Annotated in this window: 39 protein-coding genes, 1 tRNA gene, 2 rRNA genes and 2 pseudogenes (2 of these 44 running past the window's edge); 25 read left to right on the top strand and 19 right to left on the bottom strand. The window is 68.9% G+C overall.

All coding sequences use genetic code 11. The annotated features are described in order from the left end of the window. The 6 genes from K9D25_RS06680 to xth all read left to right on the top strand — a co-directional run. Window positions 1–799, top strand: the 3' portion of a protein-coding gene (locus K9D25_RS06680) for an ABC transporter permease (protein ID WP_244450079.1). Its footprint begins 227 nt before the window's first position; 799 of the gene's 1026 nt are visible here — the last part of the coding sequence; its start codon lies off the left edge, out of view; the stop codon is at window positions 797–799. A 26-nt stretch (window positions 800–825) separates the two neighbouring features. Next, window positions 826–1791, top strand: coding sequence for an ABC transporter substrate-binding protein (locus K9D25_RS06675; RefSeq protein ID WP_244450078.1), 966 nt, complete (start codon window positions 826–828; stop codon window positions 1789–1791). 63 nt (window positions 1792–1854) lie between these two features. After that, window positions 1855–2388 (top strand): DNA-3-methyladenine glycosylase, encoded by a 534-nt coding sequence (locus K9D25_RS06670; protein ID WP_244450077.1) that lies wholly within the window; start codon window positions 1855–1857, stop codon window positions 2386–2388. 160 nt (window positions 2389–2548) lie between these two features. Then, window positions 2549–4660: a catalase gene (locus K9D25_RS06665; protein ID WP_244450076.1), complete on the top strand. Its 2112-nt coding sequence runs from the start codon at window positions 2549–2551 to the stop codon at window positions 4658–4660. An 11-nt stretch (window positions 4661–4671) separates the two neighbouring features. Continuing rightward, window positions 4672–5280 carry a cysteine hydrolase family protein gene (locus K9D25_RS06660; RefSeq protein ID WP_244450075.1) on the top strand — a complete coding sequence of 203 codons (609 nt, stop codon included), beginning with the start codon at window positions 4672–4674 and terminating at the stop codon, window positions 5278–5280. Between the two features lie 25 nt (window positions 5281–5305). Continuing rightward, complete coding sequence (xth, locus tag K9D25_RS06655; RefSeq protein ID WP_244450074.1) at window positions 5306–6112, top strand: exodeoxyribonuclease III; 807 nt, start codon at window positions 5306–5308, stop codon at window positions 6110–6112. Here the strand turns inward: xth and K9D25_RS06650 are convergent, their stop codons facing one another. From K9D25_RS06650 to K9D25_RS06630, 5 genes are read right to left on the bottom strand one after another with little or no spacing between them, the layout of a single operon-like run. Further along, window positions 6113–7366 (bottom strand): RNA polymerase sigma factor, encoded by a 1254-nt coding sequence (locus K9D25_RS06650; RefSeq protein WP_244450073.1) that lies wholly within the window; start codon window positions 7364–7366, stop codon window positions 6113–6115. Further along, entirely contained in the window at window positions 7363–7734 is a 372-nt protein-coding gene (locus K9D25_RS06645) for a YciI family protein (protein ID WP_244450072.1), read from the bottom strand. Before K9D25_RS06645 ends, K9D25_RS06650 begins: the two co-directional genes overlap by 4 nt. A 21-nt stretch (window positions 7735–7755) precedes the next feature. Then, complete coding sequence (locus K9D25_RS06640; protein ID WP_244450071.1) at window positions 7756–8028, bottom strand: MoaD/ThiS family protein; 273 nt, start codon at window positions 8026–8028, stop codon at window positions 7756–7758. A gap of 29 nt (window positions 8029–8057) precedes the next feature. Further along, on the bottom strand, window positions 8058–9143 hold the full coding sequence (locus K9D25_RS06635; RefSeq protein WP_244450070.1) for a WD40/YVTN/BNR-like repeat-containing protein: 1086 nt from the start codon (window positions 9141–9143) through the stop codon (window positions 8058–8060). A gap of 11 nt (window positions 9144–9154) precedes the next feature. Then, window positions 9155–9571 carry a VOC family protein gene (locus K9D25_RS06630; RefSeq protein WP_244450069.1) on the bottom strand — a complete coding sequence of 139 codons (417 nt, stop codon included), beginning with the start codon at window positions 9569–9571 and terminating at the stop codon, window positions 9155–9157. A 153-nt stretch (window positions 9572–9724) separates the two neighbouring features. Here K9D25_RS06630 and K9D25_RS06625 point away from each other — a divergent pair, with 153 nt between their 5' ends. After that, window positions 9725–10168 (top strand): SRPBCC family protein, encoded by a 444-nt coding sequence (locus K9D25_RS06625; protein WP_244450068.1) that lies wholly within the window; start codon window positions 9725–9727, stop codon window positions 10166–10168. Window positions 10169–10174: 6 nt separating this feature from the next. On the opposite strand, the gene K9D25_RS06620 is transcribed toward K9D25_RS06625, so the two are convergent. Next, the gene (locus K9D25_RS06620) at window positions 10175–10813 is read right to left on the bottom strand and encodes an NrsF family protein (protein ID WP_244450067.1); all 639 of its coding nucleotides are present in this window, start codon (window positions 10811–10813) and stop codon (window positions 10175–10177) included. Window position 10814: 1 nt separating this feature from the next. Continuing rightward, complete coding sequence (locus K9D25_RS06615; protein ID WP_244450066.1) at window positions 10815–11351, bottom strand: sigma-70 family RNA polymerase sigma factor; 537 nt, start codon at window positions 11349–11351, stop codon at window positions 10815–10817. Window positions 11352–11534: 183 nt separating this feature from the next. Between K9D25_RS06615 and K9D25_RS06610 the strand changes: the two genes are divergently transcribed. The 4 genes from K9D25_RS06610 to K9D25_RS06595 all read left to right on the top strand — a co-directional run bounded on the left by K9D25_RS06610 (window position 11535) and on the right by K9D25_RS06595 (window position 14074). Then, the gene (locus K9D25_RS06610; RefSeq protein ID WP_244450065.1) at window positions 11535–11822 is read left to right on the top strand and encodes a BufA1 family periplasmic bufferin-type metallophore; all 288 of its coding nucleotides are present in this window, start codon (window positions 11535–11537) and stop codon (window positions 11820–11822) included. An 81-nt stretch (window positions 11823–11903) separates the two neighbouring features. Beyond that, the gene (gene bufB, locus K9D25_RS06605) at window positions 11904–12779 is read left to right on the top strand and encodes an MNIO family bufferin maturase (RefSeq protein WP_244450064.1); all 876 of its coding nucleotides are present in this window, start codon (window positions 11904–11906) and stop codon (window positions 12777–12779) included. Window positions 12780–12782: 3 nt separating this feature from the next. After that, on the top strand, window positions 12783–13553 hold the full coding sequence (locus K9D25_RS06600; protein ID WP_244450063.1) for an HvfC/BufC N-terminal domain-containing protein: 771 nt from the start codon (window positions 12783–12785) through the stop codon (window positions 13551–13553). Further along, window positions 13550–14074, top strand: a complete 525-nt coding sequence (locus K9D25_RS06595) for a DoxX family protein (RefSeq protein ID WP_244450062.1) — start codon at window positions 13550–13552, stop codon at window positions 14072–14074. The genes K9D25_RS06600 and K9D25_RS06595 overlap by 4 nt, the downstream gene beginning before the upstream one ends. A gap of 12 nt (window positions 14075–14086) precedes the next feature. On the opposite strand, the gene K9D25_RS06590 is transcribed toward K9D25_RS06595, so the two are convergent. Genes K9D25_RS06590 through K9D25_RS06575 form a run of 4 tightly spaced genes read right to left on the bottom strand, consistent with a single transcriptional unit; the run spans window position 14087 to window position 28822 of the window. Further along, window positions 14087–23029, bottom strand: a complete 8943-nt coding sequence (locus tag K9D25_RS06590) for a type I polyketide synthase (RefSeq protein WP_244450061.1) — start codon at window positions 23027–23029, stop codon at window positions 14087–14089. Next, the gene (locus K9D25_RS06585) at window positions 23016–25160 is read right to left on the bottom strand and encodes an AMP-binding protein (RefSeq protein ID WP_244450060.1); all 2145 of its coding nucleotides are present in this window, start codon (window positions 25158–25160) and stop codon (window positions 23016–23018) included. Before K9D25_RS06585 ends, K9D25_RS06590 begins: the two co-directional genes overlap by 14 nt. Further along, on the bottom strand, window positions 25157–27934 hold the full coding sequence (locus K9D25_RS06580; protein WP_244450059.1) for an ATP-binding cassette domain-containing protein: 2778 nt from the start codon (window positions 27932–27934) through the stop codon (window positions 25157–25159). Before K9D25_RS06580 ends, K9D25_RS06585 begins: the two co-directional genes overlap by 4 nt. A 9-nt stretch (window positions 27935–27943) precedes the next feature. Then, window positions 27944–28822 carry a thioesterase II family protein gene (locus K9D25_RS06575; protein ID WP_244450058.1) on the bottom strand — a complete coding sequence of 293 codons (879 nt, stop codon included), beginning with the start codon at window positions 28820–28822 and terminating at the stop codon, window positions 27944–27946. Between the two features lie 164 nt (window positions 28823–28986). Here K9D25_RS06575 and K9D25_RS06570 point away from each other — a divergent pair, with 164 nt between their 5' ends. The 8 genes from K9D25_RS06570 (at window position 28987) to K9D25_RS06535 (ending at window position 47585) form a co-directional block, all read left to right on the top strand. Then, entirely contained in the window at window positions 28987–29853 is an 867-nt protein-coding gene (locus K9D25_RS06570) for a phytanoyl-CoA dioxygenase family protein (protein WP_244450057.1), read from the top strand. A 419-nt stretch (window positions 29854–30272) separates the two neighbouring features. Continuing rightward, entirely contained in the window at window positions 30273–30590 is a 318-nt protein-coding gene (locus K9D25_RS06565) for an antibiotic biosynthesis monooxygenase family protein (RefSeq protein ID WP_378283469.1), read from the top strand. A 233-nt stretch (window positions 30591–30823) separates the two neighbouring features. Next, window positions 30824–33967: an amino acid adenylation domain-containing protein gene (locus K9D25_RS06560; protein ID WP_244450055.1), complete on the top strand. Its 3144-nt coding sequence runs from the start codon at window positions 30824–30826 to the stop codon at window positions 33965–33967. A gap of 28 nt (window positions 33968–33995) precedes the next feature. Further along, window positions 33996–40937: a non-ribosomal peptide synthetase gene (locus K9D25_RS06555; protein ID WP_244450054.1), complete on the top strand. Its 6942-nt coding sequence runs from the start codon at window positions 33996–33998 to the stop codon at window positions 40935–40937. Window positions 40938–40946: 9 nt separating this feature from the next. After that, window positions 40947–42605, top strand: a complete 1659-nt coding sequence (locus K9D25_RS06550) for an efflux transporter outer membrane subunit (RefSeq protein ID WP_432207918.1) — start codon at window positions 40947–40949, stop codon at window positions 42603–42605. Then, complete coding sequence (locus K9D25_RS06545; RefSeq protein WP_244450053.1) at window positions 42602–43714, top strand: efflux RND transporter periplasmic adaptor subunit; 1113 nt, start codon at window positions 42602–42604, stop codon at window positions 43712–43714. Before K9D25_RS06550 ends, K9D25_RS06545 begins: the two co-directional genes overlap by 4 nt. Window positions 43715–43726: 12 nt before the next feature. Then, complete coding sequence (locus K9D25_RS06540) at window positions 43727–46792, top strand: efflux RND transporter permease subunit (protein WP_244450052.1); 3066 nt, start codon at window positions 43727–43729, stop codon at window positions 46790–46792. Window position 46793: 1 nt separating this feature from the next. Next, window positions 46794–47585, top strand: coding sequence for a 4'-phosphopantetheinyl transferase superfamily protein (locus K9D25_RS06535; protein WP_244450051.1), 792 nt, complete (start codon window positions 46794–46796; stop codon window positions 47583–47585). Between the two features lie 52 nt (window positions 47586–47637). Here the strand turns inward: K9D25_RS06535 and K9D25_RS06530 are convergent, their stop codons facing one another. Then, entirely contained in the window at window positions 47638–48117 is a 480-nt protein-coding gene (locus K9D25_RS06530) for a MarR family winged helix-turn-helix transcriptional regulator (protein ID WP_244450050.1), read from the bottom strand. Window positions 48118–48262: 145 nt separating this feature from the next. Between K9D25_RS06530 and K9D25_RS06525 the strand changes: the two genes are divergently transcribed. The 4 genes from K9D25_RS06525 (at window position 48263) to fghA (ending at window position 51526) form a co-directional block, all read left to right on the top strand. Further along, entirely contained in the window at window positions 48263–49057 is a 795-nt protein-coding gene (locus K9D25_RS06525) for an alpha/beta fold hydrolase (RefSeq protein WP_244450049.1), read from the top strand. Between the two features lie 184 nt (window positions 49058–49241). Further along, window positions 49242–49523, top strand: coding sequence for a metal/formaldehyde-sensitive transcriptional repressor (locus tag K9D25_RS06520; protein WP_244450048.1), 282 nt, complete (start codon window positions 49242–49244; stop codon window positions 49521–49523). Window positions 49524–49550: 27 nt separating this feature from the next. After that, the gene (locus K9D25_RS06515; protein WP_244450047.1) at window positions 49551–50678 is read left to right on the top strand and encodes an S-(hydroxymethyl)glutathione dehydrogenase/class III alcohol dehydrogenase; all 1128 of its coding nucleotides are present in this window, start codon (window positions 49551–49553) and stop codon (window positions 50676–50678) included. Window positions 50679–50689: 11 nt separating this feature from the next. Then, window positions 50690–51526, top strand: coding sequence for an S-formylglutathione hydrolase (gene fghA / locus K9D25_RS06510; RefSeq protein WP_244450813.1), 837 nt, complete (start codon window positions 50690–50692; stop codon window positions 51524–51526). Window positions 51527–51553: 27 nt separating this feature from the next. Here the strand turns inward: fghA and K9D25_RS06505 are convergent, their stop codons facing one another. Continuing rightward, the gene (locus tag K9D25_RS06505; protein ID WP_244450046.1) at window positions 51554–53659 is read right to left on the bottom strand and encodes a glycosyltransferase family 39 protein; all 2106 of its coding nucleotides are present in this window, start codon (window positions 53657–53659) and stop codon (window positions 51554–51556) included. 301 nt (window positions 53660–53960) lie between these two features. Then, window positions 53961–54659, bottom strand: a complete 699-nt coding sequence (locus tag K9D25_RS06500) for a L,D-transpeptidase family protein (protein ID WP_432207917.1) — start codon at window positions 54657–54659, stop codon at window positions 53961–53963. A 698-nt stretch (window positions 54660–55357) separates the two neighbouring features. On the opposite strand from K9D25_RS06500, the gene K9D25_RS06495 reads away from it, so the two are divergent. Next, window positions 55358–55447, top strand: a tRNA-Ser gene (locus tag K9D25_RS06495). A gap of 220 nt (window positions 55448–55667) precedes the next feature. On the opposite strand, the pseudogene K9D25_RS06490 reads toward K9D25_RS06495, so the two are convergent. From K9D25_RS06490 to K9D25_RS06485, 3 genes and pseudogenes are all read right to left on the bottom strand, one after another. Beyond that, window positions 55668–55844: pseudogene (locus tag K9D25_RS06490) on the bottom strand (IS3 family transposase); the annotation flags it as partial. 61 nt (window positions 55845–55905) lie between these two features. Continuing rightward, window positions 55906–56052, bottom strand: a pseudogene (locus K9D25_RS25060) (IS630 family transposase); the annotation flags it as partial. A gap of 10 nt (window positions 56053–56062) precedes the next feature. Beyond that, window positions 56063–56884, bottom strand: a complete 822-nt coding sequence (locus K9D25_RS06485; RefSeq protein WP_244450044.1) for an N-acetylmuramoyl-L-alanine amidase — start codon at window positions 56882–56884, stop codon at window positions 56063–56065. A 27-nt stretch (window positions 56885–56911) separates the two neighbouring features. On the opposite strand from K9D25_RS06485, the gene K9D25_RS06480 reads away from it, so the two are divergent. Further along, window positions 56912–57091, top strand: coding sequence for a hypothetical protein (locus K9D25_RS06480; RefSeq protein WP_244450043.1), 180 nt, complete (start codon window positions 56912–56914; stop codon window positions 57089–57091). A 268-nt stretch (window positions 57092–57359) separates the two neighbouring features. On the opposite strand, the gene rrf is transcribed toward K9D25_RS06480, so the two are convergent. Then, a 5S ribosomal RNA gene (gene rrf / locus K9D25_RS06475) occupies window positions 57360–57474 on the bottom strand. 107 nt (window positions 57475–57581) lie between these two features. Further along, window positions 57582–57671 (bottom strand): 23S ribosomal RNA (locus K9D25_RS06470); it runs 2731 nt beyond the window's last position.

Here is a 57671-nt window from a genome sequence, read left to right as displayed (position 1 = left end):
CACCTCAGGCGGGCTCGATCTCTCGGTCGGCTCCATGGCGGCGTTCATCGCCGGGGTAATGATCCTCGGCATGAACGCGCTGCTGCCCTCGCTGGGCGTCGGCCTGCCTCTGGTGCTGGCCGGCATGGGCATCGCGCTCGGCGTCGGGCTGCTGGCGGGGCTCGGCAACGGACTATTGGTGACGAAAGCGCGGATCGAGCCCTTCATCGTCACGCTCGGCACCATGGGCATCTTCCGCTCGCTGGTGACCTGGCTCGCCGATGGCGGCACGATCAGCCTCGATTTCGGCGTTCGGCAGTTCTACCGGCCGGTCTATTATTCCGGCCTGTTCGGCATCGCCTGGCCGATCATCGTCTTCGCCATCGTGGCGGTGGCCGGGCAGATCGCCATGCGCCACACGCGCTTCGGCCGCTACTGCGAGGCCATCGGCTCCAACGACAAGGTGGCGCTCTATTCGGCGGTGAATGTCGAGCGCATCCGGCTCATGACCTATGTGCTGCTCGGCCTGCTCGTCGGCCTCGCCACCATCATGTATGTGCCCCGCCTCGGTTCGGCCTCCGGCTCCACCGGCATGCTGTGGGAACTTGAGGCGATCGCTGCCGTCATCATCGGCGGCACGGCGCTGAAGGGCGGCTATGGCCGCGTCTGGGGCACGGTGATCGGCGTGCTGATCCTCAGCCTGATCGACAACATCCTCATCCTGGCGGACCTCGTCTCCCCCTATCTCAACGGGACGATCCAGGGCGTCATCATCGTGCTCGCGGTGGTTCTCCAGCGCGGCAAATCATCATCCGCCTGAGAGCGGAGACCATGGGAGAAACGACAATGGAACGCAGGACCTTTCTCACCACCGCCGCCATCGGCGCCGCCACCGCCGCGGCAGGCGTCTCCATGCCCGCGCTCGCGCAGGGCAAGAAGGCGGTGATCGGCGTCTCGATCCCCTCCGCCACCCACGGCTTCATGGGCGGGCTGAACTGGCACGCGCAGGAAACCATCAAGCGGCTGAAGACGACCTATCCGAACCTTGAATTCGTGCTCGCCACCGCCGGCGCGGTGGGCAAGCAGGTCAACGACATCGAGGACATGGTGGCGACGCGCAACATCAACGCGCTTGTCGTACTCCCCTTCGAATCCGAGCCGCTGACTAGCCCGGTCAAGGCGGTGAAGGATGCCGGCAAATGGGTGACCGTGGTCGATCGCGGCCTCTCCCAGCCCGGCATCGAGGACCTCTATGTCGCCGGCGACAACACCGCCTTCGGCCGCGTCTCCGGCGAATATTTCAAGGCCAATCTCAAGCCCGGCGCCAAGATCGTGGTGCTGCGCGGCATTCCCACCACGCTCGACAATGAGCGGGTCGACGCCTTCCAGGCCGCCATTGCCGGCTCGGGCATCGAAATTCTCGACATGCAGCACGGCAACTGGAACCGCGACAAGGCGTTCCAGGTCATGCAGGACTACCTGTCCAAGCACAAGAAGATCGACGCCGTGTGGGCGGCGGACGACGACATGGCCATCGGCGTGATGGAGGCCATCTCCCAGGCCGGGCGGCAGAAGGAGATGTGGATCGTCGGCGGCGCCGGCATGAAGGAGATCATCAAGCGGGTGATGGACAAGGACCCGCAGATCCCGGTCGACGTCTCCTACACCCCGGCGCAGATTTCCACCGCGCTGGAAGTCACCGCGCTGCGCTTCGTTTCCAACACGCCGGTCTATGGCCGCTTCATCATTGGCTCGACGCTGATCACGGCGGAGAACGCGGCGCAGTTCTACTTCCCCGACAGCCCGTTCTGATCCATCGACGGCGGAGGGGGCCGCGCGTCCCCTCCGGCGCATGGCTCATGCTATCCTCGCGCCATGATTCCGTTTGAAGGCGACGCCCTCGCCCTCGCGCCACGCCTCATTGGGGTAACGCTGCTGGTCGACGGCGTCGGCGGCCTCATCGTCGAGACCGAGGCCTATCGGCGCGACGACCCGGCCTCGCACAGCTTCACCGGCCGCACACCGCGCAACGCGGCGATGTTCGGCCAGCCGTTCCATGCCTATGTCTACCGCTCCTACGGTCTGCACTGGTGCTTCAACATCGTTGCGGAAGGCCACGGGGCGGTGCTGATAAGGGCGCTGGCGCCGCTCGTGGGGCTGGAGCGCATGGCGGCGCGCCGGGGCGGCCCGGCCTTTCTCTGCGCGGGTCCCGGCCGGCTCACCCAGGCGCTCGCCATCACCGGCGCTCTCGACGGCGCGCCGCTCGACCTTCCGCCCTTCGACTGGCGCGAGCGCGAGGGCGTGCCCGACATCGTGACCGGGCCGCGCATCGGCATCTCCAAGGCCGTCGCCGAGCCCTGGCGGTTCGGGCTGCGCGGCTCGCCCTTCCTCAGCCGCCGCTTCCCCTGAACCCTCCCCCACATACCCGCGTCCGGTAGCCGGCTAAGCAGGAGCGTCGGCAGGCACGAATCCATGCCGCGAATGCACGCGCGCCGGCAACGAATGGCTCCCCCTGCGGTTAGTGAGGCGACGCCGGATCACTGGCCACACGCCGAGGGAGCGCAGACGCATGGCACGCAAGAGCAAGGGGGCCGCCGGTTCGGCCGCGCGGATTCACGACCAGACCCTGACGCGGGGCGCGGGCGGCGAGCTGCACCAGTTCGCGGAGGGCGACACGCAGGTGCTGACCACCGCGCAGGGCGGCCCGGTGGCGGACGACCAGAACACGCTGAAAGTGGGCCCGCGCGGCCCGGCGCTGATGGAAGACTTCCACTTTCGCGAGAAGATGTTCCATTTCGACCATGAGCGCATTCCCGAGCGCGTGGTGCATGCCCGCGGCTATGGCGCCCATGGCTATTTCGAGACCTATGAATCGCTGGCGAAATATACCCGGGCCGACCTGTTCCAGCGCCCCGGCGAGAAGACGCCCGCCTTTGTGCGCTTTTCCACCGTGGCCGGCTCCAAGGGCTCCTTCGACCTCGCCCGCGACGTGCGCGGCTTCGCGGTGAAGATTTACACGAGGGAAGGCAACTGGGACCTCGTCGGCAACAACATCCCGGTGTTCTTCATCCAGGACGCCATCAAGTTTCCCGATGTCATCCACGCGGTGAAGCCCGAGCCGGACCGCGCCTTTCCGCAGGCGCAGTCGGCGCATGACAATTTCTGGGACTTCATCTCGCTGACCCCGGAATCCATGCACATGATCATGTGGGTGATGTCGGACCGGGCGATCCCGCGCTCCTTCCGCTTCATGGAAGGCTTCGGCGTCCACACCTTCCGCCTGCTCAACGCCAAGGACGAATCCACCTTCGTCAAATTCATCTGGAAGCCCAAGCTCGGGCTGCAATCCGTGGTGTGGAACGAGGCGGTGAAGATCAACGGCGCCGACCCCGACTTTCATCGCCGCGACCTGTGGCAGGCGATCCAGTCCGGCGATTTCCCGGAATGGGAATTGTGCGTGCAGCTGTTCGACCAGGATTTCGCCGACAGCTTCGATTTCGATGTGCTCGACCCGACCAAACTGATCCCGGAAGAAATCATCAAGCCGGTGCCCGTCGGCCGGCTGGTGCTGGACCGCATGCCGGACAATTTCTTCGCCGAGACCGAGCAGGTGGCGTTCATGACGCAGAACGTGCCGCCGGGTATCGATTTTTCCAACGATCCGCTGCTGCAGGGGCGGAATTTCTCCTATCTCGACACCCAGCTGAAGCGTCTCGGCAGCCCGAACTTCACCCATATCCCGATCAACGCGCCGAAATGCCCCTTCGCGCATTTCCAGCAGGACGGGCACATGGCGATGCGCAACCCGGTGGGGCGCACCAATTACCAGCCCAATTCGCGGGGGGAGGGTCCCCGGCCCGACCCGGCGCGCGGCTTCCGCAGCTTCGCCGAGTCGATCGACGCGCCGAAGGTGCGGCTGCGGCCGGAGAGCTTCGCCGACCATTACAGCCAGGCGCGGCAGTTCTTCAACAGCCAGACCGCGCCGGAGCAGAAGCACATCGCCATGGCGCTGACCTTCGAGCTCAGCAAGGTCGAAGAGGTGGTTATCCGCGAGCGCATGGTGGCGCATCTGCTCAACATTGACGAGGCGCTCGGCGCGACGGTGGCCGACAAGCTCGGCATCGACATGCTGCCCAAGCCCGCCGATGTGGCCGTAACCCCGCGGGACGACCTGCCCGCCTCGCCCGCGCTCAGCATCATCGAGAACGGCCCGAAGAGCTTTAGGGGTCGCAAGGTGGGCGTGCTGGTGAGCAATGGCTGTGACGGCACGCTGCTGAATGCGCTTCAGGCGACCCTCGCCGCCGAAGGGGCGACGATGGAGCTGGTGGCGCCGAAAGTGGGCGGCGTCGAGACCGCCGACGGCACCAAGCTGCCCGCCCATCACATGATCGACGGCGGCCCCTCGGTGCTGTTTGACGCGGTGGCGCTGCTGCTGTCGGAGGAAGGCGCGGAACGGCTCGCCGGCGAGGCGGCAGCGCGCGACTTCGTGGCGGACGCCTTCGCCCATTGCAAGTTCATCGGCTTCACCGCCGCCGCCCTGCCGCTGATGGCCAAGGCCGGCGTCGCCCCGGACGCCGATGAAGGGCTGATCACGCTGGAGGATGCCACTTCGGTCGACGCCTTCGTTGAGAGCTGCCGTGCGCTGCGCCTGTGGGCGCGGGAAGCGGCGGTCAAGCTCTGAACGGCGGGGCCATGGCAGCGCGCGGCCTCATCCACGGTCCGCTCGGGGCGAACTGCCTGCATCTGTGCGTCGACATGCAGCGCCTGTTCGCACCGGGCTCGCCCTGGACGGTGCCGTGGCTGGAAAAAGTGTTGCCGGCGGTGGAGGCGCTGTGTGCGCATCGTCCCGAACGGACGGTGTTCACCCGCTTCGTACCGCCGCAGCGGGCGAGCGACGCGATCGGCAGCTGGGCGCGCTATTATCAGCGCTGGGAGGCCGTCACCGGCGAGGCATTGGGTCCGGAGGCGGTACGGCTGGTGCCAACGCTGGAGCGCTTCGTGCCGCCGGCGCGGATAATCGACAAGAGCGTCTATTCGCCCTGGACCGAGGGACGGCTCGACGCCTTGTTGGCCCCCGCCGGGGTCGAGGCGCTGGTCATCAGCGGCGGCGAGACGGATGTTTGCGTTCTCGCCACCGCACTCGGCGCCATCGACCGTGGCTTTCGGGTCATCCTGGCCACCGATGCGCTGTGCAGTTCGTCCGATGCCACGCATGACGCGCTGATGGAGCTCTATACACGCCGCTTCAGCCAGCAGGTGGAGGTGGTCCGCACCGAGGAGGTGCTGGCGCAGTGGCACTGAACCGTTTCCGCCGCGGGCGCCACCGATGAAGATCGCCACCTTCAACGTCAACGGCATCAATGGCCGGCTGACCGTGCTGCTGCGTTGGCTGGAGGAGGCGCGCCCGGATGTGGTGTGCCTGCAGGAACTGAAAGCGCCCGACGGCCGCTTTCCCATTCGCGCCATCGAGCAGGCCGGCTATGGCGCCATCTGGCACGGCCAGAAGAGCTGGAACGGCGTCGCCATCCTCGCCCGCGGGCGCGAGCCGATCGAGACAAGGCGCGGCCTGCCGGGCGAGGCGAAGGACATGCAGGCGCGCTATATCGAGGCCGCGGTCGAGGGCCTGCTGATCGGCTGCCTCTATCTGCCGAATGGCAATCCCGCGCCGGGTCCAAAATTCGACTACAAGCGGAACTGGTTCGCGCGGTTGCTGGCGCATGCGGCGGAGTTGCGGGCGCTCGACGTGCCTGTCGTGCTCGCCGGCGACTACAATGTGATGCCGACCGAACTCGACGTGTACAAGCCGGAGCGCTGGGTGGATGACGCGCTGTTCCGGCCGGAGGTGCGCGAGGCCTTCCACACCCTCACCGCACAGGGTTGGACCGACGCGCTACGCGCGCTGCATCCCGGTGAACGCCTCTACACCTTCTGGGACTATTTCCGCCGCGCCTTCGAGCGCGATGCCGGGCTGCGGCTCGACCACCTGCTGCTGAGCCCGGCGCTCGCGCCGCGCCTCACCGCCGCCGGGGTCGACCGTGCCGTGCGCGGCTGGGACAAGGCGAGCGACCACGCCCCGGCCTGGATCGAGCTCGCTCCCGCGCGCCCGGCGCGGCGGCGCAAGAGCGCCGGCTAGCTATTTCAGCCCGTCGAGATGGCTGCGTATATGCGCGGCTTCGGCCGGCGTAGTGGCGAGGCTGATCGCGGTCATGAACCCTTCACGCGCCTCCCTTGTGCGGCCGAGCTGCATCAGCAGCGCGCCGCGCAGGCCGTGATAATGGAAGTAGCCGGAAAGCCGCTCGCCCAAAGGCTCCACCATGCCGAGCGCGGCTTCCGGGCCGCGCAGTTTGGAAATCGCCACTGCACGGTTCAACGTTACCACGGGCGAGGGGGTCAGGATTTCCAGCGTGCCGTAGAGCAGGTCGATCTGCGCCCAGTCGGTCTCTTCAGGAGTGGAGGCGCGCGCATGCAACGCGGCGATGGCCGCCTGCACCTGATAGGCGCCGGGCCGACGGTGGCGCATCGCCTTGTCGAGCAATGCCAGCCCTTCAGCAATGAACGCGCGATTCCACAGGGCGCGATCCTGGTGCTCCAGCAGGATCACCGTGCCGTCGGCGGCAAAGCGGGCCGGGGCGCGGGCGTGCTGCAGCAACATCAGCGCAGCAAGGCCCATGATTTCCGGCTCGGCCGGAAACAGCCGCAGCAGCAGCCGGGCGAGGCGGATCGCTTCCTCACACAGGGGCGCGCGGGCGGCGGTCTGGTCGCCGGCGGCGGAATAACCCTCGTTGAAGACGAGATAGAGCATGGCGGCGACGGCGCCGAGCCGCTCCGCCCGCTCCACCGGGCCGGGCGGCTCGAACGGTACGCCGCCCTCCCCCGCCTGCGCACGGGCGATGCGCGCCTTGGCGCGGGTGACGCGCTGCTCCATCGCCGTCTCGCTCACCAGGAAGGCGCGGGCGATCTGGCCGACGGAGAGGCCGGAGACGATGCGCAGGGCGAGCGCGATCTGCTGCGTCGCCGGCAGCTCCGGGTGGCAGCAGATGAACAGCAGGCGCAGCACGTCGTCGCGGTAATGCGCACCGTCCATCTGTGCCGCGACCGCCGCCTCGGCATCGTCCGTATCGGAAAAGGCGTCTTCCGGCGGCAGCGCCACCTGCCTCGCCCGGCGCCGCACGCTGTCGAGCGCGACATTGCGGCCGACGAAGATGAGCCAGGCGGCCGGATCGCGCGGCGGGCCGTTTTGCGGCCAGCTCTTCAGCGCCCGCAGGCACGCCTCCTGAAACGCCTCTTCGGCGAGATCGAGGTCGCGGAAATAGCGCAGCAGTGCCGCGACCGTCTGCGGGCGCGCCGCCGTGAGCACTGGGCCGAAGGCGCGCGCCTCCTCGCTCATGGCCGCGCGCCGCCATCAAGGAACAGGCCGATCGGGCGCACCTCATAGCAGCCGCCTGGATTGGCCACGCCGAGCTCGCGGGCGATGCCGAGCGCCTCTTCGAGATCGGCGCAGTCCAGGATGTAGAAGCCGAGCAATTGCTCCTTGGTCTCGGCGAAGGGGCCATCGAGCACCAAAGGCGGGTCCTGGTCCTTGCGCAGGGTGGTGGCCGCCGTAGTCGGCAGCAGCCGCGCGGCGGGGCCGAGCTTGCCGTCCCGGATAAGCCGTTCCTGCACCACGGCGAGCTTCCGCATCACCGCGTCGTCCTCTTCCCTCGTCCAGGCGCAGACGACGTCTTCCTGATGGTAACAGAGCAAAGCATAGAACATGGGCGTCCTCTCAGGTGGGCGTCAGCCGCCGCTGATCGCGGTGATGACGAAGACATCGGCGCCGGGGGCGAGCGGGGTGGAAAGCCGCGCCCGCCTTCCGTCGACGAAGACGTTGATGTGGCGCCGGATCGCCGGTGTCTCGTCGCAGAGCCGCTCGCGCATGCCGGGCCACAGCGCGTCGAGGCGGTCGGCGAGTTCGGAAACGCTGGCGGCCGTTACCGCGACCTGCCGCTCCGCCCCGGGAAACAGCACGATGAGATGCGGCGGCAGGCGCACCCGCACAGGCGCCGGCATGTCGGCCGGCCGCTCCCCCGCCATCGGCCTCACCGCTCCCACACCAGCGTTTCGACCGAGGTAATGGTCGGCAGATGCGGGGCAATGCAGTCCCAGCTTTCGCCCTCATCGGCGCTGGCATAGAGCCCGCCGGCATTGCTGCCGAAATAGACGCCGGCGGGTTCCAGCGTGTCGGTGGCCATCGCCTGGCGCAGCACGTTGAAATAGGCACCGCCCTGCGGAAGGCCAGCGCGCTGCGCCCGCCAGCTGGCGCCCGCGTCTCCCGTGCGCCAGACGGCGGCGTTGCCTTCCGGCATGAAGCGGCCCTTGATGTCGCCGTTCAGCGGGATGAGGTAGAGCCCGTCCGGGTCACGCGGATGCACGGCGGCCGGAAAGCCGAAGGAAGAGGGCAGGCCCTTCTCGATGCTCTCCCAGCTGCGACCGCCATCGTCCGAGCGGTACATGCCGCAATGGTTCTGCTGGTAGAGCCGCCCGCGCCCGCCCGGAGCCATGACGAGGCAATGCACGCACTGGCCGAATTGGGGATAGTTCTGCCCCTCCGGCATGAAGTCGGCGCGGGTGCCACGATTGCGGGTCTCCCAGGTGAGCCCGCCATCCTCGCTGGCGAACACGCCGGCGGCGGAAATGCCGACCCAGATTTTGTTCGAGTCGGCAGGATCCAGCACCAGCGAGTGCAGGATCAGCCCGGCGCCGCCGGGGTGCCATTCCGGCCGGGTGGGGTGTTTCTGCAGCCCGTCAAGATGGGTCCAGCTGACCCCGCCATCGGTGCTGCGGAACAGCCCCGCCGGCTCGACACCGGCATAGAGCGTGCCATCGCCCGCCACCGCGAGGCTCCACACGGACTTCACCGGGTCCTGCCCAGCTTCATAGGCGAGGCCCTGGCTCGAATGCGTCCAGCTGACGCCAAAATCGGTCGATTTCCACACCGCCGGCCCAAACCATTCATTGCCGCCGCCGGCATAGAGCGTGCCGCTGGCGGGATCGGCGACCACATGGTTGGTCGGCCATGTCTCGCAGAACGGGCCGCGCAACTGCCAGAAGCGGCGCGCCGCGTCGCTTTCCGCGAGAAAGGCGCCCTTGCGGGTGCCGACGAGAACGAGAACCTGTTGAGCCATCGCGCCCTCCCTTAATTCGTCGCCACCACGACCATCCAGGACACGCCGAAACGGTCGGTGAGCGTGCCGAAGGCCGGAGCGAAGAAGGTGGGGCCGAGCGGCATCGTCACCGTGCCGCCCTCGGCCAGCGCGGCGAAGCGCTGCTCCGCTTCCTGCGGCGAGCCGACGGAAAGGGCGAGCGAAATGCCGGCGAAGCCCGCATCACCCGATTGGCAGCCATCGGAGGCCATCAGCTCGGCGTCACCGATACGGAAACTGGAGTGCATCACCTTGTCGTCCCAGCCGTCCGGCACCATGCCGGGCGGCGGCGGCTCGGGTGCCTCGCCAAAGCGCATCAGCGCCGTCACCTCCGCCCCGACCGCCTGCGTGTAGAATGCCAGCGCTTCTTCGGTCCGGCCATTGAACATCAGATAGGCCTGCACGTTCATCGCGGTTCTCCCTCTGGTCGCCTCGATCCCGCAAGGACGAAAAGCGAGGCGCAGAACCGACAGGGGGCGGAAAGTTTTTTCGCGGCCCTGTCGGCAGGGGGCCGGGTCGCACGTCCTTGGGGCAGCACCGGCACATCAGGAGGCTCAAGCGCCATGCCCAGCACGATACGCCTGCACCGCGTCCTCGCAACCCGCCCGGAGAAGGTCTATCGCGCCTTCATCGAGGCGGATGCGCTGGCGAAGTGGATTCCACCGCACGGATTTACCTGCACCGTGCACCATCTCGAGGCCCGGGTGGGCGGTTCGTTTCGCATGTCCTTCCGCAACTTCACTACTGGCGAGAGCCATTCCTTCGGCGGCGCCTATCAGGAGCTGACCCCCGGCAGCCGCCTGCGCTACACCGACCGCTTCGACGACCCCGCCTTGCCCGGCGAGATCGTGGTGAGCGTGAACTTGCGCGAGGTGTCGCTCGGCACCGAACTGGAGATCGTGCAGGCGGGCATACCCGACGCCATACCGCCCGAAGCCTGCTATCTCGGCTGGCAGCAATCTCTGGAAAATCTGGCCCGGCTGGTTGAGCCGGAGATCGCGGGATAGCGGCGCCTACCAGCGCGCCACGCGCGGGGCGAGGATCGCCCCCGCCACCGCCAGCCCGGCAATGGCAAGACTGTACCAGGTGGCGACGAAGAGCGGGGAATCGTCGGGGCAATGCGCGGCGTAGAACGCCGCCGCCAGTCCGCCGGCCAGAAGCCCCGCCACCGCGCCCGCGAGCGCCGGCCGGGCGGGGGCGCCATGGCGCAGCACGGCAAGGAAGACGACGAGCGGCGCCGCGCCGATCAGCGGAATGAAGGTGAGGCAGGTTCTCGCATTGATGCCGACCAGCCTTGCCCACCAGTCGGCGGCGGGGACAGCGAGCAGTTCCAGGCCCACGCCGGCGAGCAGCAGCGCCGGCCCGGCGAGTAGCCAGCCAAGCGGGGCGTACGCCTCCGCCCCCGGCCGCACCAGCCGCCGCAGCAGAAGGAAGGCGCTGCCGGCCAGCGCCAGCGTCACCACAAATTTGAACAGGAAGCGCAGCGTTTCCAGCGCGGCCACGGCATCGGGACGCGGGCCCAGAGCGAGCGTGAACACCACCCCCGCCGCGACGACGGCCAGGACCAGCGCCACACGCCAGGCGGTGCGCAGCGGCAGGGCGCGGCGGCCCGTATCGGCCGCCATGGCGCGGATGAGGTTCTGCGTATCCATGTCACTCACGTCCAAAGCGCCGCGCGATGGCGGCGAGGCCCCGGTGCAGCGCCACCCGCACCGCGCTTTCCGTCATGTCCAGCGTGCGCGCCGTCTCTTCGACCGAGCGGCCCTCGACCGAAATCGCCGCCACCACCGAACGCTGGCCGGGTGACAGCCCTTCCAGCGCCCGGCCGATGTCGCGCGCGCTCACCGCTTCGACCTCCGGCTGGGGAACCGTCTCGGCGATGTCGTCCAATTCGACCTCCACCCGCCGGCCGCGCCGGCGGAAGGCGTCGATCAGCTTGAAGCGGGCAATGGCATAGACCCATGGCAGCACGGGGGCTTCCGGCAGCCATGTATGCCGCTTCAAGTGGATCGCCAGCAGCACCTCCTGCACCACATCCTCCGGGTCCACCCCGCCATGGCTGATCTTGCTGCGCGCATAGGCGCGGACAAGACCGGCGACACGGTCAAGAAACAGCGCATAGCTGCGCGCATCACCGGCGATGGCTGCCCGGAGCAGATCGGCAAGTTCGCGCTCGTTCCGGCCGCTCAACGTCGGCTTCTCCTGTTCGCACGCCCGAGGCGACTTGTTACGGGAGGGCGCAAAGAGCGGCCAAGAGCCGCCGCGCACCGATCACGAATTCGTGTCAGGCAGCAACGTAACACCTTCCCTGCGGCGGTCGAATGGACAATCGCACGGCCGAGCTGGGCCGCGCCATGCCACAGGAGACGACCCATGAACCGCTCGACCCTCGCTCTCGCCCTTGCCGGCTCGCTCACCGCGGCTCTTGCCGGCGCCGCCTTTGCCGCGCCGCTGGCGCCGGAAAAGATGGCCGGCAATGAGAAGTGCTACGGCATCGCCCTGAAGGGGCAGAATGACTGCGCCGCCGGCCCCGGCACCAGCTGCGCCGGCACCTCGACCATGGACTACCAGGGCAATGCCTGGAAGGCGGTACCCAAGGGCACCTGCGTGACCATGAAGGGTGGCAGCCATATGGGCTCGCTGACCCCGATCAAGAGCTGAGCCGGCTCAAGGAGGCCCCTCACCGGGCCTCCTCCCCTTCCGGCCGCCGGATCAAGCTCCTTGTGTGACGCGAGATGTCCCATGCCTCTCACTCTCGACCGCCTGCCGCCCCGCGCCGGGCTCGGCCTCAAACCCGAGCATTACCGTGATGTGCTGGAATCCCGGCCCGATATCGGCTTCTTCGAGGTCCACGCCGAGAACTACATGGGCGCGGGCGGGCCGCCACATGCCTATCTCGAAGCGGTGGCCGCCCTCTACCCGCTGTCGCTGCACGGTGTCGGCCTGTCCATCGGCGGGGCGGGACCGCTCGACACCGCGCATCTGCGCCGGCTGCGGGCGCTGATCGACCGCTACCGGCCGCAGAGCTTCTCCGAGCATCTCGCCTGGTCGACCCACGACACCGGCTTTCTCAATGACCTCCTGCCCCTGCCCTACACACCGGAGACGCTGGCGCGGGTGAGTGCGCATGTCGAGGAGACGCAGCAGGCGATCGGGCGGCAGCTTCTGCTGGAGAATCCCTCCACCTATCTCGTCTTCGCGGAGAGCACGATCGATGAGATTGATTTTCTCGAGGCGGTCGCCTCCCGCACCGGCTGCGGCCTGCTGCTCGACGTGAACAATGTCATGGTGTCCTGCGTCAATCACCGGCTGGACCCGCATCTCTATATCGACCGCTTTCCGGTCGGGCGCGTGGGTGAAATCCACCTCGCCGGCTATGACGAGACGACGGACGGCGCCGGCGACCGGCTGCTGATCGACGCCCATGGCTCACCGGTCCGCACCGATGTGATGGCGCTCTACGACCATGCGCTCTCCCGGACCGGCCCGGTACCGACCCTGATCGAATGGGACAATGACGTGCCGGACTTCGCCACCCTCCACGCCGAAGCGATGCGGGTAGACGCGCGGATCGCGGCCGAGGCGGCGCGACGCGCCCCGCTGCGGCGGGCGGGGTGAGCCATGGACAGCGCCACCCGCCAACACGGCTTCGCACAGGCCCTTCTCCATCCCGGCGCCCTGGTGCCGCCCGGCCTCACCGGCACGCGCGGTACGGCGGATGCCGCCCGCTTCGCCGTCTATCGCAACAATGTCCATGTCGGACTGACGCGGGCGCTGGCGCAGCGCTTCACTGTTACCGAGCGGCTGGTGGGGGCGGAATTCTTCGCCGGCATGGCCCGCGTCTATGTCGGTGAATGCAAGCCCTCCTCGCCGTTGCTCATGCACTATGGCGACGATTTTCCCGATTTCATAGCCGGCTTCGCGCCGGCCGCGGCCCTGCCCTATCTCGCCGATGTCGCCCGGCTCGAGGCGGCGTGGACGCGGGCCTATCACGCCGCCGACGCGGCACCGCTGGCGCTCCAGCGGCTCGCCGCCCTGGCGCCGGAGGAGATGGCGGGCCTCACCCTGCGTGCGCACCCTTCCGCGACAGTGCTGCGCTCCGCCCATCCCGTCGGGGCGATCTGGGCGGCGCATCAGGGCGCCACAGTCACGCCGGTCGAAAGCTGGAACGCGGAAACGGTGCTGGTGGTGCGGCCGGGCATGGCGGTGAGCGTGCATGTCCTGCCGCCCTGCGACGAGCCTTTCGCCGCGTGCCTCTTCGCCGGTCACGCGCTGGGCGCGGCGACGGAGGCGGCGCTTGCCGCCGACCCCGGCTTTGATTTCGGCACCGCGCTCGTCGGCCTTCTCACACTTGGTGCCTTCACCGACATGCAACAGGGAGACGTGCCATGACGTTCGACATCGGGGACGCGGCGCGCGGACGGCAGCCGCATCGGCCTCTTTCGCTCCTGACCCCGATCGCCGGGGCGGAGGCGCTGCTGGCGGCGATCCCGCCGGCTTTGCCGCTGCTCGCGCTGCGCGTCGCGCTGGCGGTGCCGTTCTTCCTGTCGGGCCTCACCAAATGGGACGGCTTCCTCACCCTCTCGGCCGGGGCGCATTTCCTGTTCGAGGAGGAGTTCCGGCTGCACCTGTTCGGCGCCACCTATCCCTATCCCTTTCCCACGCTGATGGCGGCGGCGGCGGGGACGGGCGAGATCGTCCTGCCGCTACTACTCCTGCTCGGCCTCGCCACCCGCTTTGCCGCGCTCGGCCTGCTGGTCATGACGGCCATCATCCAGCTCACCATTCCCGAGGGCTGGGCGAATTTTCACCTGCCCTGGGCGGCCATGGCCTTCGCGCTGGTGGCGTTCGGCGGCGGCCCGCTGGGGCTGGACGGGCTGTGGCGGCGGCTCTTTCCCGCACCACAGCCCTGAACCGGCCGCCGCTCAGGTGAAGGCGATCAGCGTGTCGAGATCGTCCTGGCTGAGGGCAAGCCCGGCAAAGTCGCTCGGCGAATAGCGCCGGGCGGACTGGGCCGCCACCACGCGGCAGGCTTCGGCCTCGGCGCGCACGGCGTCGAGCAGGCGCTCGATGGTCGCGGCGTCATGGCCGGCGCCGAACTCGCAGCGCAGCACGAGCGCCCCGCCTTCCTGCCAGCAATTGAAGGCGAGGCGGTGCGGACGGGCCGCCTGCGCCGCCCGCTCGCGCCCCGCGCCGAGCCGCACAAGCGCCAGACCGGCATGGCCGAAGCGGCTGATATCGCCGAGGAAGTTGAACGACACTTGCGGCCGCGCCCCGGTGAGCGGCGGGGTGGCGGCGCGCAGCAGCCCATAGCCCATGGCCCGGCCGGCGGCCGCGCGCGCGCGTTCCTTCACCGCCAGCAGCCAGGCCGGCAGGTCGCCCGTTTCCCCCGGCAGTGCCACGGGATAACGGGTGGTGAACCAGCCAATGGTGCGCGACAGGTCGATGGCGCCATCGCCGGTGTCGCGGCCATGGCCTTCCAGCTCCAGCTGCAGCGCGCCGCCGGTCCAGGCGATGAGCGGGCGGGCGATGAGGGCGAGCGCGCTTTCCTGCGGCTGGTGGCCGAAACGCTCGGCGAGATCAGCGAGCAGCGGCTGCGACAACGCCGCCTCGAGCCGCAGGTCACGGGTGCGGGCGCCGCCCTCCACATCCGGCGCGGCGGGATGGTCGAGCGGCACGGCGGTGGGCGCGAGCGCCACCGACTGCCAATAGGGCCGGTCGGCCTCGAAGGCGGCACCGGTCCCGGCCTGGTGGCGGCACCACCACGACCAGGCGGTGGGCGGCACCAGCACCGGCTGCGGCGGATCGGACAGCGCTTTGGCGAGATCGTCCGCCAGGATCGCCCAGGACACCATGTCGAAGACGAGGTGATGCACCGCCACGACCAGGCGCAGCACCGCGCCAGCCTCAATCATGCCGGCGGCGAGCGGGCGCCCGGCCAGCGGGTCGATCGTCGCCACGAGACGGTCCGCCATGCGGTCTTCGCGCGGGGAGACATCCTGACCGACGGCCACCTTCTCGCGCAGCAGAGCCGGCAGGCCCGGCGCCTCCGCCACCTGCTGCTGCGGCGGCGCCCCTTCCTGCAGCCGAACCCGCAGCCCGTCATGACGGGCGACGGAAGCGGCGAGCGCCGCCTCCACCGCCGCGGGCGCGGTGCCGGGCGGCAGATCGAACACGGCGGTGAGCGCCCAGTGCCGGCGGTCGGGCATGGCGAGCCCCATGAACCAGTTCTGGATCGGGGTGAGGGGCACCGGCTCGGCCACCGGCCCGCGCGCCTCCATCGCTTCCGCAGCGGCCGGCTTCATCAGCGCCGCCAGGGCGCGCGGGGTCGGCGCGGTGAAAATCTGCGCCGGGGAGAGCAGCCACCCCGCCGCCCGCGCCTTGCCGGCGAGCTGGATCGCCATGATCGAATCGCCGCCAAGAGCGAAGAAATCATCGTCCGGGCCAAGGCTGGCCGCCGTGCCGAGCGCGGCGAAAAGTTCGCGCCACAGCGCAAGGACCGTGGCGAGTGGATCGCCCGTGCCGGAAGTCTCGGCAACGAGGACGGCGTCGCCGGCCACGGGCGCGGCAAACAGCGTGCGCAGCGCCGTGCGGTCCAGCTTGCCATTGGCGGTGAGCGGCAGCGCCTCGACGAGAATGAGCCGCGAGAGGCGCTGCGCCTCTGGCAGCTTGTCCTTCAGCTGGGCGTCGAGACGCGGCGCATCCTGCCCGGGCGCCACCGCCGCGCCGACGAGGCGCACCGTGCCGTCATCCTCGCGCAGCGCCAGCACCGCCGCGTCACGCACGCCGGCGCAGGCACGCAGCTGCGCCGCGACACCGTTGGGATCGACGCGGTGGCCGCGCACCTTCACCATATCGTCCTTGCGGCCGAGGAAGCGAGTGAGCCCATCGGCGTCACGGCTGCCGAGATCGCCGGTGAGATAGGCACGCGTGCCGTCGCCGAGCTGGATGAAGCCGCTGGCGGCCTCGCCGCCCGGCATCGGCTCCGCCCCGGCCTCACCAATATAGCCAAGTGCCACTCCTGCCCCGCTCACCCGGATTTCCCCGGTCTCGCCGGCGGGCAGCACCGCGCCTTCCGCGTCGACAATGTCGATCTGCGCGCCGTCGAGGGGATAGCCCACGGGCACGCGGTCCGGCGCCTGCGCCCCGGCGGCCAGCGCCGGCGTCACCTCAACCATGGTGCAGCCAATGGTGGTCTCGGTCGGGCCGTAATGGTTGAACAGGCGCAGTTCCGGCCGCAGCGCCCTCAGTTTTTCGACGAGGCCGAAGGTCAGCACATCGCCGCCGCACACCAGCGCCCGGCGGGGTAGAAGCCCGGCGGCTTCCGGATGCGCCATGAGTGCGGCGAGATGGGTGGGGACGATCTTGAGCACATCCGCCGGGTACCGCGTCATCCAGTCGATGAAGGCGGCGGGGTCGCGGGCGGTCGCCGCGTCCAGCACATTGAGCGTGCCACCGGAGGCCACGGCGCCGATCACGCTGGTATAGCCGAGATCGGCAGCGAAGGAGGTGGCGATGGCGAAGACCTGCGGGCCGGAAAAGTCCAGCCGGCGCAGCAGCGCCCGCGCATAGGCATCGAGCCCGCCGCAGGACACGCGCACGCCCTTTGGCCGGCCGGTGGAGCCGGAGGTAAACAGGACATAGGCGAGATCGTCGGCCGCGCATTCCGCGCGCGGCGGGATTTCACCCGACTGTGGGTCGCGGTTCCAGCCCAGCACCGGCACGGCAACGGGTTCGCCGGCGGTGGCGGCGTCGGCCACCACCACCCGCGCGCCGCACGACGCCAGCAACGTGGCGCGGTAAGTGGCGGGATAGTCGGGATCGAGCGGAACGAAGGCCGCGCCGAGATGGCTCGCCGCCGCCATCGCCACCAGCGGACCGGCCCCCCGCGCGAGGCAGAAGGCGACCCGGTCGCCACGCTCCACGCCCTGTGCCGCCAGACGGGCGGCGAGATCGCCGCTGGAGCGTGCCAGCTCCGCCCAGCTCAGCGTGCCGTCGCGGTCGACCACCGCTGGCGCGTCGGGCGTCGTGGCGGCCCAATGCGCGACATGATCGGCAAGGCTGGTGGGCAAGGGCGCGGATTCGGGCTGCGTCGGGACCACCGGCGCCTCCGGCTCGGCCGGCGCCGTGCCGATCGCTTCCAGCAAGGCGCGGTAGCGGGCGACCCAGGCTTCGACGCGGGCGGCGTCGAACAGGTCGGTGTTGAAATTGGCCTCGATGGCGAGGCCGTCCTCGCTGGAGTCGAGGTTCCAGTTGAGGTCCCAGCGCACGCTTCCATGAGCATTGGCGCGCGGTGTCGGGGTCAGGTCGCCAAAGGCGGCGAGCGGCTCCACTTTGTCGAGATTGAACGACACGCTCGCCAGCGGCGGGCGGGACGGGTCGCGCCGCACGCCGCTGGCCTTGACGATGGCGGACAGCGGATAGGCGGGATAGGCCATGGCCTGCGCCATGGCGGCACGGGTCGCGGCGAGCGCGTCGCCTTTGAGCCCCTCAAGGCGCACCGGCACGGTGGAGATGCAATAGCCGGTGAGGCCCGGTTCGCCCACCAGCGGCTGACCGGCGGCGAAGATCGCCACGACGAGATCGTCCGCGCCGGAAAGTTCCGCCAGCAATTGGCCATAAGCGGCGAGGCACAGCGTGAACAGCGAGCAGTCGAGCGCCCGCGCCCGCGCGGCGAGTTCGGCGGCGAACGTGGGAGGCAGCAGCGCACGGACCGTGCCGCCTTCATAGGTCTGGAGCGGCGGGCGCGGCCGGTCTGTGGGGAGCGCCAGCGGCGTCGGCGGCTGGGCGAACACGCTCTGCCAATGCGCCGCCGCTTCCGCATCGACTGCGGCGTCGCGGGCGAACCCGGCGAAGCGCTCATAGGCGGCCGGGGCCGGCAGCGCCGGTTCGGTTCCAGCAAGGCGGGCGGTGTAGAGCTGGCCGAGTTCGTTGGCCAGCACCTGCAGCGACCAGCCATCGGTGACGATATGCGGCTGGACCAGCACCAGCGCGGTCTGCGTGCCGCCGCCCAGCAGCGCCACGCGCAGCATGCCGGCGCGCGCCAGGTCGAAGGGCCGCGCGGCCATCTCCCGCACGAAGCGGTCCAGCTCCGCCGCGTCGGCGAACGCGGCCTGTTCCAGCGCGACCCTGGCCTCCGGCTCGATGACCGCCATGGCGCCATCGTTCACGAAGCGCATGCGCAGGCTGTCATGGCGGGCGACAAGATCGGCCAGCGCCGCGCTCAGCGCCGCCACGTCGAGCGCGCCAGGCAGGCGCAGCACCAGCGACTGGTTGTAGGCCGCCGCACTTTCCGGGCTGAAGGCAGCGAGCGTCCACAGCGCCTGCTGGCCCGGCGCGGTGGCGAAGGTGCGGGGCGCGACGGGCGCAGGCATTGGCAGCGCCGCGCCGCCCATGAGGCCGACAGTGGCGAGGGCGCGGGCACTCTCCCGCACCGCGCGGGCGACATGAGCGAGGTCGTCCTCGCTATGGGCGGTGGAGAGGAAGCAGGTGCGCCCCTCCCAGACATAGACGCCGCGCGAAATGAGCTGGCTATAAAACAGGTCGCTGGCGCCGGTGAAACGCATCACCGAGGAGAAGTGCTCCACCCGCAGCGGGCTCCCGTCTTCCTCCAGCCCGGCATTCAGCGTGGCGCACAGCGCCTGCGTGCGGGCGTTCAGCCGCTCCTGCAGCGCCGGGCCGGACGCGTCGAGATGGCCGAGCATCGCCGTGGCCGCCGCCATGGCGAGCGGGTTCTTGTTGAAGGTGCCGGCGAAGAAGGTGCGCTCGGCCTTCGGGCCGCCGGCGCCGTCCAGCGGCCAGACGCCGCCGTCGATACCGTCGAGAAAGGCGCTGCGGCCGGAGACGACGCCGATGGGCAGGCCGCCGCCGACGATCTTTCCATAGGTGACGAGATCGGCCCGCACCCCGGCCCAGGCCTGCGCTCCGCCGGCGGCGACGCGGAAGCCGAGCAGCACCTCGTCGAAGATCAGCGCCGCGCCGGCGCGGGCGGTGAAGCCGCGCAGCCAGTGCAGGAAATCGCGCGGCTGAAGGCCCGGCCGGCGGCTCTGCACCGGCTCGACAATGACCGCCGCCAGCCGGTCGCCCAGCGCTTCCAGCGCCATCTGGCTGCCTTCGGGATCAGCATAGTCGAGCACGACCACATCCGCCAGCATGCCCGGCGGAGTGCCGCTGGCGAGCGGCAGACTGGCGCCATCGCTGCCGGAACGGGCCAGCGTGCCGTCGAAATGGCCGTGATAGGAGCCGGCGAACATCGCCACCAGCGAACGGCCGGTAGCATGGCGGGCAAGGCGCAGCGCGGTCATCACCGCTTCCGTGCCGGTGTTGCAAAACACCGACCGCTCATTGCCGGTGAGCTTCGCGATCAGCGCGGCGGCCTCGCCAGCCTTTTCCGCCTGCGGGCCGAGGAACAGCCCCTGCTCGGCGATCTGGCGCTGGATCGCCTCCACCACCATGGGCGGGTTGTGGCCGAGCAGTTGGACGCCGAAACCCATGGTGAGGTCGACATAATCATTGCCGTCGGCGTCGACGACATGGCTGCCCTGCCCCTTCACGCCGATGATCGGGTAAAGCAGCGATTTGGTCTCCGGCCGGAAGCCCGCCACCGCCCGGCTGTCGGCCAGTACCGGCCCGAAGGCTTCGCGCTGGTGGCGGGAGGCGCCGTGCGTGGCGCCGTAGCGTGCGGCGAAATCGGCGATGAATCCGGCGGCCTCCGGGCTCAGCGCCTCGGTCGGCGCGGCGGTCTGGGGGCTGGCAGGCGGGAGAGTGGGGCTTGACACGCGAGCCTCCGTCGCCGCCGTGAGGGCGGCCAGGGTCGGAATGGCGGAAAGCGGGGCGATGGCGGCAACGGCGGGGTCGGGGGCTTTCGCCTCCACCTCGCGCAGCACCCGCTCCAGCAGCGCCCGCGGCGTGGTGAGGGTGGTGAACAATTCGCGCCGGGGGATCGCCACTTTCCACCGCCGCTCAAGCGTGGAAAGCGCCTCAGCGAGGGCAAGGGAATCCACCCCAAGAGTGAAGAAGCCGGCATCGCCCGCCAGTGCCGCCTCGCTCAGCTGCAGGCTGCGCCGCAGGCTGGTGGCAAGGGCGGCGCGGATGTCCTCGCGGTTCAAGGCCGGTGCGGCGGACACGGGAGCCGCGGCAGGCATCGCGGAGACCGGGGGAAGGAGCGGGACCGGGTGCCGGCGCGGCGCCTCGACCCAATGGCGGTCGCGCGCGAAGGGATAGGGCGGAAGACGCGCCGGGACGGCGCCGCTCGCCGGCCATGTCACATCAAGGCCGGCGACGAACAGGCGGCACAGCGCCAGCGCCAGCGTTTCGCCCGCCGCCCGGTTGCGGCGCATGGTGGGGATGAAGCGGGTGTCGCGGCCCTCAAAACCAGCGGCGCGCTGGGCGAAGCCGACCAGCGTCGCGGCCGGGCCGATTTCCACCACCACATTCACGCCCTCGCGCGCCATGGTGTCGAGCCCGGCGCCGAAGCGCACGGGCTGGCGGATCTGCCGGCCCCAATAGGCCGGATCGCACAGATCGACCGAAAGATCGCCGGAGACGTTTGAGACGACCGGCAGGCGCGGCGCGGCGAGCGTCGCCGCGCGCACCCGCTGCTCGAAGGGCTCGACGGCGGCGTCCATCAGATGCGAATGAAAGGCGTGGCTGGTGACGATGCGCTGGCTGCGGATGCCTTCCGCATCCAGCGCGGCGAGCACTTGCGCGATCGCCTCGCCCGGGCCGGACAGCACCACTTCCTCCGGCGCATTCAGCGCCGCGATGTCGAGGCGCCCCTTGAAAGCGTCCAGCACCGGGGCGAGCCGTTCCAGCGGCGCGAACACTGCCACCATCTCCCCGCCCGGGGGCAGCGCCCCCATCAGCGTGCCGCGCGCGGCCACAATGTCGAGCGCCGCCTCGAACGGCACTACGCCGGCGAGGCAGGCAGCCGACCATTCGCCGAGGCTGTGGCCGGCGACGATATCGGGGGTGATGCCGAAGGCCTTGAGCCGCTCGGCCAGCGCCATTTCGAGCGCGAACAGAACCGGCTGCACCTCGGCGGTATCGGTCAGCGGCGGGCCTTCCGTCTCGGACATCCGCGCGGCAAGGTCGCGCCCCATCTGCGCCCCGGCCGCGTCGATACGTGCCCGAAACGCCGGGTCGGCGGCGTAGAGATCGGCCGCCATGCCCGGCCACTGGCTGCCCTGCCCGGAAAACAGGAAGGCCACCTTCGGGGTGTCCGGCAGAGCCTGCCCGACGGCGCCAACCTGTGGCGCCTCGCCGGCGGCAATGGCGCGCAGGCCCGCCAGCGCTTCCTCAGGACTGCGGGCGAGACAGGCGGCGCGATGGGCGAAGCGCCCGCGCCCCCGATTCAGCGCCGCAGCGATGCCGGCGAGCGGAAGCTGCGGGTCGGCGGCGAGATGATCGGCAAGCCCCGCCGCCACCCGACGCAGCGCCTCGGCATCGGGCGCGGAGAAGGCGAAGACGATAGGCAGCGGAGTCTCGACCGTCACCTCCGGCGCCGGCGGAGCTTCTTCCAGAATGAGATGGGCGTTGGTGCCGGAAAAGCCGAAGCTGCTCACGCCCGCGCGGCGCGGCGGGCCGGCGGGCCATTCCATCGCTTCGGCGACGACGCGCACGGGCAGCTCGTCCCAGGCGATGCGCGGATTTGGCTGGGTCTGGTGCAGCGTCGCCGGCAGGCGGCCGGCTTCCAGCGCCAGCACCATCTTGATCAGCCCGGCAATGCCGGCGGCGGCTTCCAGATGGCCGATATTGGTCTTTACCGAACCCAGCAGCAGCGGCTCGGTGCGCAAAAGGCCATAGGCGGCGGCAAGCGCCTGCACCTCGATGGGATCGCCCAGCGGTGTGCCGGTGCCATGGCATTCCACCGCCTGCACATCGGCCGCCGAGAGACCGGCATCGGCCAGCGCGCCCGCGATCACCGCCCGCTGCGCCGCGCCATTGGGCGCGGTGAGCGCGCTGGAATGGCCGTCATGATTAAGCGCCGAACCACGAATAACCGCACGGATGGCGTCGCCGTCACGCAATGCGTCGGCGAGGCGCTTCAGCACCACCAGCCCACCGCCCTCGCCGCGCACATAGCCATCGGCGGCGGCGTCGAAGGTGCGGCAGGCATGACCGGGGCCGAGCATGCCGGCGGCGGCGAGGGCGGCGGTCACATCGGCGTCGAGCGTCAGGTTCACGCCGCCCGCCAAGGCGAGGTCGCATTCGGCGCTGCGCAGCGCGCGGCAGGCGGCATGCACGGCGACCAGCGAGGAGGAACAGGCGGTATCGAGCACCAGCGCCGGGCCGGTGACATCGAGCCAGTGGGCGAGGCGGCCGGCGGCGATGGAGCCGGCATTGCCGAGAATGGCAGCGGGGGAGAGCGAACCGGTCTCCTGAAAGCGGGCCTCATACTCATTGGCGCCGAGGCCGAGAAACACGCCGGTGGCGCGCGGGCGCCGCGCCGCATCCGCATAGCCGGCGTCTTCCAGCGCCTGCCAGGCCAGCATCAGCGCGAGGCGGTGCTGCGGGTCCATGGCGTCGGCTTCGAGCGGGCGCAGGCCGAAGAAACCGGGGTCGAAGGTCTCCACCCCCTCGACATAGCCGCCGGGCGGCAGGCCGTCGCGCTCCGGCCGGTCGGCGGGGGCGGGGCGCACAGCGTCGCGGCCCTCGAACAGCAGGCGGCCATAAGCCAACGCCGAGTCGACATCGGCGAAGCGAGCGGCGAGGCCGATGATAGCCACGGGCGCACGGGCGCGGGCGGTCTCGGCCCGCAGCGCGTCGATTCGCCCTTCCAGCGCCAGCATCAGATCGGTGACCTGTTCGGGGTGCAGCCGGCTCAGCCGGGCGAGCAGGCCCGCGCGGCGCTCCTCACTGCTCGCCAAGGCTGCCTCCCTCAATCATCGACAGAAGTTCTTCGAGGTCGCCGCCCGCGCCGGGCGGCGGAGCCGGTATCGACGCTGAGGCTTGCGCCGGCATTACCTGAGGTTGTCCCGTCAGATGCGCCACGAGCGCGTTGACGGTCGGATGGTCGAAGGCCAGCGTTTGCGGCAGGGCACGGCCGAGATGGCTGCCAAGGGCGCCAGCGAGATCAACCGCGTCGATCGAGGTAAGGCCGAGCTCGCCAAGCCCGCGATCCACCGCGACGGCGGAGACCGGCAGGCCGAGCCGGCCCGCCAGCCAGTCGCGAATCCAGCGCTCCAGTGCCGGCACGGCAAGGGCCGTCGCCGGCGCGTGCGCCGCCTCCCGCGCCGCGTCCGATGCGGCATCCAGCATCTCCTGCCGCGCGCTGCGCCACTCCGCGATAACCGGCAGTTCGCGCGCGCGCCAGGCCTGACGGTTGGCAGCCCGCTGGATCTTGCCGCTGGAGGTGCGCAGCACCGCACCGGGTTCGACCAGCACGATGCGCGAGAGCTGAAGCTCCAGCATCTGCCACACCGAAGCGCTGATGGCACTGAACAGCGGCGCCGGATCGGTGCGCCGCTGCGTGCGCTCCAGCTCCTGCACCAGCACCACCTGTTCGCCACCGGCCTCGCCGATGAGGCCGAACGCCGCGCCGCCGCCCGCGCGCAGCGCCGGATGTGCCGCCTGCGCCACGCGCTCAATATCCTGCGGGTAGTGGTTGGAGCCGGAAAGGATGATGAGATCCTTGATGCGGCCGGTGACGCAAAGCTCGTCGCCGATCATCGCCCCGAGATCGCCGGTGCGCAGATAGCCCGTCGGGTCGTCCTCGCCCTTGAGGCGCACGCCGAAGGTGGCGGCGCTTTCCTCCGGCCGGCGCCAATAGCCGCGCGCGATGGTCGGCCCGCCGAGCCATATTTCACCGACGCGGTCCGCCGGCTGGCGGCGCTTTGTCTCGGGATCGACGATGGCGACGCGCACATCTTCCAGCGGCCTGCCACAGCCTGGGATGAGGTTTGTGCGGGCCGATGCGCCAGCCTCGACGATGCGGCCCTGTTCCAGCGCCGCGGCATCGAGCGAGAACAGCCGAGGTGCCGCGCCCGTGGGGCTGGCGGTGACGGCCAGGGTCGATTCCGCCAGACCATAGGCCGGGGCGAAGGTCTCGCGGCGAAAACCGTGCGGGGCGAAGGAGGCAATGAAATCTTCCATCACCTGCGGGTCGATCGGCTCGGCAGCGTTCATCGCCATGACGAGCGAGGAGAGGTCGAGGCCCGCTCGCGCCTCGGGCGGAATACGCCGGGCGCACAGATCATAGGCGAAGCTCGGCGCCGCCGTGTGGGTGCCGCCAAAGCGGCTGATCGCCTCCAGCCACAGCAGCGGGCGCTGCAGGAAGCTGTTCGGCGCCATCTGCACCACCGGGCAGCCGGAGTACAGCGTCTGCAACAGGCCGAAGATCAGCCCGAGATCGTGAAAGGCCGGCAGCCAGGTCACCATCGTGCTCGCCGGCGAGAGGCCCCAGGCCGCTTCCATCCGCGCCATGTCGGCCATGAGATTGGCATGGCTCACCTCCACGCCCTTGGGCAGGGCGGTGGAACCCGACGTGTACTGGATGAAGCAGGTGGCCGAAGGATCGACCTCCCGCAGGGGCGCGGGAGCGATGTCCTGCGCGTCGAGATCGCCGACATCCTGCCAGCGCAGGGCGGCCAGCTCCGCGCTGTCGGTCTGCCAGAGCGTCGATTGTTCGGCGACACCACCGCCGGTCAGGGCGAGAGCGGCGCCGCTGTCGACGGCCACCGCCTGCAGGCGCTGGATCAGCCGGTGCCGGCGCGGCGGGTTGATCGGCACGGCGAGGCGGCCCGACCACTGACAGGCGAGAAACGCGACGAGAAAGTCGACGCAGGGCTGGAACACCAGCAGCACCGGTGCGCCCGGCGCGCTCGCCTGTTCGAGGAAGCCGGCGACGCGGGCGGCTCGCGCGGCCAGCTCAGCCGCGCCGCAGCGCTCGGCCACCGCGCCGGAACTGTCGAGGAAGGTGATGGACCAGCGCGTGTTCGGCCTCTCCGCCAGCGCGGCGAGGCGGGTGGCGACAGTGCCGGTAGGGAGAACGGGGCTCATTGAGAGGGTACCTGCAGCTTCAGCCAGGCATAGTGCTTCATCATCGCCTCATAGCGCGGGGCGAAGGTCGAGACGATCTTTTGCTCGACGTCGGGATGCGCCGCGAGCAGCCCGCGCAGCGTCGCCCGGTCGATGGTCAGCAGATGGCAGGGCTTGCGCGTCACCACACGGGTGAACTCCTCCGCATGTTCCAGCACGGTATTCTCGCCCAGCGCGTCGCCGGCTTCCAGTACCTCCACCGACATGAAGGTGCCGTCGGGAAGGCGCACGCTCTGCTGGGCTTCGCCCTGGGTGATGAAGATCAGCCGGTCGGCCGGCCGGCCGTCCTCGATCAGCACGGTATCGGGCCCCACCGTCTCGACGCTCATGCGGGCGAGCAAGTTTTCGAGGAAGCCCGGCGCCAGTCCTTGCAGCAGTGGGCGCTTGCGCAGCCGTTCCAGAAGCTGCTCGCGCGGCACCACGCCTTCCGCACCGGCGATGACGCTGCGCTCCCAGAGATCGGCATAGACGCCCTCGGCTTCCAGCAGCGCCGCATGGGTGCCGCTTTCCACCACCCGGCCGGCTTTGACGACATAGACGAGATCGGCATGCTCGCACTGGGTGAGGTCATGGGTGACGGCGACAACGGTGCGCCCTTGGGTGACCTTGCGCAGCGTCTCCTCCACCGCGACGCGGCTCGCCGGATCGAGTGCCGAGGTGGCTTCGTCCAGCAGCATGATCTGCGGGTCGTGGAGAATGGCGCGGGCGATGGCGATGCGCTGGCGCTGCCCACCCGAGAGCTTGCTGCCGCCCTCGCCGACATCGGTGTCATAACCATCGGGCAGCGCCATGATGATCGGGTGAATGTCGGCCGCCTTGGCCGCCGCCTCCACCTCGGCATCGCTGGCACCCAGCTTGCCCATGCGGATGTTCTCGCGCACCGAGCCCTGGAACAGGATGGTCTCCTGGGGCACCAGCGAGATGAGGGAGCGCAGCTGCGCCTCCCCCAGCATCCGGATATCCACCCCGTTCACCCGGACATGACCGCTGCGGGGCGAAAACTGGTTCTCGATCAGCCGCAAAAGCGTCGATTTGCCGGAGCCGGACGGACCCACCACCATCACCCGGCGCGGGCAGTCGATGGAAAGCGACACCTTGTCGAGCGTCGCGGCGGTACCGTCATAGCTGAAGCTCACTTCGTCGAAGGTCAGCGAGCGCACCTTGCCACCAATATCCTCCGGCCGCTCCGGGTCGGGGGCCGCGTCCGGCTTGCCGAGCAGGGCCTGCACCCGCTCCAGCCCGCCGACGCCCTGGATGAGCAGCGGCAGCTGGGCGCCGATGAAGCCGGCGGCGCCGCCAATGGTCAGCAGCAGGGTGATGAAGGCGACGATCGTGCCCGAGGACACTTGGCCATCGACGGATTGCAGGGCGCCGAGACCGATGACGAGCAACTGCGCCGCGCTGACGCCGAAGCTGGTCATGCGGCCGACGAGGCCCGAGGAGAAATACTGGTGATAGCTCGCCTTGAACAGGCGGGCGAGCTGGGTGGTGAACAGCTTCGCCTGCAATTCCCGCAGCCCGAAAATGCGGATTACCCGCTGCATGAGCAGCGTTTCCTTCACCACATGGGCGACCCTGGCGTCCTCCGCCCCGCGCTCGTAATTGTAGCGCACCGCGCGCTTGCTGAAGCCGCGCGGCAGCCAGAAGGCGATCATTAGCGACACCAGCGTGGCGATGGCGAGCTGGGTGTCGAGCGTGAACGCCACCGCCACCGAGCCGATCAGCATCAACCCCTTGGAGAACAGGCCGGGCACCGCCCAGATCACCGCCTTCTCCACCACGGTGAGGTCGTTGGAGAAATCCGCGATGATGGCGTCGGTGTCGGAACTGGCGAGTTCGCGCGCGTCCATCCGGTTGATCTTGGCGAACATGCGCGCGCGCAGATCATTGAGGATGCGCGGCCCGAGCTTGGCGACGGAATAGTCGAGTATGACGCCGAAGAAGGAGGCGGCGAGGAAACCCCAGGTGAGATAGCCGATATAGGTGCGGATCACCTCGACATTGCTGGGCTTGATGCCCTCGTCGAACAGCGTCTGCAGCCAAAGCGGGACATAGACGGCGTAAAGGATCTGCACCGCATTGGCGGCAAGAAACCAGAACAGCAGCATCTTGTGCCGCGCCGCCGCCTTCGCCACCCACATCACCAGATGGGTCGGGCCCCTCTCCGGAGTGCCGGCACGGATCTCGTCCTGCCATTTCAGTTCGAGCGCCCCGGTAGAGGCCCCCGCCACCGCCTCGCAGGCCGCGTCCACATTGCCATTGGCGGCTATCTTGCGCCCGAATTTCAGGAAGCCGCGCGGCCCCTTTGTCTTCAGGAGATATTCGACGAAGGCTGCGGCGCGGCGCACATCCTTCTGATCGACGTCCGGCAGCAGAAGCCGCCCGGCCAGCCCGTTGAGGTCATGGGCGTCGGCGCGCGCGATGCGAACCGGCGCGGGCTTCTTGCCGTCCTCGCGCGCCACTTCCAGCAGCACCGAATGCAAAAGACCAAGCCCGAGCAGCCCCCAGGCGCCGCTCGGCATCGCCAGCTTGTAGGTGAACAGATGATGCGCGACGCGCCGCACCGGATCGCGACGCGCCTCATCGGGATTGGCGGCCATGGCAGCGGCGATGAAGCCCTTGTCTGGCTTGATCGCAAGCCGCTCGCAGGCCAGCGCATAAAGGCGCTGCAGCTTGTGCTGCACCTCATCCTCGGTTTCGTGCTTCTTGAACCAGTCGAAATGCCGGTTGGACATGGCGGCTCTTTATGATTCGCGGACAGGCGGGAAGGGAAGACGCCCGGCAGAGGCTTGCCGACGCGCAATGAGATCGCCGATCAGGGCGGCAAAGGCGGCCGTCGCGCCACTCCAGGGAAAATGGCCGGCCGAAAGCGTGTGGAATCCGACCGGGCCGGCGCACACCTCGCGCCATGCCGCGCTCTCCTCGGCGGAAACGGAGGGGTCGGCCGTGAGGCGGATGACGGAAAGCGCGCAGTTCAGCGGCGTGGGATCGATAAGCCGATAGGTCTCGCAGGCGGCGAGATCGGCGCGCAGCGCCGCTTCCTCGCGCGGCCCGAGAAGGTCGCCGAGGTCCGGACCGGCGGCGCCGAAGCACTCGCGCAGTTCCGCCAGCAATTGCGCGCGCGGCAGGCGGTGCAGCGGCGCCTCCTGCGGCGGCCGGCTGGGCGAGCGGAAGCCGGAGACGACGAGATGCAGCCCACCCGCCCGGGCAGGGTCTTCCCGCTCCAGCGCCCGCGCTGTCTCGAAGGCAAGCAGCGCGCCGAAGCTGTTGCCGAGCAGGGTCATACCCGCCCCCTCCGGCGCCAGGGCGGCGCCGAGATCGTCCGCGATCGCGGACGCCAGCGCCCGGCCAAGAAGCCGGACATCGGCGAGCGGCGGGGCCTCGTCCGCCGGACTGCCGGGAACCGGCGCGTCATGGCCCGGCAGGGCGACCGTGGCGATGGCGACGTGGGGCGGCAGGGCGGCCGCGAGACCGAGGCAGGACAGCACGCTGCCGCCGGCATGCGGCAGGCAGATGAGCACCGGCGCACCCGCCGGGCGGCGCACCCAGCGCAACTGGACGGGCGGCGCGGCCGGGGGCGGCTCCGGTAAGCTGGTGCAGGCCTCGGCTCGCCGCGCGATCATGACAAAATTCGCCAATGGACAGCGCCCACCAATGTGCCACACCGTGATGGCGCGGTGCCGGGGGACCATCCCTTCGCCGAACGCGTCTCACGCGGGGCCGTCGCCGGTCGGGGCGACAGCGTCCGGGGCCAGCCCGCGCGCCGCAGCCGAATCCAGGAGGATCCATGCCGAACGACACCTCTCCCATCGACGAGGCGATGATCGAGACCCTCGACCGCGACGGCGCCATCTGCCTCAGGGGCGCTTTCGGCCCGGAATGGGTCGATCTCGCCGCCGAAGGCATCCGCCGCAACCTCGAAAGCCCCGGTGCGCTGTTCCAGAGCTTCTCGCCCAATGACAAGGGCGCCTTCTACTCCGACATCTGGTCGCGCCGGCACATCTCCGAGCTCGAAACCTTCGCGCTCGAATCGCCCTCGGCTGCCATTGCCGCGCGCTGCCTGCGCACCTCCAGCGTGCGGCTTCTGCAGGACACCTGGTTCTACAAGAGCCCCGGCACCCAGGCGCGCACGCCCTGGCATCACGACAATGTGGTGCTCGGCCCGTTCTGCTCGATCTGGGTGGCGCTCGATCCGATTCCGCGTGCGGCGGCACTGGAATTCGTGCGCGGTTCGCATCGCTGGAACAAGCTGTTCATGCCGGCGAACTTCTTCGAGAGCGAAGAGGCCGCGCTGCCGGCGGTGGAGGAATTCTACGCCCGCTACCATGGCGAATTCGACATCGCGGCGCGAGACACCTTCTCCCGTGTGCCGGACATCCAGGCCCATCGCGAGGACTACGACATTCTGAGCTGGGACATGGAGCCCGGCGATTGCCTCGTCTTCCACGCCCGCACCCTGCACGGCTCGCCCGGCAATACGCTGGACCATGACACGCGGCGCATGGTGACGCGCTGGGTGGACGAGACCGCCGTGCTGGCCCCGCATGGCCGCACCGTAGTCGACCGCCTGGTGGCGGAAGGCTTCGAGGTCGATCTCGCGGTCGGCGCGCCGATCCGCGGCAAACTCTTCCCCGTGCTGACGCCCCTTGCCTGAGACGTGGCGGGCGGCGCGGCCGGAAAGGGCACGCGCCACCGCACCCGGCGCGCCCGAGCGGGTGCGCCGAAGGCAGGGGGGCAGCCTTTCCTTTAGGGAAGGCATCAGCAGCAACCCGTCAGCCATGGCATCCGACACGCGCCCGTTGCCGCCCTCACCACCCCCCGCCGACCGGCGTGGGCGTAGATCACGCCCTTCCCGCTGCACGCGGGGGTTGACGTGCAGAGACGGACGAACCCGAAGTCTATGGAGTCGATCATGCTAACGCAGCCATGTGAAACGCGCATGAATTGCTAGAACCTTATTGCACGGCTTGCGAGAGAATACTGAAAACGGGTCAAAAATAGACAGTTGCCCAGACGAGCGACCCGCGCTAAGCCATCATCCGCAACTCTGGCTGGAGAAGTCCTGTGGCAAGTATGTTTATGACGATCTCTCGTTGTCACGTTAAGGCGGGTAGCGAGCAGGATGCACGCGCGCTTCTCGAAAAGGAAATGCTCCCCAACGACGGCAAGAAGCCGGGCGATGTCATTGAAGGGCTGGTCGGCTTTGGACTGATGAAGTCCAAGAAGGACCCGTCCATGTATGGCATCTGCACTGTGTGGGAAAGCGAAGCGGCTTTCGACAAGATGTCTTCCAACCCGCGCGCCAAGGACGGTGGCGGCATCGTCGAGAAGCTCCAGAAGCTTTGCGACGGCGAGATCAAGGGCGAAGGTTTCTACATCGAGAGCCTCTGAAGACTTCCGGCGGCAGTTAAGACTGCCGCCGGTTTTCTTTCGGCCGGCAGGGCCGCTTTCTACTTTAGGTTGCCGTTCTCCGACGCCTTGCGTGCAAACGAGGCGTGGGCAGCCCGGCTCTTACCCGTCAGCCATTAGGCGGCACGGAAAGCGCACGCCGGCATGAAGAATGGCGCGGCGATTACATGCCGGCCCGGAGTGCAGCGCGACGTTTTGCTGCAGAAGGTAGTGACGTGGCCCGCGGTCCCATCGAAGATATTCACGGCCTGACAGATCTGCAGCGCGCCATGCTGATACGCTGCGCGAGCTATCCCGATCAGCCCCTCTTCATGGGCCAGTGGTGGGCCCTCCTCGCCGGCCCGCTCGATGAAGACGGCTTCGCGGCCGCCTGGGCCGCGGTCATCCAGCGCCACACCGTCCTGCGCGCGGGCTTTCACTGGGAACTCAAGGGCGATCCCGCCCAGGTGGTGGTCGCCGCGCCCAGCTTCGCGGTCGAGCGGCTGGACTGGAGCGCGCGTGCAGACTGGCGTGCCGCGCTCGACGCATTGCTGCAGGAAGACCGCGCCCAGCCCTTCGATGTGCGCCGTCCACCGCTCATGCGGGTGCGCCTCGTCAAACTCGCCGAAGAGGGCGCGGGGCCGCGTCACCTCCTGGTGTGGACGCGCCATCACCTCGCCGTCGATGGCTGGTCGCTTGGAGAGATTCTGGACGAGGTTCTAACCCTCTATCGCGGCGGCGCGGTGCCTCCGGCGCTTCCTTTCCGCCGCTATGTCGAGTGGTGGCAGGGGCGCGATGCTGCCGCCGGGCGGGCACATTGGGAAGCCATGCTTGCCGGTCATCAGCCGGGGGCGGCCCCGCGGGCCGCCGCCGCACCGCGCATCGGCGAGGTCATGCGGAATCTCTCCCCCGCCGTCGCCGACCGCCTCGCCGCTCTGGCGCGCAGCGAGCGCCTGACGCTGAGCACGCTGGTCGAAGGCGCCTGGGCGCTGGTGCTCGCCCGCGCGGACGGGACCGACGATGTGGTGATGGGCTGTATTGAGACGGTGCGCCCGCCCGAACTGCTGGGCGACCAAACCCATCATCTCGTGGGGCCTCAGGTCGGCGTGCTGCCCAGCCGGCTGCGCCGCGACGCGACACCCCTGCGCCATTGGCTGGCTGAGCTGCAGCAGGCACGGGCACGGGGACGCGACGCCGGGCCGCTGGGGCTCGATACCATGCGTGACCTGCTCGGCCTGCCGAGCGACGCGCTGCCGCTGCGCAGCCTGATCGCGGTGCAGACCTATCCGCTGGCGCTGGCACCCGCCTTCCGCGCCGCCGGACTTGAGCTTGTGGCGAGCGGCGACGTCACCTTGCCGGACCTGCCGCTCAATCTCATGGTCGAGATCGGCGACGCCTTCGAACTGCGGCTGATGGTGGACGAGCTTCATGTGCCTCTGCCGCAGGCCCGGCAGCTTCTCGCCATGCTCGCCACCGCGCTGGAGCGCCTGCCTTTCCATCTCGACGCGCCGGCCAGCGCCCTTGACGTGATGCCGGAAGCGCTGCTCGCCGAGATCGCGGCTGCCCTGACGGGCAAGCCCCTGCCCCGGCCGGCAGGGACGGTGGTCGACCTGATCCTGGCGCAGATCCGCGCCCGTCCCGAAGCGCCCGCGCTCGTCGCCGAGGGACGCTCGCGCTCCTATGGCGAACTCGGCGCAGAGGCGATCGACCTCGCCGGCCGGCTGACCGCGGCTGGGGTAAAGCCGGGCGCACGCGTCGCTCTCCTGCTCGATCAAGGGCCCGAGGCGGTCGCCGCCATTCTCGGCATTCTTTTCGCCGGGGCCGCCTATGTGCCGCTCGACCCCGAGGCACCGGCTGAGCGCCGGGCGATGATCCTCGCCAGCGCCGGCGTCGCCGCCCTCGTCACGCGTCACGACCGCGCCGGCGAGGCGCCCGGTCTGCCGGTGCTGACGGTGGGGGGCGCTTCCCCGGAACCCGCCGATCTCGACGCGGTGACGCGGCCGGCCGCAGGGGACGAGGCCTATGTCATCTTCACCTCCGGCTCCACGGGCCAGCCGAAGGGCGTGAGCGTCGGCCATGACAATCTGCGCACACATGTCGCCGCCAGCGCGGCGGAAAATGCCGACCTGCCGATCGGCCACTTCCTGCTGACCTTCCCGCTGTTCTTCGACGGCTCCGTCACCGGCCTATTCTGCACGCTCTGCGAAGGCGGCACGCTGGTGCTGCCCGATGCCGGCGCGGCGCGCGACGCCGACCGGCTGGTCGCGCTCATCCGCGGCGCCGGCGTGACCCATGTGTGCCTCACCCCTTCCTTCTGGGGCGTTCTGCTGGAGGCCGCTGGCGCGGAGGGCCTGCCCACCCTGCGCATGGCCAAGGTGGCGGCCGAGCCCTGCCCGCCCGCGCTGGTCGCCGCCCATGCCGCCCGCGTGCCCCAGGCGGCGCTGTGTAACGAGTACGGACCCACCGAGGCGACCGTGTGGGTCTGCGTCGAACGCTGCCGGCCGGAAACAACAGGCGCCAGCGTCGCCATCGGCCACCCCATCCCGGGCACGGTTCTGCATGTGGTGGATGGCGAAGACCGCCCCTGCCCTTACGGCACCATTGGCGAACTTGTCATCTCCGGCCCGTCCGTGGCCCGCTTCTATATCGGCGCGGAGCCGGGCGTGAGCCTGCGGACGCCGTTGGCCGGCACCTCGGCCCCCGCCTACCGCACCGGTGACCGCGTGTCGCTCGCCAGCGATGGCCGGTTGTACTTTCATGGTCGACGGGACCGACAGGTAAAGATAGCCGGCTACAGGATAGAGCCTGGTGAGATCGAAGCGGCACTGCTGGCGCAGGCCGGCATCCGCGAAGCCGCGCTTGTGGTCGAGGAGGGAGACGGCCGGCCCGCCCGCCTCGTCGCCCATCTCGCGCCCGACACCGGCCCGGATGAGGCGGAACTGCGCCGGGCCCTGGCCGCGCGGCTGCCGGCCTATATGCTCCCGCAGGCCTTCCTGCGGCATAAGCAGCTTCCGCGCACCGCCAATGGCAAGGTGGATAGCGCCGCCCTTCCCCGCGCGCCGCTCGCCGCGACGGCTGGCGGCGTGGAGCTCCCGCAGGGACCGTTGGAAACTGCCCTCGCCACATTGTGGGCGGAGGTGCTCGGCCTTCCCTCGGTGGGCCGAAACGCCCATTTCTTCGCCCTTGGCGGCAGTTCGCTGCTGGCGATGCAGATGATCGCCCGCCTGCGCCGGGAGATGGCCCTGCAGGCCACGCTGGCGGATCTGTTCGAGGCGCCAGAACTCGCCGCGCTGGCGCAGCGGCTCGGAGCCGCACCGGCAGAGGACCCCGCCCCAGCCCCCGTGGCGCGTGCCCGCGCCCGGGTGGAGTTGCCTTCATGAGCGCGCGACCGGCGCCGGGGCCCCGCTGATGGCCAGCGGCTATGTTGCCGGCCTCTCCTTTGGCCAGCGCCAGATCAGGATGGCGGAATTGCTGCGACCCGGCCGCACGCTGTTCGCCATGCCCCTGCTCGTGCGCATCGAGGGGCGGATCGATCCGGACGTGCTGCGCGCTGCCCTCGCGTTGGTGGCACGACGGCACGATAGTCTGCGTGCCTCCTTCCCCCTGGTGAATGGCGCGCCGGTGCAGGCGGTGGCGGATGAAGTCCCGCTGCCGCTCGCCGTCATCGCCACGGGCGAGGCTTTCGACAGCCCCGCCTTCGATGCCGCCGTAGCCGCACAAGCGCAGGCGATGGTGGACGAACCATTCGATCTCTCGGCCGGGCCGCTGGCGCGCTTCAGCCTGGTGCGAGCGGCGGATGAGGGCGGCGTGCTGGTGACGGTGCTCCACCACATCATCAGCGACGGCGCCTCGCTCACGATCCTGCAGCGCGATCTGGTGGCGGCCTATGACGCGGCGCTGGCCGGCCGACCGGAGGCGGGGTCGCCGCTGCCGCTGCAGTTTCCCGATGTCGCGGATTGGGAGCAGGAGCGGTTCGGCGCTCCTGGCCCGGCGCTCGATGCCGCCATGGCGGCGTGGCGTGGCCGGCTCGCCGGTGCGCCGGCCCGGCTCGATCTGCCCTATGACCGCGCGCCGAGCGAGAGCGGCCGCCTGCGCTCGGCTCAGGCGGAGCTGCATGTGCCGGGTGATGTCTCCGCCACGCTCGCCGCGCTGGCGCGGCGGGAGGGGGCGAGCGAATTCAGCCTCTACCTCGCCCTGCTGTTCGTCGTGCTGCGGCGCTGGAGCGGGCTGGACGACCTCGTCGTCACCATTCCCGCCGCGCGCCGCGACCGGCCGGACCTTGCCGACATGATCGGGCTGCTGGTCGACACGCTGCCGATCCGCGCCAGCGTAGCGGATGAGGCACGCTTTCCCGCGTTGCTGGCAGAGGTTCAGAGCAGCCTACGCGCGGCGCTGGCGCAACGCGACCTGCCCTTCGAACGCATCGTCGAGGCGAGCGGCGTCGAGCGACGGGGCGAGGCGGCGCCCTTCCTGCAGGTGCTGTTCGGTGCGGCAGAGCCCCCGGCGCCAACCCTCACCGCGCTGGACGGCACCCGCTTCGCGATCCTGCCGGAGCAGCTCGACCAGGAAGCCAAGGCGGAACTGTCGGTGGTCTATGCCGCCGCCCCGGACGGGCTGCGCCTGTGGTGCCGCTACGATGCCATGCTGTTCGACGCCGCGACCATCGACGCCGTGCTCGGCTGGTTCGGCCGGCTGGCACAAGCACTGGCGGCGCAGCCGGATCAGCCCGTTTTGGAGGTTCCACTGCTCTCCGCCTCTGAAGGCGTGGCGCAGGTGGCGGGTTTCAACGCCACCGCCCTTGCCTATGAGCGCGAGGACAGCGCCATCGCCCTGTTCTTCCGTGACGCGGCGCGCCACCCGGACGCGATCGCAATCGAGGAAGACGGGCTGCGCCTGACCTATGGCGCGCTCGCCGACCGGGTGCGCCGGCTGGCGGGCGTGCTGGCGGCGCAGGGGGTTGGCGCGGGGGAGGTGGTGCTGCTGGTGCTGCCGGTCTCCGGCGCGCTGATCGAGGCACAGCTCGCGGTGCTGGGGATCGGCGCCGCCTATGCGCCGATCGACCCGACCTACCCGGCCGAACAGCGCGATGTGCGCGCGCGCCAGGTCGGCGCCCGCCACGCCGTGTCGTTCGACCCGTCGCTGGCGACGGAAGGATGCGCCACGCTGGGCTGGGCGGCGCTGCGTGAGGCGGCAGAGGCAGCGGCGCCCCATCCCGAGGTCGAGTTAAGCGCGCAGAGCCCGGCCTATGTGATGTTCACGTCCGGCTCCACCGGCACGCCGAAGGCGGTGAGCGTGCCGCATCGCGCCATTGTCCGCCTCGCCCGCGCGCAGGGGCTGGCAGCCCCCGGCCTGCGCGCCGCCGTCTATTCCAACCCCGCCTTCGACGCCTCGACGCTAGAAATCTGGGTGCCGCTGCTCAATGGCGGCACACTGCTGCCAGTGGACCGCACGGTGGTGATGGACCCGCGTGCCCTGCGGCTGTTCCTCTCCGAGGCGCGGATTTCGCTGTTGTGGATCACCGCCGGGCTGTTCCAGCAGATCGCCGCGCTGGACCCGGCCGCCTTTGCCGGCCCCCGCCTCGTGATCACAGGCGGCGACGTGGTCAATCCGGTAGCGGCGCGCGCCGTGCTGGCAGCGGGCCGGGCGAAGGGGCTGGCGCTGTTCAACGGCTATGGCCCGACCGAGAACACCACCTTCAGCACGCTGTTCGACATTGCCGATCTCAGCGTCGACGAGCTGACCATCCCCATCGGCCGGCCGATCTCCAACAGCACCGCCTATGTGCTCGATCCCGCCGGCCGCCCGCTGCCACCGGGCCTCGTGGGCGAGCTCTGGGTCGGCGGCGATGGCGTCGCGCTCGGCTATCACGGCGATGCGGACCTCACCGCCGCCCGCTTCCACCCCGACCCGTTCGCCACCGATCCGGCGGCGCGCATGTACCGCACCGGCGATCTCGCCCGCTGGCGGGCGGACGGCAGCATCGTCTTCCTCGGCCGCGCCGACCGGCAGGTGAAGGTGCGCGGCTTCCGCATCGAACTCGGCGAGATCGAGGCGGTGCTGGCGCTGCATCCCGGCGTCGCCGGCGCCGCCGTGCTGGCGCCGCGCCGGGCGAGCGGCGAGCGCGATCTCGTCGCCTATGTCGCGCCCAAGGCGGGCCTTGCGCTGACACCGGGCGAGCTGCGCGTGCATCTGGAAAGCCGCCTGCCCCGGCAAATGCTGCCGCAGGCTTATCTCCTTCTTGACCGCCTGCCACTCAACGCCAATGGCAAGATCGATACCCGTGCCCTGCCGGCAGTCGAGATCGCGGAAACGCCCGCCGAAGCGCCGGTGGAGCCGCGCACGCCGGAAGAACGCATTCTCGCGCGCATCTGGGCTGATCTGCTGACCACGGCCACCTTCGGGGTGCGCGACAATTTCTTCCATGTCGGCGGCGATTCCATCCTCACCATCCGCCTCGTTGCCCGGGCCTATGAGGCCGGCCTCGAACTCGAGCTGAAGGATGTGTTCGACCAGCCGACCATAGAAGGTCTCGCCGCCATCGCTCTGAGGCGTCAGCGGGCGGTTCGGGCCCGCGGCCATGGCGCCCGCTATGGGGCGGAGCTGATTGCCGCCGCCTGCGATTCCCGCAATCCCTGCCGCTTTGTCAGCGTCGCGGTGCCGGCCAGCGTGTCCACGGTCGATCTCGGCTATGCGATCGAGCGCCTCGCCGAACGGCACGACGCGCTGCGCCTCGTGCGGGTGGAGGACACCACCGGGCGCTCGCTCGCCATCTCCGATTTCCTCCCCGCCGTGCCGGTGCGCTTCGTCGATGTGCCCGCGACCACGCTCGACGATCTCGACCGCTGGATCACGGAGAACAGCGCCCGGCTGGCGCGTGGCATCGACCTTGCGGCAGGGGTTACGATCGCCGCCACGCTGGTGACAGCGCAGGCGCCGGCGGCCGGAAACGCCACCGTCGTGCTCGCACTGCATGAGACCGTGGCGGACGACCGGGCGCTGCTGCTGCTGGCGACCGAGTTGGAAGCCGCGCTGGCCGCCGGGCCGGACAGCGCCCTCCCGCCGGCGCCGCCTTTCGGCTTCTCGCACTGGCTCGCCTGGCTCGCCGACCATGCCGCCAGCCCGCAAGTACGTGCGGCGGCGATGGCGTGCGAGACCGCCGAGGCCGAAGCCCCGCCAGATGCGTTCGCCGCCAGCGCCCCCACCCTCGCCGTCGCGCAACTGCTGTTGGAGGCCGGCACTTCACGCCTGCTGCTGGAGGAATTGCCTGGCCGGCTCGGCGTGTCGCTGATCGATGCGTTGCTGGTCGCGCTCGGCGAGACGCTGGACGGGGCGCCCGCCGTCGAGCTGGTGGATGGCCGCCGCGCCCTGCCGCCGGGCACGCCGGAAGCGGCAGGCCTCGTCGGCAATCTCGACGTGCTGCTGCCCTTGCAGGCTTGCGCATCTGGGGCTCCGCTTGGCGCGCGGCTGCGCGCGGCCAAGACGGTGCGCCAGCGCGCCGAGCCGCTGGGCCTCGCCTTCAGCGCGATCCGCACCGCCTTCCACTTCGCCCCGCCAGCGCTCTATGTGGCTTTGTTGCCGGCCGCCGCGCCGGATCCGGCGATCCGCCTGCACCCGCATGCGCCGAACGTCCCGGATACGGTCCGCGCCGGGCTGACGGTGCGGGTGAGCGGCGGGCGCCTCGCGCTCGGCTGGTCGGAGGCCGCGCCCGTCGAGACAGCGGAGGCTCGTCTGGCGGCCATCGCTGAGAGCCTGCGCGCCATTGCCGTCTGGACGCAAGGCCAGTCCGCGCCCTTGCTCACCCCCGGAGATTTCCCGCTTGCCGGGCTCGATGCGGCGACGCTGGACGCCCTGGCCGGCACGTGCCCCGATGTTGAGGATATCTACCCGCTCTCGCCCATGCAGGAGGCGATGCTGCTGCATTCGCTCAGCCGGCAGGGGTCGGCGGTGAATTTCGAGCAGAGCTGCATGCGCTTTTCCGGCGCGCTCGACAGCGCGGCGCTGCGCAAGGCATGGGCACTGGTCTTCGAGCGCCACGCGGTGCTGCGCAGCGTGTTTCGCTGGCGTGGACTGGAGCGGCCGCTGCAGCTCGTCCGCCGCAATGCCCCACCGCCGGTGGAGCTGGAGATCTGGCCGGTCTTCAGCGCGGAACGGCTGGAACAGCGTCTGGCGCTGGACCGCGCGGCAGGCTTCGACCTGGAGGCCGGCCCCCTCGCCCGGTTGATCCTCATTCGGGTGAACGCCGAGGAGGCCTATCTCATCGCCTCCTTCCATCACATGCTGGCCGATGGCTGGTGCCTCGCCCAGCTGGAGCGGGAGGCCCGCGCCGCCTATGAGGCGCTGCGGCGCGGCATGCCGCCGGCCTTGCCGCCGCCGGCCCGCTTCCGCGACTTCATCGCCTGGACCGCGACGCTGGAGCGCGAGGGCCTGCGCGCGGCCTTCGTGCCGCTTCTCGCCGGTGCGCCCGCGCAGCCGGCGCTGCATCCGGCCGGCAATGGCGCGGCAAGCTATGTCACCATCCGCCGCCCGCTGCCGGTGGAGCCAAGCAAGGCGCTGAGCGATCTCTCGCGCCGGCGCGGTCTCACGATCGCCGCCCTCGCGCATCTCGCCTGGGGCCTGTGGACGGCGGCCCGGCGCGGGGTGGCGGACACGGTCTTCTGCACCACCGTTTCCGGCCGGCCGCCGCAGGTGCCGGGCGTCGAGCAGATGGTCGGCCTGTTCATCAACAACCTGCCGGTACGGCTGCGCTTTTCGCCTTCCAGCCCGCTGCTGGCTCTGGCGCAGGAGATGCAGCGCCAGATCGCCGCTTTGCAGTCACAGGCGCAGCTGTCGCTGCGAGAGGTTGCCGAGGCCGCCGGGGTTGCCGATCGCGCCTCCTCCCTGTTCGACACGCTGCTGGTGGTGGAGAACATGCCGGCGGGCTCGGACGCCTGGGCCGGCGCGGGCGGGCTGCGGGTGGAAAGCGTGCACAATGCGCTGAAATCCGCCTACAGCCTCACCGGCGTGGTGGTGCCGGGTGAGCGGATCGGGCTCTCGCTCGTGCTGCCGGACCTCGATGGCACCGCCACCGCCCGGGGCGAGGCGATGATCGAGGAATTCGCCGCCGTCTTCGCCGCCCTGCCCGGCCTCATCGACGGGACGGTCGCCGCCGTGCCGCTGCCCGCTGCCGCTCCCCTACCGCCTCCGGAGGAAAGTCCGCCTATCGACGACGCGCCGGCGCCGGACGCTGCGCCACCCGCCCCGCCCGCCGATGCCACCGAGGCAGTGGTGCTGGACGTGCTCGCCGCGCTGCTCGGCCCTCGTCTCGCCCGCTCCGAGGACGTGCTGGCGGCCGGTCTCACCTCGCTGGGCCTCGCCACAGCGGCGGCCCGGCTGTCGGAACGGCTTGCCCGCCCCGTGCCGGTCACGGCGCTGATCGAACATCGCAGCGCCGCTGCGCTGGCGCGGGCGCTCTCCCGGAAAGAGGCCGGGGCGACGGCGTGGGATGCGGTGGTGCCGCTGACCGGCAGGGAGGGCCCGCCTTTCATCTGTGCCCACCCCATCGCCGGCGATGTCAGCGCCTTCCTCGATCTGGCCCGGGCCTTTCCGGCTTCTATGCCCTTCTGGGCTCTGCAGGCGCCTGGGCTGGAGAAAGGTCAGGCGCCCCCCACCAGCGTCGCGGCGCTGGCGGCCGCCAATCTCGACGCGCTGGCCCGAAGGGACGTCGCCGCGCCGCGCTTCCTCGGCGGCTACTCATTCGGCGGCATCGTCGCCTATGAGATGGCCTGCCAACTTCACGCGCGCGGCACCCCGCCCGAACGGCTCGTCATCATCGACACGCCGGCCCCGCTCGGCAGCCGCTCGGTGCTGCCGGAGGATCCCGAACGGGCGCAGGCACAATGGCTGCTGCGGATGGCGCAGGTCCGTGCCCGCCACCATGACACCCCGCTCACCCTCGGCATGGAGGAATTGCTGGCGCAGACCGACGATGCCCGCTTCGCCCTCGCTTGCGCGCGGATGCGGCAAGCCGGGCTGATCGCGCCGGAGGCCGACACCGCCTGGCTGCGCCGCGCCTATCGCGCCAGCCGCGCGCTCTATGACGCCTTCCTGGCCTATGCTCCTCCCGAGAACGCTCCGCGCGACCTGAATCTGTGCCTCGTACGCGCCGCCCATCCCGCTGGCGGTGATCTTAGCGAGGCGGATCGGGCCGTTCTCGCCGCGCCCGATATGGGCTGGTCCCGGCTTAGCGATCGCGTGCTCGGCGTGCACGAGGTTCCAGGCGACCATGTGTCCATGCTCTCCGGCGCCGCGGCGGCCCAAACGGCTGGGGCCATCGCTTCTTTTCTCGACATGCCCGCCCCTGTGCACAGGTAGGATGACGCCATGGGGGACGGCGCGATTCGCGACACAGAGAGACATCGACCGGCGCAAGACGCCGCGCACCGGGCGGCGCCCGGGGCGCGCGGGCGGTTGAGCGCGCTTGTCGGCGTCCTGCTGCTCGGCGGCTGTATGGTGGGTCCGAACTTCCAGGCACCGCCGCCCCCGCCCGTCAGCGGCTACACGGTGGAACCGCGGCCCAAGCCGGCCATGGCGACCGATGTGGCCGGCGGCGCGCCGCAAAGCTTCGTCACCGCGCTCGATGTCGGTGGACAGTGGTGGCAGGAGTTCAACTCGCCGCAGATCAACGCTTTCGTCGAAGAGGCGGTGCGCAACCATCCCGATGTCCGGGCGGCGCAATATGCGCTGCGCGCCGCGCGGGAAACCGCGCTGCAGGTGCGCGGGCAGTTCCTGCCGCAGGTCACCGGCAATGTCTCGGCGACGCGTGAACAGATCACCGCCGCCTCGGGCGGCACGACGGGCGCACCAACGCTCTACAATCTCTATGAGACGACGGTCGACGTGTCCTACACACTCGATCTATTCGGCGGCATTCGTCGGCAGGTCGAATCCGCCGATGCGCAGGCGCAGTATCAGCGCTTCGAGATGGAAGCGACCTATCTCACCCTCATCGCCAATGTGATCACCTCCGCCATCACCGACGCCTCGCTGCGCGACCAGATCGCGGCGACGCAGGCGATCGTCGAGGCGGAGACCGACCAGCTGCGCCGCGTCCAGCGCCAGTTCGAGGTGGGTGCCGTATCGCAGGCCGACGTGCTTGCCCAGCAGACGACGCTGGCGCAGACCCAGGCCACCCTGCCGCCGCTGCAGAAGCAGCTGGCGCAGGGCCGTAACCAGCTCATGGCCTATCTCGGCCGGCTGCCCAGCGAGGATCGCGGCGAAAGCGTCAGTCTCCGCAGCCTGCGCCTGCCGCGCAAGCTGCCGGTGAGCTTGCCCTCCGACCTCGTGCGGCAGCGCCCCGACATCCGCCAGGCGGAAGCGACGCTGCATGAGGCGGCGGCGACGGTGGGGGTCAACACGGCGAATCTGCTGCCGCAGATCACCCTCACCCCCTCGGTGAGTTCGCAGGCGCTCGAGGTGGGCCAGCTGTTCACCCCGAACGGCCTCGCCTGGACCGCCGCCGCCAGCATCGCCCAGACGCTGATGGACGGCGGGCAACTCTACCGCACCAAGGAGGCGAGCGTCGCCACCTTCGAGCAGGACTATGCGCTCTATCAAAGCACGGTGCTCACCGCCTTCCAGAACGTGGCGGACGCGCTGCGCGCCGTGCAATACGACGCCGGCACGCTGCGCGCCCAGGCATTGGCGGAGCAGTCGGCGCTCGACAGCCTGAAGATGGCGCAGGAACAGTTCAAGGTCGGCGCCATCGGCTATGCCATCGTGATCGAGGCGCAGCAGGCCTATCAGAACGCCGTCATCGCCCGCATCCAGGCCCAGGCGCTGCGCTACAACGACACGGTGGCGCTGTTCCAGGCGCTGGGTGGCGGCTGGTGGAACCGCGTCGACGAGACGGCCGACGCCGCGCCGCGCAATGGCGGCTATTTCGAAGGGCCGGACGGCCCCGCGCTCGCCGCCACCCGTCCGGGCCTGCCCGACCTGCCACCGACGCCGGAGCCCGGCACTGCCAAGGAGACATCCCGGTGAGCAAACCGCGTGTGATCATGTGGCTGGCCGTCGCCGCCCTTGCCGGCGCGGCCTTCTATGTCACGAAGGACCGCTTTGCCCCCGGTGCCGCGCCGCCGCATGGCAGTGCCCCGGCCCAGACGGTGGCGGCACAGACCGCGCAGAAGCAGAGCTGGCAACCCACCATGGAACTGGTGGGCGAACTGGTGGCCTCCGAGGGCGCCGACCTCTCGCTGCAGGTCTCCGGCGTCGTGGAATCGCTGTCCTTCGAATCCGGCCAGACGGTGAAAGCCGGCACGCCGCTGCTGCAACTGGTCGCCGAGGACCAGATCGCCAAGCTCGCCTCGCTCAAGGCCACCGCCGAGCTCAACGCCATCATCCTGAAGCGCGACATCGAGCAACTGAAGATCAAGGCGGTGAGCCAGGCCACGGTGGACACGGACGAGGCCAATCTGAAGAACTCGCAGGCGCTGGTGAAGCAGCAGGAGGCGCTGGTCTCCTACTACACGCTCAAAGCGCCGTTCGCGGGCCGGCTTGGCATCCGCAATGTCGATCTCGGCGAATATCTCAGCGCCGGCACCTCCGTCGTCACGCTGCAGGCGCTCGATCCGCTCTTCGCCGACTTCTTCGTGCCCCAGAAGTTCTTCGGTACATTGAACGTGGGCGAACCGGTGAAAGTGATGGTCGATGCCTATCCCGGCCAGTCCTTCGCCGGCACGGTGAGCGCGATCAATTCCAAGGTCGAGAGCGGCAGCCGCAACGTGAAAGTGCGGGCCACGCTGGCCAATCCGGACAGCAAGCTGGTGCCCGGCATGTTCGCCCGGATCAGTCTCGATGTCGGTGCGGCCGAAGACTTCGTCACCCTGCCGCAGACGGCCATCGTCGCCAATCCCTATGGCTCGACCGTGTTCGTGCTGGAGAAAACAGCCGATGGCAAGGGGCTGGTGGCGCGGGAGACCTTCGTCAAGCTGGGTGAGGCGCGCGGCGACTTCGTCGCCGTCGTCTCCGGCCTCACCGAGGGCGAGACGGTCGTGGTCGCCGGCCAGATCAAGCTGCGCAACGGCACGCCGGCGGTGATCGACAACAGCCATCTGCCCAAGTTCGAGCTCAATCCGACCGTGTCGGACTGACGGGAGCGGATCATGGCCTTTACCGATCACTTCGTCCGCCGCCCGGTGCTCTCGCTGGTGGTGAGCGCGCTGATTCTGGTGATTGGCCTCCGCGCCATGGTCGGCCTGCCGATCCTGCAATATCCGGCGATGCAGAACGGCGTGGTGACCGTCACCACCACCTATGCCGGCGCCGACGCCGACATCATTGCCGGCTTCATCACCTCGCCGCTGGAGAACGTGATCGCCCAGGCGAACGGCATCGACTACATGACCTCGTCGAGCCAGACCGGCGTCAGCACCATCACCGTCAATCTGCGCCTGAACTACAATACCGGCGACGCCCTCACCGAGATCAGCACCAAGGTCAACTCGGTGCTAAGCCAGCTTCCGAACGGCACCCAGCAGCCGGTGCTGGAACTGAAGACCGGCTCCACCATCGACGCGATGTACATCGCCTTCTCCAGCACCGTGCTCGCGGAGAATCAGGTCACGGACTATGTCGCCCGCGTGGTGCAGCCGAAGCTCCAGGCGGTGGCTGGCGTGCAGGTGGCGGAAATCCTCGGCGGCAAGAACTTCGCGCTGCGGGCCTGGCTTGATCCGGACAAGCTCGCCGCGCTCGGCCTGACCGCGACCGATGTCGCCACCGCGCTGGAGACCAATGACTACATCGCCGGCCTCGGCACCACCAAGGGCCGGCTGATCCAGGTGAAGCTCTCCGCCGCGACCAATCTTCACTCGGCCGAGGAGTTCCGCCAGCTCATCATCAAGAATGTCGACGGCGCGGTGATCCGCCTCAAGGACGTGGCCGAGGTTGAGCTGGGCAGCGACGATTACGATTCGCGCACCAGCTTCAACGGCAAGGGCGCCGTCTATATCGGCATCCAGGTGGCGCCGTCGGCCAATCTCTTGAGCGTCATCGGCGAGGTGCGCTCGATCCTGCCCGGCATCTTCGCCGACCTGCCGACCGGCCTCACCGGGACGGTGCTCTATGACGCGACGGATTTCGTCAACACCTCCATCCATGAAGTGGTCGTCTCGCTGTTCCAGGCAGCGCTGATCGTGACGCTGGTGGTGTTCGTGTTCCTCGGCTCCTGGCGCTCGGTGTTCATCCCCATCGTCGCCATCCCGCTCTCGCTGGTCGGCAGCTTCGCGCTGATGCTGGCCTTCGGCTTCTCCATCAACCTGCTCACCTTGCTGGCGCTGGTGCTCGCCATCGGCCTCGTCGTAGACGACGCGATCATCGTGGTGGAGGGCGTGAACCGCCACATGGAGCAGGGCCTCTCGCCGAAGGACGCGGCCATGGCCGCCGCCCGCGAACTGGCGGGGCCGATCGTCGCCATGACGGCGGTGCTGATCGCCGTCTATGTGCCGGTCGGCTTCCAGGGCGGGCTCACCGGCTCGCTGTTCACCGAGTTCGCCTTCACCCTGGTGGCGGCGGTGATGGTGTCGGCGGTTATCGCGCTCACCCTGTCGCCGATGAGCTGCGCCTATCTGCTTGCCCCCTATGACCCCGCCGCCCGCACGGTCGAGGCGCGGATGGTGCGCGCTATCGACGGCGCCATGAAAGCGGTCACCCGGGTCTACCGCGCCGCGCTCTCGGCCTCGCTGCATGTGCTGCCGCTCACCGTTCTGTTCGGCGCGCTGGTGCTGTCGAGCATCTACTGGCTCTACTCCAACTCCACCTCCCAGCTCGCGCCGCCGGAGGATGAGGGCGTCATCCTGACCATGATGACGGCGGCACCGAACGCGACGCTGGAGCAGCGCGAATTCTACGTGCAGAAGATCTACGACATTCTCGACAAGCGGCCGGAAACCGATCTCGTCTTCCAGATCGACATGCCCGGACAGGTCATCGGCGGCTGGGTGCTCAAGCCGTGGGACGAGCGCAGCGTGTCGGCGCTGCAGCTGGCGCCGCTGATCCAGCAGGAATTCAACAAGATCGCCGGCGTGCGCGTCGCCGCCTTCCAGCTGCCGCCCCTGCCCGGCAGCAGCGGCCTGCCGATCCAGTTCGTGCTGAAGTCCAATGACAGCTATGAGCGGCTCTACGAGGCGTCGCAGAACTTCCTCACCGAGGCGATGAAGAGCGGCAAGTTCATCTTCCTCGACAGCGACATGAAGATCGACCAGCCGCACGCCGCCATCCATTTCGACCGCGACAAGGTCTCGTCGCTCGGCCTCAACATGAGCGATGTCGGCGCGGCGATGGCGACCATGCTGGGTGGCAATTACGCCAATTATTTCGACCTCGGCGGCCGGTCGTACAAGGTCATCCCGCAGGTGAAGCAGCAGCACCGGCTCAACACCGACCAGCTGCTGAACTACTATATCAAGGCGTCGGACGGCACCTCGGTCCCGCTCTCGACCATTGCCTGGATCGAGATGAAGACCGTCCCGCAATCGCTCAACCATTTCCAGCAGCTGAACTCCGCGACCATTTCCGGCATCCCCATGCCGGGCGTCTCGGATGGCGAGGCGCTGGACGAGCTGAAAGCGATCTCCGCGCGTGCTCTGCCGGCCGGCTACAGCTATGGCTTTGCCGGTGCCTCGCGCCAGCTGGAGCAAGAATCGGGCGGTTTCGTCACCACCTTCGCGCTGGCGCTGGTCATCATCTTCCTGGCGCTGGCGTCGCTGTTCAACAGCTTCCGCGATCCGCTCGTCATCCTGGTATCGGTGCCGATGTCGCTGGCCGGTGCGCTGGTGTTCATCTGGCTCGGTATTGGCGGGGCGACGATCAACATCTACACCCAGGTTGGCCTCGTCACGCTCATGGGGCTGGTGAGCAAGCACGGCATCCTGATGGTGGAAGTGGCCAACACGCTGCGCCAGCAAGGGCTCGCCAAGCGCGAGGCGGTGATCGAGGCCGCCAGCATCCGCCTACGGCCGATCCTGATGACGACGGCCGCCATGGTGCTGGGCGTCACGCCGCTGATTATCGCCACCGGCGCGGGTGCCAATTCGCGCTACAATATGGGCCTCGTCATCGCCTCCGGCCTTTCCATCGGCACGCTGTTCACCCTGTTCGTGGTGCCGGCCTTCTACCTGTTGCTGAGCCACAGCGACGAGCCCGCGCCGGCCACCGCCGATGCGCGCGCGTGAGATGGCAGCGCCTCCTGCCCCCGGCAGCTTTCGCCGCGCCGCCCCCTTCGCTCTCGAAGTCGACGGCCGGCGCTTTGATGGCGCGATGGCGCTCGTGGCGGCGCCGCTCGCCGAACTCGAAGCGGCCGCGCCCGACGACCTTGCGCCCGACGAGGCGGCGCTGCTAACAGAACGCCTGGCTCCCGCCCGGCGCCAGTCATTGCTCGCCGGGCGCCGGGCCGCCAAGGACGCGCTCGGCCTTCTCGCCCCCGAGCTTAATCGTCGCGACATCCGAGTCCTGCCCGGCCTGTTCGGGCAGCCTGTGGTGACGATGCCCGGGCGGGCCAATGTGCAGGTGACCTTGGCTCATGCCGGCGCAGCGGCGCTTGCGCTTGCGCATCCCGAGGCTTGCCCCATGGGGGTGGATCTCGAACGTTTCGTGCCCGCGCATCTCGGCGCCTTGCGGGAGCAGACAACGGCGCGCGAGCGTGAGGCGGTGCGCGTCGCCATGCCGGGGGAAGAAGGGCTGCAGCTCTTGCTGCTGTGGAGCCTGAAGGAGGCGCTTTCCAAGGCGCTGCGGACCGGACTGACCGTGCCCTTCGCCCTGTTGGAAGTGACCCACCTTTCCCCGGTGCCGGGCGGCCTCACGGCGCAGTTCTCGAACTTCGTGCAGTATGAGGGACTTGCCTTCGCGGCTAATCCCTTCGTCGCAGCGGTGGTGCGTCCGCGCCTGGCGCTGTGGCGCGAGGGGAAGGGCAGCGCCCTGCCCGTCCGGCTGCGCGACTGGCTCGGCGCGCTCGCCACGCTCGGGTGAACGGCGCCGCCTCGGCGTGGGAGGCCGCGCCGAAACGCGCCCGTGTCGCGGGTCAACTCGGCGCGGACCAGTCGCCGAGATGGGTATAGAGCGCGTCGCGCAGATCGCGCATGTCGCGGTTCATCGCACCGAGCTGCGCCGGACTTTGACCGGATGCCAGCAACAGCGCATTCCCGAGACACCCCGCCTTGCTCTTGAGCGCGCGGCCTTCATCGGTGAGTGCAACGACGACCTGGCGCTCATTGTCGGGATTGCGGGTGCGACGCAGCAGGCCCCCGGCTTCAAGCCGCTTGAGAAGCGGCGTGAGTGTGCTCGATTCAAGCGCCAGCTTCTCCGCGATGCCACCGACGGTGAGCTTGTCCTCCCGCCACAGCACATTGAGCACAAGATATTGCGGATAGGTCAGCCCAAGCTGGTCGAGCAGGGGCTTGTAGACGCGCTGGATGGCCATGCCGACCGAGTAAATGGCGTAGCAGAGCTGGTCGTCGAGCGGCACGGGCGGATTGGCGTTGGCGTTGGCGTTGGCGTTCATGACAGGACTCCTTCCCCATCAATATAGCGATGGCAGCCGCAAAAAAGAATATCGCGATAAGATTTGCGCTGGACAGGTCGCCGGCACTCGTCTATCAAACATTTATCGCGATAATCGTTATCGCAAATCGATGAGGAGCCCGATCATGACGATCAAGACCCGCAGCCTGCTCGCTACTATGGCCGCCGCCGCCAGCCTGTCCACCGCCGTCGCGGCTCCCGCGGCCGAAGGTATCCCGGCGTCCCAGCCCGTCCGCAATGTCGTGCTCGTCCACGGCGCCTTCGCCGACGGTTCCGGCTGGCGCGGCGTCTACGATCAGCTGACCCAGCGCGGCTACCGCGTCACCATCGTGCAGAACCCGCTCACCTCGCTGGAGGACGACGTTGCCGCCACCAAGCGCGCGCTGGCGCGGCAGGACGGCCCGACCATTCTGGTCGGCCACAGCTGGGGCGGCACCGTCATCACCGAAGCCGGCGTCGACCCGAAGGTGGCGGGCCTCGTCTACGTTTCCGCCCTCTCCCCCGATGCCGGCGAGACGACTGCGCAGCAATATGAGGGCTTCGTCACCCCGCCCGAATTCGTGCTCGACATCGGCGAGGATGGCTTCGGCTATGTGAAGCCGTCGCAGTTCAAGGCCGGCTTCGCCGCCGACACCAACGACGCCGACGCGGCCTTCATGCGCGACTCGCAGGTGCCGATCGCCATGTCCTCCTTCGGCACGAAGCTGACCCAGGCGGCCTGGCGCAGCAAGCCGAGCTGGGCGGTGATCGCCACCGACGACAAGGCGTTCGACCAGCGCATGCTGCAGCACATGGCCAAGCGCATCGGTGCCAAGGTCACCGAGGTTCCCGCGAGCCACGCCGTGTTCATGACCCAGCCCAAGGTCGTCGCCGACGTGATCGACGCGGCCGCCCGAAGCGCCAGCGCCGCCGCCCAGTAGAGGCACGGAGCTCCCACCACAGATCCCGGACCACATCACCGGCAGGCGGCGCCTTTGGCTCCGCCTGCCGTGCCATTTTGCGTCCTTTCATGGCCAGGAGTGCACCCACCCTGCCTTGCGCGCATACTCCCTCCAGTATATTGATGCGCCCAGACCAACGCGGCCAGCGACACGGGAAGCCTGAATGCCGCATTCCCCTGACGACAAGAAACGCGCCCTGACGCGGCTGCGCCGCATCAAGGGCCAGGCCGAGGCGCTGGAGCGGGCGATCGAGGCGGAAGCCGAATGCGGCGTTCTGCTGCAGCAGATCGCCGCCCTTCGCGGCGCGGCCGGCGGGCTGATGGCCGAGGTGCTCGACATCCACCTGCGCGAGAGCATCGGTCATGCCATCGGCGTGGCAGGCGTGACGCCCGCCAGCGACGAGCTCGACGCCATCATGAAGATCCTGCGTACCTATCTGAAATAGCCGACGAGATCCGAGAGGGAGAAGTCCATGAAATCGCGTGCCGCCGTCGCCTGGGAAGCCAAGAAGCCGCTGACCATCGAAACCATCGAGATCGGCGGGCCCAAGCCCGGCGAGGTGCTGGTGGAGATCATGGCGACCGGTGTTTGCCACACCGATGCCTATACGCTGGACGGGCTGGATTCCGAGGGCAAGTTCCCCGCCATTCTCGGCCATGAGGGCGCGGGCATCGTGCGCGAGGTCGGCGCCGGTGTCACCTCGCTCAAGGTGGGCGATCACGTCATTCCGCTCTACACGCCGGAATGCCGGCAGTGCAAAACCTGCCTGTCGCAGCGCTCTAACCTGTGCACCTCGATCCGCGCCACCCAGGGCCAGGGCCTGATGCCCGACCGCACGACGCGCTTTTCCTGCGAGCGGGTGGGCGCCCAGAGCGGCGAGATCTTCCACTATATGGGCTGCTCGACCTTCTCCAACTTCACCGTGCTGCCGGAGATCGCGCTCGCCAAGGTGCGCGAGGACGCGCCCTTCGACAAGATCTGCTACATCGGCTGCGGCGTCACCACCGGCATCGGCGCGGTGGTCTATACCGGCAAGGTCTGGCCCGGCGCCAATGTCGTGGTCTTCGGCCTGGGCGGCATCGGCCTCAACGTGATCCAGGGCGCCCGCATGGTCGGTGCCGACAAGATCATCGGCGTTGACATCAACCCGGCCAAGGTCGAGATGGCGAAGAAGTTCGGCATGACCGACTTCATCAACCCGCTGGACGTCGGCAGCGACAAGGTGGTTCAGGCGATCCAGGACCTCACCGATGGCGGCGCGGACTTCACCTTCGACTGCACCGGCAATGTCAACGTCATGCGCCAGGCGCTGGAAGCCTGCCATCGCGGCTGGGGCACCTCCATCGTCATCGGCGTCGCGCCGGCCGGGGCGGAAATCGCCACCCGCCCGTTCCAGCTCGTCACCGGCCGCAACTGGCGCGGCTCCGCCTTCGGCGGCGCGCGCGGGCGCACCGATGTGCCGAAGATTGTCGACTGGTACATGGAGGGCAAGATCAACATCGACGACCTCATCACCCACACCATGCCGCTCGACGAGATCAACACCGCCTTCGACCTGATGCATGAGGGCAAATCGATCCGCTCCGTGGTGATCTACTGATGGCAACGACGATGGAAACCGTCTCCAAGGCGAAGTCGCATGGCGGCGTGCAGGGCGTGTATCGGCACGACTCGCGCGTCACCGGCACACCGATGACCTTCGCCGTCTTTGTGCCGCGGCAGGCGGCGCAGGGACCCGTTCCGGTGCTGTGGTATCTGTCGGGCCTCACCTGCACCCATGCCAATGTGATGGAAAAGGGCGAGTACCGCGCCGCCGCGGCCGCGCATGGCGTCATCATCGTCGCGCCCGACACCAGCCCGCGCGGCGGCGACGTGCCGGACGAGCCGGACAATTGGCAGTTCGGCTCCGGCGCTGGCTTCTATCTCGACGCCACCCAGGCGCCCTACGCCACGCATTACCGGATGTATTCCTACCTCGTCGACGAACTCACCGCCCTCGTCGCGGCGCAGTTTCCGGCGGATATGAGCCGGCAGGGCATCTTCGGCCATTCCATGGGCGGGCACGGCGCCCTCACTCTGGCGCTGAAGCATCCGGACCGATTCCGCAGCTGTTCCGCCTTCGCGCCGATCGTGCAGCCGAGCACGGCGGACTGGTCGCGGCCGGCGCTGGAGAAATATCTCGGCACGGATGAAAGCGCCTGGCGGGCCTATGACGCGGTGGCGCTGATCGAGGACGGGAAGCGTTTCCCCGAGTTCCTGGTCGATCAGGGCGGCGCCGATCCATTCCTGGACACCGGTTTGCGCCCGCAGCTTCTGGCCGATGCCTGCCGGGAGGCGGGCATTCCCCTCACGCTGCATCTGCGCGAGGGCTACGACCATTCCTATTTCTTCATCTCCACCTTCATGGCGGACCACATCGCCTGGCACGCCGCCCGCCTCCGCCGCTAAGACGCGGCGGCGGCCCGCGTCGCTGGATCAGTCGGCTGTGAACGGCAGCGCGAAAATCGAGCCGTCCACGGCCGGCTGCGCCTTGAGGCGCCCGATCCGGTAGAAGAAGTGGCCCACCACGCGGCCATCGCGCGTCACGTCGCGCCGCTTCACCTCGCCGAGCCCATCGAAAGATCGGGGCAGGAGGGGGTTCTCGATTTGCCGCTGCGAGAAGGAAAACAGCACAGCCCGCCGACCCCCAACCGTTTCCGGCCGGTACCAATAGCTGTACATGAGGGCAGGTTGGCCGAGAACACCGCGCCCGACGGACATGCCGTGCGCGGCATCGGGTCCCGCGGCATAGAAGGCAAGCTGGCTCGCAACATTGTAGAGGTCGAGGCCGATCAGTACCGGTTCCTCCCCGGTGGACGCCCTCACCTCCTCGGCGAGGCTTGCCGCCTGGGCGCCGAAGTCACGCCAGGCGACCGGCACGGCGGGAAACGGTGAAAACCGCTGCAGTCCCGGCACGCCGGCGACGAGATAGCCCAGCCCGAGGCCGCACAGCACCAGCGTGATGGCAATGGTGGGCACGAAGGCGCGCTGCAGCCACCGCTGAGCCCCACCGATGTGGCTCGATGCCGCGAGGAGGCTGGCCGCCACCGCCGGCAGGACCGCCAGCCAGAGCGGCCCCGTCCAGTTCAGCCGCGACATGTGGAACAGGCTGAAGACGACGAAAACCGAAAGCGGGACGAGGGTGAACACCCCGACGAAACGCCAGCGGCGCCGGTCGACCTCCTGCACTTCAGGGACCACTGCCGTGCGCCGCACGCCCCGCTCGCGCAGCCACAGCACGCCGACAGCGGCCATCAGCCCGATAGGTGTCAACAGACCGGCAATGCCCAGTATCAGTTCGGGCAGCGAGAAGCGGAAACTGCCACTGACCCGGCGTGTGCTCTGGAAGGCGAAGGAAGCTAGGTCGTTTTCAAGGTTCCAGATGATGACGGGCGAGAAGACCAGCACAGCAATGAGGCCCGCGAGATAGGGCTCCGGTCGCCGGAACCACGCCCGCGCCCGCGCGTCGATCAGCATGAACAGAAAGGCCGCCGGCACCAGGAGACCGATCGTGTACTTCGACAGGAGGCCGAGGCCGAGGCAGAGGCCGGCGCCCCACCAGGCATTCGCCTGGCCACCGCGCAGGGCCCGCTCCAGGAAATACAACGTCCCGGCCCAGAAGGCGGTAAGCGGCGCATCGGGCGTCATGACAAGGCCGGTGCCGAAATAGAACGGCAGCACGGCGACCAGCAGAACGGTGACGAAAGCGGCGGAACGACCGAATAGTCGTATGGCCAGGCCGAAACTGAAGAAGGCAGTCGCGCCCCAACATAGCCAGGCCGCGATGCGGACACCGAACTCGGTATTGCCGAACAGCCCCGTGCCGATCCAGATCAGCCACGCCACCATCGGCGGATGGTCGAGATAACCGATATCGAGATGCTGGGCGTAGTTCCAGTAATAGGCCTCCTGCGGGATCAGTTCGGTGACGCCGAGATACATCAGCCGCAGCGCGACGCTGTAGGCCACCACCCCGACGGCGGCCAGCCGCCAGCGCGCCGTGCGCGAAAGGGGCGCCAGCGCCCCCGGCCAGACGAAGAACCCCACGCCGAGTGCGTTCACCATCGCGGTCGCGGCGATCGCGGGCAGGATGGCGAGGGGCGCGGGCAGGCCGACAAGAGCTGCGGCGCTCGCCAGTATTCCGCTCCGCAGCGCCAGTGCCAGCATGACCACCGCGGCGATGCGTCCGGAAAGTTCAGCCCTGGGCGGACGGAGCGTAACGCCGAGGCGCGGCTGCACCCACCGCAAGCTCAGCCCGAACAGGCAGAAGGTCGAGAGTGCGAAACTGACAAGCTGCGCGCCCATCACCCCGAGGCCGAGGCCGAGCAGCGCCAGGAAGGCGAGGAGATCGATCCCCATGCCGACCAGGCCGGCCGCCATGAAAGGCTGTACCCCGTGTAGAGGAAGCAGGTGCGCCACGTCGTCCCGCAGGCGCCAGAGAGACCCGGCCCGCGAGATGCCTGACGTTGTTAGGGCGGCGTTCCCCGCACCCGTCCAGGATGCTCCGTCGTCCGAGACCGGGCGCTCCGCACTGCCGTCCATCCGTTCACCCGCTTGACCGGGCAGGCCGTGACGGCGCCCCTGGCGGCCGCCATCACAATACCGCCCTCACGGCAAATTTCGGGCAGAAGCGCTGACAGTTTGCTGACGGTTCCCGCTTCCACGGAAAAAGGCAGCGGGCACCAAGGAGGGAGCCCTAACCTTGGCAGGTGCGGCGGCCCGGGTTCTCCGAAGGTCCAACGCACCTTCAGATGCAGATGTCAGGCGAGCGGCGCGGCATGACGCGGGTACGGCAATTGCCTTCAGGCCGACGATACGCCCTGCGCACGCACATTCTGCTTGCCTAGGCGGGCAGTACCACCACCTTGGTCTTCACCGGGGTTTCGTTATAGAGCTGGATCATGTCCTGGCTCAGAAGCCCGACGCAGCCGCTGGTAACCCCCGAGCCAATCGATTCCGGATCGCTCGTCGCGTAGATCGTGTACAGCGTGTAGACGCCGTTCTGGTAAAGATGCAGCGTGCGCGCACCCAGCGGATTGTCGAGGCCGCCTGGCATGCCGCGGGCATATTTGGCCGCTTCCGGCTGGCGCTTGATCATTTCCTTGGGCGGTGTCCACGTCGCCCATTCGCTCTTGCGCCCGACATAGGCGTCACCGCTCCACAGGAAGCCCTCGCGGCCGACATTGGCGCCGTAGCGGGTCGCCATGCCATCCCCCTCGACGCGGTACACATAGTAATTCTTCGGGTCGACGATGATGGTACCCGGCGCCTCGTCGGTTTCGTAGCGGACGGTGCGGCGGAAATATTTCGGATTGACCTTGCTGACATCGACCGCCGGAATGGGGAATTTCTCCTCCGGCACCGGGCCATAGACCTTGGCCGCCTCGGCGAGGCTCATCCCGTCCGGGTTGGCGCAGCCCGCCAGACCCAACGCGCCGAGGCTGAGCGCCGAGCCGGCGAGGAAGCCGCGGCGGCTGATCCCGCCCACCAGGCTGCGGGCGCCCGCAACCCTCTCACCGGCTGTGCGACTGTCGCTCATCATCTCTGGTATCCCATAAGGCGCGCAAAAGGAGGCCAGCCCACGGGGCTTCATGCCTCAAGATACGAGGAGATAACGCTCGCGACGCCATACTGGCAAGCGCAGCCCTGCACTGCGCCCGACGCGGCCGATGGCGCCATAAACACGCCATAAAGCCTTACCGGCAAGGCCACGTGCCGCCGATGCCGCGCTTGCGAGCGGTTTCCGTCGGGGCAGAGCCAAGGCTCGGCGGGTCGCTCATTTCGAGGTTTCCAGAAATAGCCCAGCCTGGGGCTTTAGGCGTTTTCTTCGGGCGAGACCGAATTGATACGGCATCCGGATCGACCGAGGCCATGGCGCCTTCGCTCGGCGGGTGGCTATGGCGCGCTTCGTGCCGGCGTCGCGCGGTACCGCATCGCACCGCCGACATGGCGGTGCGGCGGGAAAGTTGGTCCCCCCAAAGTCCGTACAGATCCTTGCCTGCCGCGATGATTCACTCACACCTACCCGCCGCCGGTTAGCCGCGCCGGTTGGCCGTACCGACGATTCAGCCGGAATCTGGCGGCGCGCGCATTCCTTGTTCCATTGTTTCGGAGGCAGTCTGCTCCATGGTGGCGAAGGAAGCCATGAATCGGCAGTCGGACGGCTTGGGTACTTGTGCGGAGCACGTGGCTCGGCTATGGAGCCCACATCTCGGCGCGACTGACCCCGCGCCCGCATGTGGAGAGGTGCCGGAGTGGTCGATCGGGACGGTCTCGAAAACCGTTGTGCGTGCAAGCGTACCGTGGGTTCGAATCCCACCCTCTCCGCCAGCGCCCCGCCGGCCTAGCAAGGCTTTATATTTCAAAAGCTTAGGCAATGTTCTCGATGGAGCGCAAATACGTTGTGCCCCTAGAATGCGCGCCCAATTTTCCCCTGCTCAACACCCCTCGCGAGGCTAATGCGGGGCTCTGGCTTGCTGCCGGTTCCGTCGACATGAGATTAAGCTAATTTAGCTCGCTCCTCGAACTCGATCGGGCTGCCGGGCTCGCAACCATGCTCCCGTATGATCCGTTCGACCCGATGCAGCCCGCGGGAGAGCCCCGCCGCCAGCACATCGTGCCAGACGCGTCGTGCGCCATAGGTTCGATCGCTGCTCTTGAGGCTCCGGTCGATCGCCATCGCGAGCACGTCATCGTGCCGGGCATGCTCACTCGGGCTGCGATTGAGCCTCATCATCCGCGCTCTATGGCCAGACGAACGTCAAGCTGCATCAAGGCTTAGGGGCGGCGTGTATCGGGCCGTCGAGCACCAAGGGCGCGGCGATTCTGGCCAGGCACAGTCCTGCGACGAAGGTCGTCGTTTTCCAACGGCCGTGAGGAATACCGCAGCGGCTCGCCTCTCGGTGACCGGCTGCGCCGACGTGCTTTCGCCGCATCATCTGAAGACTACCAGTGGAAAGGGGGGCCGGGACCAATCTTCCGCCCCGGCGATATGTCCGATTGGGTGACGACCTCGATCAACGTCGGATAGCTTTGCTTCAACGCCCGAACAAGCGCGACAGACGTGGCGATCTGCGCTTCGCTGTAGCACTCAAAACCGACCGTCCGGTTGCCGCCCGTCCTGTCCTGCGCGCAAACGCGCGCGTCGGGCACGATTTTGCCGTCCCATGTCGTCCAAACACCATCCTGACGGCTATGGAGCTGGCCGTTGTTGACAAAATCAATCCCGATACTGCGTGCGTTCAACCCGCGGAGCCCCTTCCATTCGCTGGCCCCCGCGTGCCAGGCAATCCGGTCCAACGGCACCATCTGAATGATGCCGCCGTCCCTGGTGATGACAAGGTGAACCGAGGCGTTCGTATTCGGCGTCGAGAGCCTGCTAACAAGCCCTGCCGCCGTATCCGTCGCTGCGAAATCGAGCACGATGAAGCGTGGATCTGCTGCCTCGAAACGGCCGCCAATTGACGCGGTCGGGATGAAGTCGACATTGATATCGCCCTGCGACACCACTTTGCCGTCGACAATGCTGAGTGTCGGCAAAACGAGCCCACTCGCCGTCGATCCCTCGCCCCACAGGCGGCCGCCGAAGGGCGCAATTGCGGCGGCGGGTGCCTGAGCCGCCGCCACCGGCAGCTTGTCCTCGGGAAGGTCGAGAATCTTCTGCGCATAGGGTTCGGCAATAATGCCGATTGTGGCGTAGAAGCGGAGCGCGCGACGCTGCTCCTCCTCCGTTCCGCGCGCTATGGCAGCGCTAATCGTTTGCTGCACAAATCTCTGTCGTTCGATAGAGATCTCATGCTGCTGCTTCTCATTCTGCTGCGCGATTTCGTGGGTGAGGCGCCTGGCCTGCTGAGCAAGCTCGGCTTGGGCATGGAGCAGCGCGGTCTCTCGCGTGACCCAGCCCGAGACAGCATGGCCGACAACTGCGCCAAAGGCGGCGAGAAGCGCAGCGATAATGGTGGCCTGCGCCGCTGAGAAGCTGAAACGCGGCGACGGCCGCGGCCCGGCCTTCCCTTGCCCGGCGAGTCTGGCGGCCGGTGCTGCGCCTTAGGCATTCCCCACGACCGCCTCCGCCCCGGGTTTGACTTGGGGCAGGATAGACGAACACGACTGAGGCGCAACCAGCGCGTGCGCTGATGGATCTCTGTGGGGCACCATTCACGACAGCAAAACACCGCCTGTGATTTCTCACGGGCGGGGTTTTGGTTGGTTTGTGAAGGAGCGTGTTTGCTGTGCTTAGCAGGCCTGGCAGCGACCTACTCTCCCAGGTCTTGAGACATAGTACCATCGGCGCTGAGGAGTTTAACGGCCGAGTTCGGGATGGGATCGGGTTGGGGCTCCTCGCAATGGCCACCAGGCCGGCGAAGCACAGCAATTTGCGAAGCAAGGACCCTTTTGGGTCGGCGCGTTTGCGCCTGGTCTTTGGATGTCTTTGATCCTGATGGGATGGCCATCGAGGATGAGAACGATCAAGCCAATCGAACGATTAGTACCGGTAAGCTCAATATGTTGCCATACTTACACACCCGGCCTATCAACGTGGTCGTCTTCCACG

Origin of the sequence: Ancylobacter polymorphus (assembly GCF_022836935.1) — a bacterium.
In the GTDB taxonomy this organism is placed as follows: Bacteria; Pseudomonadota; Alphaproteobacteria; order Rhizobiales; family Xanthobacteraceae; genus Ancylobacter; species Ancylobacter polymorphus_A.
This window is presented reverse-complemented; position numbering and strand designations above follow the sequence as displayed.

Bases quoted from the DNA above. Each gene is read 5' to 3' on its own strand.
- K9D25_RS06675 (WP_244450078.1), top strand. From the start codon at position 826: ATGGAACGCAGGACCTTTCTCACCACCGCCGCCATCGGCGCCGCCACC.
- K9D25_RS06670 (WP_244450077.1), top strand. From the start codon at position 1,855: ATGATTCCGTTTGAAGGCGACGCCCTCGCCCTCGCGCCACGCCTCATT.
- K9D25_RS06665 (WP_244450076.1), top strand. From the start codon at position 2,549: ATGGCACGCAAGAGCAAGGGGGCCGCCGGTTCGGCCGCGCGGATTCAC.
- K9D25_RS06660 (WP_244450075.1), top strand. From the start codon at position 4,672: ATGGCAGCGCGCGGCCTCATCCACGGTCCGCTCGGGGCGAACTGCCTG.
- xth (WP_244450074.1), top strand. From the start codon at position 5,306: ATGAAGATCGCCACCTTCAACGTCAACGGCATCAATGGCCGGCTGACC.
- K9D25_RS06650 (WP_244450073.1), bottom strand. From the start codon at position 7,366: ATGAGCGAGGAGGCGCGCGCCTTCGGCCCAGTGCTCACGGCGGCGCGC.
- K9D25_RS06645 (WP_244450072.1), bottom strand. From the start codon at position 7,734: ATGTTCTATGCTTTGCTCTGTTACCATCAGGAAGACGTCGTCTGCGCC.
- K9D25_RS06640 (WP_244450071.1), bottom strand. From the start codon at position 8,028: ATGCCGGCGCCTGTGCGGGTGCGCCTGCCGCCGCATCTCATCGTGCTG.
- K9D25_RS06635 (WP_244450070.1), bottom strand. From the start codon at position 9,143: ATGGCTCAACAGGTTCTCGTTCTCGTCGGCACCCGCAAGGGCGCCTTT.
- K9D25_RS06630 (WP_244450069.1), bottom strand. From the start codon at position 9,571: ATGAACGTGCAGGCCTATCTGATGTTCAATGGCCGGACCGAAGAAGCG.
- K9D25_RS06625 (WP_244450068.1), top strand. From the start codon at position 9,725: ATGCCCAGCACGATACGCCTGCACCGCGTCCTCGCAACCCGCCCGGAG.
- K9D25_RS06620 (WP_244450067.1), bottom strand. From the start codon at position 10,813: ATGGATACGCAGAACCTCATCCGCGCCATGGCGGCCGATACGGGCCGC.
- K9D25_RS06610 (WP_244450065.1), top strand. From the start codon at position 11,535: ATGAACCGCTCGACCCTCGCTCTCGCCCTTGCCGGCTCGCTCACCGCG.
- bufB (WP_244450064.1), top strand. From the start codon at position 11,904: ATGCCTCTCACTCTCGACCGCCTGCCGCCCCGCGCCGGGCTCGGCCTC.
- K9D25_RS06600 (WP_244450063.1), top strand. From the start codon at position 12,783: ATGGACAGCGCCACCCGCCAACACGGCTTCGCACAGGCCCTTCTCCAT.
- K9D25_RS06595 (WP_244450062.1), top strand. From the start codon at position 13,550: ATGACGTTCGACATCGGGGACGCGGCGCGCGGACGGCAGCCGCATCGG.
- K9D25_RS06585 (WP_244450060.1), bottom strand. From the start codon at position 25,160: ATGAGCCCCGTTCTCCCTACCGGCACTGTCGCCACCCGCCTCGCCGCG.
- K9D25_RS06580 (WP_244450059.1), bottom strand. From the start codon at position 27,934: ATGTCCAACCGGCATTTCGACTGGTTCAAGAAGCACGAAACCGAGGAT.
- K9D25_RS06575 (WP_244450058.1), bottom strand. From the start codon at position 28,822: ATGATCGCGCGGCGAGCCGAGGCCTGCACCAGCTTACCGGAGCCGCCC.
- K9D25_RS06570 (WP_244450057.1), top strand. From the start codon at position 28,987: ATGCCGAACGACACCTCTCCCATCGACGAGGCGATGATCGAGACCCTC.
- K9D25_RS06565 (WP_378283469.1), top strand. From the start codon at position 30,273: ATGTTTATGACGATCTCTCGTTGTCACGTTAAGGCGGGTAGCGAGCAG.
- K9D25_RS06555 (WP_244450054.1), top strand. From the start codon at position 33,996: ATGGCCAGCGGCTATGTTGCCGGCCTCTCCTTTGGCCAGCGCCAGATC.
- K9D25_RS06550 (WP_432207918.1), top strand. From the start codon at position 40,947: ATGGGGGACGGCGCGATTCGCGACACAGAGAGACATCGACCGGCGCAA.
- K9D25_RS06540 (WP_244450052.1), top strand. From the start codon at position 43,727: ATGGCCTTTACCGATCACTTCGTCCGCCGCCCGGTGCTCTCGCTGGTG.
- K9D25_RS06535 (WP_244450051.1), top strand. From the start codon at position 46,794: ATGGCAGCGCCTCCTGCCCCCGGCAGCTTTCGCCGCGCCGCCCCCTTC.
- K9D25_RS06530 (WP_244450050.1), bottom strand. From the start codon at position 48,117: ATGAACGCCAACGCCAACGCCAACGCCAATCCGCCCGTGCCGCTCGAC.
- K9D25_RS06525 (WP_244450049.1), top strand. From the start codon at position 48,263: ATGACGATCAAGACCCGCAGCCTGCTCGCTACTATGGCCGCCGCCGCC.
- K9D25_RS06520 (WP_244450048.1), top strand. From the start codon at position 49,242: ATGCCGCATTCCCCTGACGACAAGAAACGCGCCCTGACGCGGCTGCGC.
- K9D25_RS06515 (WP_244450047.1), top strand. From the start codon at position 49,551: ATGAAATCGCGTGCCGCCGTCGCCTGGGAAGCCAAGAAGCCGCTGACC.
- fghA (WP_244450813.1), top strand. From the start codon at position 50,690: ATGGAAACCGTCTCCAAGGCGAAGTCGCATGGCGGCGTGCAGGGCGTG.
- K9D25_RS06505 (WP_244450046.1), bottom strand. From the start codon at position 53,659: ATGGACGGCAGTGCGGAGCGCCCGGTCTCGGACGACGGAGCATCCTGG.
- K9D25_RS06500 (WP_432207917.1), bottom strand. From the start codon at position 54,659: ATGATGAGCGACAGTCGCACAGCCGGTGAGAGGGTTGCGGGCGCCCGC.
- K9D25_RS06480 (WP_244450043.1), top strand. From the start codon at position 56,912: ATGCTGCTGCTTCTCATTCTGCTGCGCGATTTCGTGGGTGAGGCGCCT.